At 67.4% G+C, this 57,671-nt stretch carries 46 protein-coding genes, 1 tRNA gene and 1 pseudogene (1 of these 48 running past the window's edge); 24 read left to right on the top strand and 24 right to left on the bottom strand.

Annotation, left to right across the window (positions count from 1 at the left end):
* The 8 genes from FN821_RS12200 to FN821_RS12165 form a co-directional block, all read left to right on the top strand.
* On the top strand, positions 1-681 hold the end of the coding sequence (locus FN821_RS12200) for a DNA polymerase III subunit gamma and tau (protein ID WP_421958055.1). The gene continues 1,752 nt to the left of window position 1, outside the view; the window shows 681 of its 2,433 coding nt (coding positions 1,753-2,433); its start codon lies beyond the left edge, outside the window; its stop codon occupies positions 679-681.
* Between the two features lie 78 nt (positions 682-759).
* Entirely contained in the window at positions 760-1,074 is a 315-nt protein-coding gene (locus tag FN821_RS12195) for a YbaB/EbfC family nucleoid-associated protein (protein ID WP_241660243.1), read from the top strand.
* 24 nt (positions 1,075-1,098) lie between these two features.
* Positions 1,099-1,698 carry a recombination mediator RecR gene (gene recR / locus FN821_RS12190; protein ID WP_131172851.1) on the top strand — a complete coding sequence of 200 codons (600 nt, stop codon included), beginning with the start codon at positions 1,099-1,101 and terminating at the stop codon, positions 1,696-1,698.
* A 137-nt stretch (positions 1,699-1,835) separates the two neighbouring features.
* A complete protein-coding gene (locus FN821_RS12185; RefSeq protein WP_131172852.1) occupies positions 1,836-2,990 on the top strand; it encodes an ABC transporter substrate-binding protein in 1,155 nt (384 codons plus the stop codon).
* Positions 2,987-3,895 carry an ABC transporter permease gene (locus tag FN821_RS12180; protein WP_221929120.1) on the top strand — a complete coding sequence of 303 codons (909 nt, stop codon included), beginning with the start codon at positions 2,987-2,989 and terminating at the stop codon, positions 3,893-3,895. Before FN821_RS12185 ends, FN821_RS12180 begins: the two co-directional genes overlap by 4 nt.
* Entirely contained in the window at positions 3,883-4,728 is an 846-nt protein-coding gene (locus FN821_RS12175; protein ID WP_131172853.1) for an ABC transporter permease, read from the top strand. Before FN821_RS12180 ends, FN821_RS12175 begins: the two co-directional genes overlap by 13 nt.
* Complete coding sequence (locus FN821_RS12170) at positions 4,728-5,789, top strand: ABC transporter ATP-binding protein (RefSeq protein ID WP_131172854.1); 1,062 nt, start codon at positions 4,728-4,730, stop codon at positions 5,787-5,789. The genes FN821_RS12175 and FN821_RS12170 overlap by 1 nt, the downstream gene beginning before the upstream one ends.
* A 109-nt stretch (positions 5,790-5,898) precedes the next feature.
* A complete protein-coding gene (locus tag FN821_RS12165) occupies positions 5,899-6,726 on the top strand; it encodes a Cof-type HAD-IIB family hydrolase (protein ID WP_131172855.1) in 828 nt (275 codons plus the stop codon).
* Here FN821_RS12165 and FN821_RS12160 read toward each other — a convergent pair.
* The gene (locus FN821_RS12160; RefSeq protein ID WP_277751034.1) at positions 6,716-6,985 is read right to left on the bottom strand and encodes a DUF6498-containing protein; all 270 of its coding nucleotides are present in this window, start codon (positions 6,983-6,985) and stop codon (positions 6,716-6,718) included. The genes FN821_RS12165 and FN821_RS12160 overlap by 11 nt on opposite strands.
* Positions 6,986-7,475: 490 nt before the next feature.
* Between FN821_RS12160 and ileS the strand changes: the two genes are divergently transcribed.
* Positions 7,476-10,655, top strand: coding sequence for an isoleucine--tRNA ligase (ileS, locus tag FN821_RS12155; protein ID WP_131172857.1), 3,180 nt, complete (start codon positions 7,476-7,478; stop codon positions 10,653-10,655).
* Between the two features lie 72 nt (positions 10,656-10,727).
* On the top strand, positions 10,728-11,468 hold the full coding sequence (locus FN821_RS12150; RefSeq protein WP_131172858.1) for a PRC-barrel domain-containing protein: 741 nt from the start codon (positions 10,728-10,730) through the stop codon (positions 11,466-11,468).
* 58 nt (positions 11,469-11,526) lie between these two features.
* On the opposite strand, the gene FN821_RS12145 is transcribed toward FN821_RS12150, so the two are convergent.
* Entirely contained in the window at positions 11,527-12,492 is a 966-nt protein-coding gene (locus FN821_RS12145) for a Gfo/Idh/MocA family protein (protein WP_131172859.1), read from the bottom strand.
* A gap of 8 nt (positions 12,493-12,500) precedes the next feature.
* Positions 12,501-13,034: a DUF1707 SHOCT-like domain-containing protein gene (locus FN821_RS12140; protein WP_165489363.1), complete on the bottom strand. Its 534-nt coding sequence runs from the start codon at positions 13,032-13,034 to the stop codon at positions 12,501-12,503.
* 145 nt (positions 13,035-13,179) lie between these two features.
* Between FN821_RS12140 and FN821_RS12135 the strand changes: the two genes are divergently transcribed.
* Positions 13,180-14,451, top strand: a complete 1,272-nt coding sequence (locus tag FN821_RS12135) for an aspartate kinase (protein WP_241660244.1) — start codon at positions 13,180-13,182, stop codon at positions 14,449-14,451.
* A gap of 216 nt (positions 14,452-14,667) precedes the next feature.
* Here FN821_RS12135 and FN821_RS14320 read toward each other — a convergent pair whose 3' ends face one another.
* A complete protein-coding gene (locus tag FN821_RS14320; RefSeq protein ID WP_165489364.1) occupies positions 14,668-14,823 on the bottom strand; it encodes a hypothetical protein in 156 nt (51 codons plus the stop codon).
* Between the two features lie 902 nt (positions 14,824-15,725).
* On the opposite strand from FN821_RS14320, the gene FN821_RS12130 reads away from it, so the two are divergent.
* Positions 15,726-15,798, top strand: a tRNA-Arg gene (locus FN821_RS12130).
* 158 nt (positions 15,799-15,956) lie between these two features.
* A complete protein-coding gene (locus tag FN821_RS12125; protein ID WP_131172862.1) occupies positions 15,957-17,105 on the top strand; it encodes a tyrosine-type recombinase/integrase in 1,149 nt (382 codons plus the stop codon).
* Between the two features lie 103 nt (positions 17,106-17,208).
* Here FN821_RS12125 and FN821_RS15120 read toward each other — a convergent pair whose 3' ends face one another.
* The 7 genes and pseudogenes from FN821_RS15120 to FN821_RS14925 form a co-directional block, all read right to left on the bottom strand.
* Entirely contained in the window at positions 17,209-17,718 is a 510-nt protein-coding gene (locus FN821_RS15120) for a cation transporter dimerization domain-containing protein (protein ID WP_479681059.1), read from the bottom strand.
* A 5-nt stretch (positions 17,719-17,723) separates the two neighbouring features.
* Entirely contained in the window at positions 17,724-17,930 is a 207-nt protein-coding gene (locus FN821_RS14775) for a hypothetical protein (RefSeq protein ID WP_241660245.1), read from the bottom strand.
* A 25-nt stretch (positions 17,931-17,955) separates the two neighbouring features.
* A pseudogene (locus tag FN821_RS15070) lies at positions 17,956-18,246 on the bottom strand (cation efflux transmembrane domain-containing protein); the annotation flags it as partial.
* 177 nt (positions 18,247-18,423) lie between these two features.
* Positions 18,424-20,388, bottom strand: a complete 1,965-nt coding sequence (locus FN821_RS12115) for a heavy metal translocating P-type ATPase (protein ID WP_131172863.1) — start codon at positions 20,386-20,388, stop codon at positions 18,424-18,426.
* Positions 20,389-20,396: 8 nt separating this feature from the next.
* Positions 20,397-20,819: an ArsR/SmtB family transcription factor gene (locus tag FN821_RS12110; protein ID WP_206662115.1), complete on the bottom strand. Its 423-nt coding sequence runs from the start codon at positions 20,817-20,819 to the stop codon at positions 20,397-20,399.
* 112 nt (positions 20,820-20,931) lie between these two features.
* The gene (locus tag FN821_RS12105; protein ID WP_131172865.1) at positions 20,932-22,431 is read right to left on the bottom strand and encodes a multicopper oxidase family protein; all 1,500 of its coding nucleotides are present in this window, start codon (positions 22,429-22,431) and stop codon (positions 20,932-20,934) included.
* Between the two features lie 16 nt (positions 22,432-22,447).
* Positions 22,448-22,576, bottom strand: coding sequence for a hypothetical protein (locus FN821_RS14925; protein ID WP_277751035.1), 129 nt, complete (start codon positions 22,574-22,576; stop codon positions 22,448-22,450).
* Between the two features lie 75 nt (positions 22,577-22,651).
* Between FN821_RS14925 and FN821_RS14920 the strand changes: the two genes are divergently transcribed.
* Complete coding sequence (locus FN821_RS14920) at positions 22,652-22,780, top strand: hypothetical protein (RefSeq protein WP_277751036.1); 129 nt, start codon at positions 22,652-22,654, stop codon at positions 22,778-22,780.
* 80 nt (positions 22,781-22,860) lie between these two features.
* On the opposite strand, the gene FN821_RS12100 is transcribed toward FN821_RS14920, so the two are convergent.
* The 3 genes from FN821_RS12100 to FN821_RS12090 all read right to left on the bottom strand — a co-directional run bounded on the left by FN821_RS12100 (position 22,861) and on the right by FN821_RS12090 (position 27,957).
* The gene (locus FN821_RS12100) at positions 22,861-25,626 is read right to left on the bottom strand and encodes a heavy metal translocating P-type ATPase (RefSeq protein WP_131172866.1); all 2,766 of its coding nucleotides are present in this window, start codon (positions 25,624-25,626) and stop codon (positions 22,861-22,863) included.
* 469 nt (positions 25,627-26,095) lie between these two features.
* Complete coding sequence (locus FN821_RS12095) at positions 26,096-27,214, bottom strand: sensor histidine kinase (protein WP_241660246.1); 1,119 nt, start codon at positions 27,212-27,214, stop codon at positions 26,096-26,098.
* A gap of 23 nt (positions 27,215-27,237) precedes the next feature.
* Positions 27,238-27,957 carry a response regulator transcription factor gene (locus FN821_RS12090; protein WP_277751037.1) on the bottom strand — a complete coding sequence of 240 codons (720 nt, stop codon included), beginning with the start codon at positions 27,955-27,957 and terminating at the stop codon, positions 27,238-27,240.
* 153 nt (positions 27,958-28,110) lie between these two features.
* Here FN821_RS12090 and FN821_RS12085 point away from each other — a divergent pair, with 153 nt between their 5' ends.
* The 8 genes from FN821_RS12085 (at position 28,111) to mobF (ending at position 39,218) form a co-directional block, all read left to right on the top strand.
* A complete protein-coding gene (locus tag FN821_RS12085; protein ID WP_131172867.1) occupies positions 28,111-28,347 on the top strand; it encodes an SHOCT domain-containing protein in 237 nt (78 codons plus the stop codon).
* 145 nt (positions 28,348-28,492) lie between these two features.
* On the top strand, positions 28,493-28,822 hold the full coding sequence (locus FN821_RS12080; protein ID WP_131172868.1) for a hypothetical protein: 330 nt from the start codon (positions 28,493-28,495) through the stop codon (positions 28,820-28,822).
* A 96-nt stretch (positions 28,823-28,918) separates the two neighbouring features.
* Positions 28,919-29,224 carry a glutaredoxin gene (locus tag FN821_RS12075; protein ID WP_131172869.1) on the top strand — a complete coding sequence of 102 codons (306 nt, stop codon included), beginning with the start codon at positions 28,919-28,921 and terminating at the stop codon, positions 29,222-29,224.
* A complete protein-coding gene (locus FN821_RS12070) occupies positions 29,224-30,195 on the top strand; it encodes a cytochrome c biogenesis CcdA family protein (protein WP_131172870.1) in 972 nt (323 codons plus the stop codon). The genes FN821_RS12075 and FN821_RS12070 overlap by 1 nt, the downstream gene beginning before the upstream one ends.
* 6 nt (positions 30,196-30,201) lie before the next feature.
* A complete protein-coding gene (locus tag FN821_RS12065; RefSeq protein ID WP_131172871.1) occupies positions 30,202-30,831 on the top strand; it encodes a peroxiredoxin family protein in 630 nt (209 codons plus the stop codon).
* 618 nt (positions 30,832-31,449) lie between these two features.
* Entirely contained in the window at positions 31,450-32,106 is a 657-nt protein-coding gene (locus tag FN821_RS12060; RefSeq protein ID WP_131172872.1) for an alpha-L-rhamnosidase N-terminal domain-containing protein, read from the top strand.
* Positions 32,107-32,130: 24 nt separating this feature from the next.
* Positions 32,131-33,591, top strand: a complete 1,461-nt coding sequence (locus tag FN821_RS12055) for an alpha-L-rhamnosidase-related protein (protein ID WP_165489366.1) — start codon at positions 32,131-32,133, stop codon at positions 33,589-33,591.
* Between the two features lie 155 nt (positions 33,592-33,746).
* The gene (mobF, locus tag FN821_RS12050) at positions 33,747-39,218 is read left to right on the top strand and encodes a MobF family relaxase (protein ID WP_206662113.1); all 5,472 of its coding nucleotides are present in this window, start codon (positions 33,747-33,749) and stop codon (positions 39,216-39,218) included.
* 7 nt (positions 39,219-39,225) lie between these two features.
* Here the strand turns inward: mobF and FN821_RS12045 are convergent, their stop codons facing one another.
* The 5 genes from FN821_RS12045 to FN821_RS12025 all read right to left on the bottom strand — a co-directional run bounded on the left by FN821_RS12045 (position 39,226) and on the right by FN821_RS12025 (position 45,730).
* Complete coding sequence (locus FN821_RS12045) at positions 39,226-39,423, bottom strand: DUF6933 domain-containing protein (protein WP_131172875.1); 198 nt, start codon at positions 39,421-39,423, stop codon at positions 39,226-39,228.
* Between the two features lie 1,222 nt (positions 39,424-40,645).
* A complete protein-coding gene (locus FN821_RS12040; protein WP_131172876.1) occupies positions 40,646-41,293 on the bottom strand; it encodes a hypothetical protein in 648 nt (215 codons plus the stop codon).
* A 1-nt stretch (position 41,294) separates the two neighbouring features.
* Positions 41,295-42,722: a type IV secretory system conjugative DNA transfer family protein gene (locus tag FN821_RS12035; protein ID WP_131172877.1), complete on the bottom strand. Its 1,428-nt coding sequence runs from the start codon at positions 42,720-42,722 to the stop codon at positions 41,295-41,297.
* Positions 42,719-43,105, bottom strand: a complete 387-nt coding sequence (locus FN821_RS12030) for a hypothetical protein (protein ID WP_131172878.1) — start codon at positions 43,103-43,105, stop codon at positions 42,719-42,721. The genes FN821_RS12035 and FN821_RS12030 overlap by 4 nt, the downstream gene beginning before the upstream one ends.
* Before the next feature lie 558 nt (positions 43,106-43,663).
* Positions 43,664-45,730, bottom strand: coding sequence for a hypothetical protein (locus tag FN821_RS12025; protein ID WP_131172879.1), 2,067 nt, complete (start codon positions 45,728-45,730; stop codon positions 43,664-43,666).
* Positions 45,731-45,919: 189 nt separating this feature from the next.
* Here FN821_RS12025 and FN821_RS12020 point away from each other — a divergent pair, with 189 nt between their 5' ends.
* Positions 45,920-50,803 (top strand): DEAD/DEAH box helicase, encoded by a 4,884-nt coding sequence (locus tag FN821_RS12020; protein ID WP_241660247.1) that lies wholly within the window; start codon positions 45,920-45,922, stop codon positions 50,801-50,803.
* A gap of 8 nt (positions 50,804-50,811) precedes the next feature.
* On the top strand, positions 50,812-51,936 hold the full coding sequence (gene tcmP / locus FN821_RS12015; RefSeq protein WP_131172880.1) for a three-Cys-motif partner protein TcmP: 1,125 nt from the start codon (positions 50,812-50,814) through the stop codon (positions 51,934-51,936).
* Here the strand turns inward: tcmP and FN821_RS12010 are convergent.
* From FN821_RS12010 to FN821_RS11990, 5 genes are all read right to left on the bottom strand, one after another.
* Complete coding sequence (locus FN821_RS12010; protein ID WP_131172890.1) at positions 51,909-52,655, bottom strand: DUF5131 family protein; 747 nt, start codon at positions 52,653-52,655, stop codon at positions 51,909-51,911. The two genes, tcmP and FN821_RS12010, sit on opposite strands and share 28 nt — an antisense overlap.
* Positions 52,656-52,723: 68 nt before the next feature.
* Entirely contained in the window at positions 52,724-54,190 is a 1,467-nt protein-coding gene (locus FN821_RS12005; protein WP_131172881.1) for a hypothetical protein, read from the bottom strand.
* Positions 54,187-54,504 (bottom strand): hypothetical protein, encoded by a 318-nt coding sequence (locus tag FN821_RS12000; RefSeq protein ID WP_131172882.1) that lies wholly within the window; start codon positions 54,502-54,504, stop codon positions 54,187-54,189. The genes FN821_RS12005 and FN821_RS12000 overlap by 4 nt, the downstream gene beginning before the upstream one ends.
* Before the next feature lie 50 nt (positions 54,505-54,554).
* The gene (locus FN821_RS11995) at positions 54,555-55,745 is read right to left on the bottom strand and encodes a C40 family peptidase (protein ID WP_131172883.1); all 1,191 of its coding nucleotides are present in this window, start codon (positions 55,743-55,745) and stop codon (positions 54,555-54,557) included.
* Positions 55,745-57,253: an ATP-binding protein gene (locus tag FN821_RS11990; RefSeq protein WP_131172884.1), complete on the bottom strand. Its 1,509-nt coding sequence runs from the start codon at positions 57,251-57,253 to the stop codon at positions 55,745-55,747. Before FN821_RS11990 ends, FN821_RS11995 begins: the two co-directional genes overlap by 1 nt.
* Positions 57,254-57,671 lie beyond the last annotated feature (418 nt).

The following is a 57,671-nucleotide window of genomic DNA, read 5'->3' as shown; positions in this document are numbered from 1 at the left end:
CCGCAGCCGAGCGGCCCTCGCCCAACCGCCGCTGACACTGCGGTCACCCCCCAGCCACAAGCCGACCAGGCGCCGGCGGCGTCCGGTGATCCCGGCAGCCTGACGACCGCCGATGTCCGGCGGATGTGGCCGCAGGTCCTGGACGCGGTGAAGGGACGCCGCCGCGTCACCTGGATCGTGTTGTCGCAGAACGCTCAGGTGCACTCGTTCGTGAACAACGTGCTCACGATCGCGCTGAACAACGCCGGCGCCCGTGAGACCTTCGGCCGCGGGGGCAGCCCCGACATCCTGCGCGAGTCTCTGATCGAGGTGCTGGGCATCGCCCCGACGATCGAGACAATCGTCGACGGCGGTGGCCCCACGCCGGACGCCGCCCCGTCGCGTCCTCAGCCGGACGCCGCCGCGGCGGCCCCCGCCCCGTACCGCCGCGACGAACGGGACGAGCCGCCGCCCGAAGACGACGAGCCCCACCCGCCCGAGCCCTCTGCCCCACCCGCGCCGAGCCCGGCGGCCCTGGCGAAAGAGAAGATCCGCAAGACGCAGCTGTCGCCACAGCCGCCCGAAGACGAGGTCGAGCAGACCCGCGACGACGTCGACCTCGACTCGAGCGACCTGGACGTCGAGGGCCTGCTCGCCCAAGAGCTGGGCGCCGAGCTGATCTTCGAAGACCCGCAACCCTGACCCGACGGCCCACCAGGGCCCTGACATACTGACGCGGCGGCGTCCGAACGACCCGTCCGGCGAAGAAAGGACGAAGCGATGAGCATGTTCAACCCCGAGGGCGGCTTCGACATGGGCGCGCTGCTGCAGCAGGCCCAGGCACTGCAGGAGCAGCTCAAGAACACCCAGGACGAGCTGGCGAACAAGCGCATCACGGGCTCGGCGGGCGGAGACCTGGTCGAGGTGACGATGTCGGGCACGCAGGAGCTGGTCGACATCACGATCAAGCCCGAGGCGTGCGACCCGGCCGACGTCGAATCGTTGCAGGACCTGATCGTGGCCGCCTTCCGCGACGCCGCGCACAAGGCCCAGGCGCTGGCGTCCGCGTCGTTGCCGCAGATCCCCGGCTTCTGAGCCGACCCCGAGCGAGAGCGTGACGTGTACGAAGGTCCCATCCAGGAGCTGATCGACGAGCTCGGACGGCTCCCCGGGATCGGCCCGAAGAGCGCCCAACGCATCGCCTTTTACCTGCTGCAGACCGACAAGGCCGACGTCGAGAAGCTGGCCCAGGCACTCGTGACGGTGGCCGAGAAGGTGCAGTTCTGCGACGTCTGCTTCAACATCTCCGAAGGGACGACCTGCCGCGTCTGCCGGGATCCGCGCCGCGACCGCACCTGTATCTGCGTGGTCGAGGAGTCCAAGGACGTGGCCGCGATCGAGCGCACCCGCGAGTTCCGGGGGCTCTACCACGTGCTGGGCGGGGCGATCTCGCCGATCGATCACGTGGGTCCGGGCGACCTGCACATCGCCGAGCTGCTGCGCCGCCTCCAGGACTCCACGGTCACCGAGGTCATTCTGGCCACCGACCCGAACCTTGAGGGCGAGGCCACGGCGACCTTCATCGCGCGCATGCTCGCGCCGACCGGCATCACGGTGTCGCGGCTCGCGTCCGGGTTGCCGGTGGGCGGCGATCTCGAATACGCCGACGAGGTCACGCTGGGTCGCGCCTTCTCCGGACGCCGCCGCGTCGGCGCCTGACCTAAGAAAACCCCTCTGAGTAGCCCAACAAGGTCGTTGGCCGTTCCCTCTGCGTTCATCTACCCGTAGCGTGTCTTCACACGGCGCCGTGACAGTGGTCACGGCGTCTGCCAGACCAAAGTCCCGAAGGGAAAGCCGTGAAGAAGTCCCCACTCGCTCTCGTTGCCGCAGCCGCCGTGCTGGGCCTCACCCTGTCCGGTTGTGGTGGTTCCGCCACGCCGGCATCGACCGGAAGCGCCGGGGGCGGCGCAGCTGCCGGGGCGTCCAAGGCGAAGACCGCCACGTCCGCTGCCGATCTCGGCGGCATGGACGCCCTCGTCGCGGCCGCCAAGGCCGAGGGCACGATCAACGTCATCGCCCTTCCCGACGACTGGGCCAACTACGGCCAGATCAAGAAGGACTTCGCCGCCAAGTACGGCATCAAGGTCAACTCGATCCTGCCGGACGCCTCGTCCAAGGAAGAGATCGACGCCGCCGAGAAGAACAAGGGCACCGCGAACGCTCCCGACGTCTTCGACCTCGGCACGGCCGTGACGATGGCGTCCACGAAGTACTTTGCGCCGTACAAGGTTGCTCAGTGGGACAAGATCCCGGCCGGCAACAAGGAGTCGACGGGCCTGTGGGTCAACGACTACACCGGCATCATGAGCGTCGGCTACAACGCCACCAAGTTCGGTGAGATCACCTCCCTCGACCAGCTGACCGATCCCAAGTTCAAGGGCCAGGTCGCGTTCAACGGCAAGCCCGCCGAGGCCGGCGCCGCGTTCAACGGCTTCCTGATGGTGAACAACGCCAACGGCGGCACGCTCGACAACCTGCAGCCCGGCCTCGACTGGGTCAAGAAGATGAAGCAGGCCGGCTCGCTGAACCTGGCCGACGTCACCGCAGGCACGATCGACGCGGGCACCCACGGCGTCGTCTTCGACTGGTCCTACAACCAGGTGTCGACGATCGCCCGCCTCAAGGCGAAGGGCGTCGACTGGAAGACGTTCGTCCCCAAGGGTGGCGAGATCGCGTCCTACTACAACCAGGCCATCAACGTGGACGCCCCGCACCCGGCCGCCGCGCGCCTGTTCCAGGAGTACCTGTACTCCGACGCCGGCCAGAACGCCTGGATCAAGGGCGGCGCCTCGCCGATCCTGTACGAGTCGATGAAGGCCGCTGGCACCATTGACGCCGCTTCCGCTGCGAACCTGCCGAAGGTCGACGGGACGCCCAAGACCCCGACCTCGGATCAGTCGAAGGCCGCGAACGACTTCCTGAAGAAGAACTGGGACGCCGCGGTCGCGTGAGCGTCGCGCCTTCCGTAACACCGACCCACAGCCGGGACGCCGCACCTGCGGCGTCCCGGCGTCGGGGGCCGTGGTTGAGCGTCGCGGGCACTGTTCCGTTCTTCGCCTACACGGCGATCTTCCTGGTGCTGCCGACGCTCCTGGTCGTGGTCGGCGCCTTCCGCAGCCGCGAGGGCGTGTTCACGCTCAACGGCATCACGCAGGCGCTGTCCGAGCGCACGATCGGCATCTTCATCAACTCGCTGGTCGTGTCGGCGGTGACGGCCCTGATCGGCGCCGTCGCGGGGGCCCTCATCGCGTACGCCCTGGCCACGGCTCCCTCGGGCAGCCTGATGCGGCGCACGTTCACGGCGTTCATGTCGGTCGTCGCCCAGTTCGGCGGGGTCATGCTGGCGTTCGCGTTCATCGCGACGATCGGCATCAACGGCATGGTGACCCGGCTGATGACCCAGACCGTCGGGTTCAGCCTCGATCCGGCCATGCTGTCGACGCTGTTCGGCGTCGGCGTGGTCTACATCTACTTCCAGATCCCGCTCATGGTGATCGTGTTCCTGCCCGCCCTGGACGGTCTCAAGCCGCAGTGGCGCGAGGCGACCGCGAACCTGGGCGGCACCGGCGTCACCTACTGGACGCGCGTCGCCGGACCCATCCTGCTGCCGTCCTTCCTGGGCTCCTATCTGCTGCTCTTCGCGAACTCGTTCTCGGCGTTCGCGACGGCGGCCGCGCTGATCAGCCAGCAGACGATCATCGTCCCGATGGAGATCGAGTCGGCCCTGCGCAACGAGAACGATCTCGGGATGGACGCCTACGCCCAGGCTCTCGCTCTGGGCATGATCATCGTCGTCGCCTTGGTGATGTGGGGCTACGCCGTCTTGGGTAGAAGGGCGTCGAGATGGCAGGCGTGAACGCCCGCGCCAAGAGCGGGGCGAAGACCTTCCGCGTGGTCGTCATCGCGCTGGCGTCCGTGTACTTCTTGCTCCCGCTGGTGTCGTTGGCGGACTTCTCGGTTCGCTTCCCCCTGACGGGCAAGGTGGACGCCAACGCCTGGCTCGCGCTGATCGCTCCGGACGACTCGGGGCGCCTGGACCTGCTGCGCGAGGGCCTGTTCAACTCGCTGGTGATGGCGGTGATGACGGTGGTGCTCGCCATCGGCATCCTGCTGCCGACGATGATGCTGGTGCGCCTGCGGTTGCCGAAGCTGTCGCGGATCGTCGAGTTCATCTGCCTGCTGCCGCTCACGATCCCGGCCGTCGTGCTGGTCGTCGGTCTGGCACCGATTTACGCGGTGATCTCGACGAAGATCCTGGACGCCAACACGATCTGGCTGGCGTTCGCGTACGTGATCTTGGTGCTGCCGTTCGTGTACCGCTCGCTGGACGCCGGCCTGCGCTCGATCGATCTGAAGACCCTGTCGGAGACGACGCGGTCGTTCGGCGGCTCGTGGTGGACGGTGCTGTGGCGGGTCATCGTGCCCAACGTGCGCAGCGCGATCGTGTCCGCCTGCTTCATCACGATCGCGGTGGTGCTGGGCGAGTTCACGTTCGCCCGGATGCTCGCCCGGACGAACCTGCAGACCTCGCTGTTCCAGATCAACCTGTCGGACGGTCAGGTGGCGGCGGCTGTGTCGCTGCTCTGCCTCGGCCTGACCACCCTGCTTCTCGTTGCGCTCGACCTCATCGTCGGGTTGGGTGAGCGTCGCCGTGCGCGCACTCTCGCGCCTGTCACTGTGGAGGACTGATGACCCAGACTTCGGCCAGCGCGGGGCGCGGCGTCCAGCTTCGGAACCTGACCCGGGTCTTCGGGTCGGTCCGGGCCCTGGACGACTTCTCGCTCGACATCGCGCCTGGCGAGCTGGTGGCGCTGCTGGGGCCGTCCGGCTGCGGCAAGACGACGGCGTTGCGTGCGCTGTCGGGCCTTGAGGACGTCGACTCCGGGTCGATCGTCGTCGACGGCGAGGACGTCACCGCGAAGCCAGCGAACCGCCGCGACATGGCGATGGTGTTCCAGTCGTACTCGCTGTTCCCGCACATGACGGTCGCGGGCAACATCGACTTCGCGTGCGAGTTGCGCAAGGTGGCGGGTGATCGGCGCAAGATCGTGGCCGAGAACCTCGAACTGGTTGGTCTCGGCACGCAGGCCGACCGGTACCCGCATCAGCTCTCGGGTGGTCAGCAGCAGCGCGTCGCGCTCGCGCGCGCCTTGGCGGTGCGGCCGAAGGTGCTGCTGCTGGACGAACCCCTGTCCGCCCTGGATGCCAAGGTGCGCGTCCAGTTGCGTGACGAGATCCGGCGCATCCAGCAGGAGGTCGGCATCACGACCCTGTTCGTGACCCACGACCAGGAGGAGGCCTTGGTCGTCGCCGACCGGGTTGGCGTGATGAGCAGCGGCAAGCTGATGCAGATCGGCGCCCCCGCGGACATCTACAGCCGTCCCGTGACGGGCTTCGTCGCCGACTTCATCGGCCAGACCAACAAGCTGCCGGGTCGCTCAGCTGGGTCGTCGGCGTCCGTGCTCGGGCAGACGGTTCCGCTGCTGCCGGGGTCGGCGTCCGGGGACGTCACGGTGCTGATTCGTCCGGAGAACATCACGCTGCGGCCCGCTGCGGGTGTCGCCGCCGACCGCGCCGGACGCGTCCAGATCACCGGTTTCCTGGGGTCGCACGCCAAGGTGCGCGTCGAGGTTCCGGGCGGGTTCGTGGTGGCTCAGCTGGGCGTGGGGGAGTCGTCCGGCCTGGCGCCCGGCGATGAGGTCGAGGTCATCCTCAAGGACGTCCCGGCCCTCGCGGTCGCCACGTCCTGACTCGATCGATTGCGTCCGCAGCCTCCCGCTGAGGCGTCGTTGCGCGATGAGGTCGGCGGACCGGTCCGGCGGTTGGCCACGGTGACGGCCCGTCTCTAGGGTCGAGGCCATGATCAGGCTCATCGCGACGGACCTGGACGGCACCCTGCTCACCTGGTCCGCGACCACCCCGCCGCGCTCGATCAGCCCGCGCACTCATGCCGCGCTGGAGGCCGCGCGCGAGGCGGGCGTCCTGGTCGTTCCGGTGTCCGGACGCCAGCCGTTTTCGATCGCGCACGGCGTCCGGGGCACCTACTTGGCCGAGGGGCCAGTGATCGGCGCGAACGGGGCCATCGGCGTCCACCTGGGGTCTGGTCAGGTCTTCTTCGAACGACTCGTGGACGCCGACGCGCAGTTCGCGCTGTTTGCGGGCCTGCGGACGCTCTTCCCGGACGTGCGCTGCGTGTCGGTGCGCGACGGCGGCAACGCGTTCTACCCGCAGCACGGCTACGTCGGACTGATGGATCCGGGCGACCACGGCCGTCACGAGCCCCTGCCCGAATTCGACCTCGACGACGTGCTGGCGGAGCCGTCGGTCAAGTTCGTCGTGCGGCATCCGTCCGTGTCACCGAGAGAACTGTTGGACGCCGCACGGTCGCTGGCGATCCCGGGGGTGCACTGCCTCACGTCGGGAACGCCCTTCTTGGAGGTGTCCGCCGAGGGCGTTCACAAGGGATCGGGACTCGCGGCGCTGTGCGCGCACCTCGGCATCGAGGCGTCCGAGGTCGTGGCGCTCGGCGACGAACTCAACGACGTCGAGATGCTGCGCTGGGCGGGGGTCGGCGTCGCGATGGCCAACGCGACCCCAGAAGCCTTCGCCGCGGCCGACGAGCGGACGGCGTCCAATGACGACGACGGCGTCGCGCTGGTGATCGAAAGGATTCTGGCTAGCCAGTAGGCGGTTCGGTTCGGTCAGCGCGGTGGGGGCTGCTGACCGTCTTCGAAAAGCCAACCACGTCGATCAGCACCTCAGCGATCAGCTTGAGCGCCACGAGCAGCAGCACGACCCTCACGCCCTTCGCCACGTCCGGCGACGTGGTGGCCGGGATGTTGACCAACAGCAGCCCGAGGATGACGGTCACGTGCAGCACCAGGATGCGCGGGTACGGCCACAACATGATGTCCACCGGCCCAAATTGCTTCTGAGCAGGCCCCACCAGGCGACGCCCGCGAGCAGCAGCAAGTTCGTCGCGAGGGTGAATCCGAGCCGCAGCAGGCGCGACGGCGGTACGCGCTGGGACCAAGACGAGACGCTCACGACGAGCAGTGAAGGGACGGCTCTTCTATCGGACGCCGCGACGGCCGGTCCAATCACCCCTCGGTTCGTCAGCGCTCCGGTCGGGATTTCTTCCGTCCGGACGCCGCGCGTAGACTGCGCAACACGTCCACAGGCGTCGATGGGGCCATCACCCCGGAGCTGCCGGAAGAACGGCTGATCAGTTGGCTGAGCCTGTCGAAGCCTGGGTTAGCTCATTAGAACCGGCCGTGGCGTGAACGAAGCGGGGACGTCCCCCGGGGTGTGGCGAGAGCTACGAACCGGACGCGTCCCAAGAAGGGTGGTACCGCGGGGCCGCCGGACGCCAGCGTCCAGACCTCGTCCCTTCGTCAGCACAGACGCCGCCCGGCGATGAACGACGAAGGATCGAGATGACCGCGCACGACGCGACCGAAGCAACGCCGCAGCCGACGGCGTCCGGACTCTACAAAGCCGTACCGCCGCAGGTGGACCTGCCGGCGATGGAGCGCGAGATCCTCGACCTCTGGGATGCCAATGGCACGTTCGCCGCGACCCTGGAGAAGACCGCCGACGGCGAGCCCTGGACGTTCTACGAAGGCCCGCCGACCGCGAACGGCATGCCCGGGACGCACCACATCGAGGCGCGCGTCTTCAAGGACGTCTTCCCCCGGTTCCGGACGATGCAGGGCTACCGCGTCGACCGCAAGGCCGGCTGGGACTGTCACGGCCTCCCCGTCGAGCTCGCCGTCGAGAAGGAGCTGGGCTTCAACGGCAAGCCCGACATCGAGGCCTACGGCATCGCCGCGTTCAACGCGCGTTGCCGCGCGTCGGTCAGCAAGCATGTGGACGCCTTCGTCGAGCTGACCCACCGGATGGGCTACTGGGTGAACCTGGACGACGCCTACTGGACGATGAAGCCGGAGTACGTCGAGTCGGAGTGGTGGGCGCTCAAGCAGATCTACGACAAGGGGCTCCTGAGCGAGGACTACCGCGTCGCCCCCTACTGCCCGCGCTGCGGCACGACCCTGTCGGACCACGAGCTGGCGCAGGGCTACGAGGACGTCATCGACCCGTCGGTGTACGTCCGCTTCCCGCTGACGTCCGGCCCGCTGGCGGGGAAGGCGTCCCTGCTGGTCTGGACGACCACGCCCTGGACGCTCGTCTCGAACACCGCCGCCGCGGCGCACCCGGACGTGACGTACGTCGTGGCGTCCGACGGCAACGAGACGCTGGTGCTCGCCGAGGAACTTGCCGAGAAGGTGCTCGGCGAGGGCTGGAAGCTCGGCCAGACCTTCGCCGGTAAGGAGATGGAGTATTGGCGCTACCAGCGTCCGTTCGAGCTGGTCGAGTTCCCCGACGTCGTCGGCGGGACGCACTACGTCATCATGGCCGACTACGTCACGACCTCGGACGGCACCGGACTCGTCCACGAGGCCCCCGCCTTCGGCGAGGACGACATGATCAGCTGCCGTGCCTACGGGCTGCCGATGGTGAACCCGGTCCGCCCGGACGGCACCTTCGACGCCGACCTCGACCTCGTCGGAGGAGTCTTCTTCAAGACCGCGGACGCCACCCTCGTCGCCGACCTCGACAAGCGCGGGCTGCTGTTCCGCGAGCTGCCCTACGAGCACAGCTACCCGCACTGCTGGCGCTGCGACACGGCGCTGCTCTACTACGCGCAGCCCAGCTGGTACATCCGGACGACCCAGGTCAAGGACGCCCTCCTGCGCGAGAACGACAACACCACCTGGTACCCCGAGCACATCAAGTACGGACGCTACGGCGACTGGCTCAACAACAACATCGACTGGGCGCTGTCGCGCAGCCGCTACTGGGGGACGCCGCTGCCGATCTGGCGCTGCGCCCACAAGCACGACACCTGCGTGGGCTCACGGGCCGAGCTGACCAAGCTCACGGGCAAGGATCAGAGCCAACTCGACCCGCACCGTCCGTTCGTGGACGAGGTGACGTTCCCGTGCCCGAACTGCGGCGAGATCGCGCACCGCGTCCCCGAGGTCATCGACGCCTGGTTCGACAGCGGCGCCATGCCGTTCGCGCAGTGGGGCTACCCGTACGTTTCCGGCTCGGAGGAGCAGTTCAAGAAGGCCTTCCCGGCCGACTTCATCTGCGAGGCCATCGACCAGACCCGCGGCTGGTTCTACTCGTTGATGGCCGTCTCGACGACGGTCTTCGACCAGAGCTCGTACAAGAACGTCCTCTGCCTCGGCCACATCCTCGCCGAGGACGGCCGCAAGATGAGCAAGCACCTCGGCAACATCCTCGAGCCGATCCCGCTGATGGACGCCCACGGTGCGGACGCCGTCCGCTGGTTCATGGCCGCCGGCGGCTCGCCGTGGGCGTCGCGCCGGGTGGGGCACTCGACGATCACCGAGACCGTGCGCAAGGTGCTGCTGACCTACTGGAACGCCGTTTCGTTCCAGAGTCTCTACGCACGCACCAACGGCTGGGCCCCGGTGGGGCAAGCCCCGGCGCTGGCGTCCAGGCCCGTCATGGACCGCTGGCTGGCCAGCGTCCGCAACGAACTGGTGCGCGACGTCACCGCCGCGCTGGAGAACTTCGACACCCAGCGCGCCGGCTCGCTCATCAGCGAGTTCGTCGACCAGCTGAGCAACTGGTACGTCCGGCGGTCGCGCCGCCGCTTCTGGGACGGCGATCCCGCCGCCCTCTGGACGCTCCACGAGACCCTGGACGCCGTCACGCGCCTCATGGCGCCGCTGGCACCCTTCGTCACCGAGCGCGTCTGGCAGGACCTGTTCGTCGCCGCCGTCCCGGACGCCCCCGCCTCCGTGCACCTGGCGTCGTGGCCGCTGGTGGACTCTGCCGCGATCGATCCCGAGTTGGACGCCGCGATGGACCTGACCCGTCGCCTCGTCGAGTTGGGGCGCGGCGCCCGCTCGGAGGCGAAGGTGAAGACCCGGCAGCCGCTCTCGCGGGTGCTGGTGCCGTCGAGCTCGTACGCCCGGTTGACGCCTGAGCTGATCGCCGAGATCGCGTCCGAGCTGAACGTCGGCGCGGTCGAGTCGTTCGCCTCGGCCGGCGACGTCGTCGACTACAGCGCCAAGGGCAACTTCCGCGCCCTGGGCAAGCGCTTCGGCAAGGACACCCCGAAGGTCGCCCAGGCCATCGCGGACGCCGACGCCGCGGCGCTGGCGTCCGCGCTAGCCGCGACGGGATCGGCGACGGTCGACTATGCCGGCGGCACGCCCGTGACGGCCGACGAGGTGATCGTGAGCGAGCGTCCGCGTGAGGGCTGGTCCGTGGTCAACGAGCAGGGTGAAACGGTCGCGCTCGACCTGACGATCACGCCCGAGCTGGCGCGGGCCGGACTGGCGCGCGAGGTCGTCCGGACGCTGCAGGAGACGCGGAAGGCGTCCGGCCTGCAGGTCTCGGACCGCATCTCGGTGCTCTGGCGCGCGACGGACGCCGACCTGGCGGCCGCCGTCCGGACGCACGCCGCGATGATCGCCGACGAGGTCTTGGCCGTTTCGCTCACGGAGGTGGATGCGTCCCGGTCAGACTGGGTGGCAGACGACGATCTGGGCCTAGCGGTGCAGATCGCCAAGGCCTGAGCCAGCTTCACGTGTGACTTTGTCGGCGACTATGCCAACAAAGTCACACGTGGGACGCGACGAAAGGGAGCGATGACCGAGCACGTGAACGTCGAGGTGCTGCGGGGTGCGCCCGTAGTTGATAGCAGAGGCGTCCGAATCGGGTCGGTCGGCGACGTCTACCTCGACGACGCGTCCGGCGAGGCCGCCTGGGCGACGATCAAGTCAGGACTCTTCCGGCGCCGGACCTGGTTCGTCCCGCTGGTCGGGGCGAGCTTCGACGGCAGCCTTCGCCTGCCGTTCACGAAGGACGCCGTCGTCGCGGCCCCCGATGTCCTGGAGGACGAGCACCTCTCCAGCGGGGAGGAGGCCGTGCTGTACGCCCACTTCGGGCTCGATCCGGCGATGCTCGGGCGAGAGGACGACTCCGAGCCGGGCCCCCTCACCGACCTTGACGCGCCCCTGCGCCGCGCAGAGCAGGCCGTGGAGGAGGCCGTCTCGACGGCTCACCGCGCCGATCCGTTGCGTGACGGCTCGTACGCGGGCGATGCGGCCAAGGCGCCGCTCGTCGACACGCCCGACCTGGAAGCGCACGATCACCGGCTCGCCGCGCAGGGCCACGCGCCTCAGGTGCAGTGGGCAGGCGTCCGCTACGAGGCGTCCAAGCCGGCGGCGTCCGGTGGCTGGCAGGCGTCCGAGTCGAAGCCGGTCGAACTGACAGGCGAGGACCTTGCTCAGCAGCGAGCAGCGGAACTCGATGTGATGACCCGCGAAGCGGCCTGGGATATCGCCCACGGGCGGCGTCCGGATCTGGATCTCGAAGACGACCTCTGAGCTGAAGCGGGAAGCTGGCGGAATAGGTATCGCTCTCCGAGACTCATTCCGCCAGCTATCAGAGGTGGGCGTCCCCGAGCTGTCGCAGCACCTCGTCCAGGGTGGCGGCAACGGCGAGAGTGTCGTCGAGGGGCATGACGGGGGTTTCGGTCAGCCCGGCCGCGATACACCTGGACGCCTCAGCGAGTTCGTGCGCGTAGCCGACGCCCAGTCGGGACGGCTCGACGGTGACGTCCTCCACGCCCGGGCGGTGGACCACGAACCGCGGTAGGCGGTGGAAGCGGGGGAGGACGTCGATCCAGCCCTCGGTGCCCATGATCGCCATCCGGCCCGGGCCGTAGGTGGTGAACGCGATGCCGAGCGAGGCGAACCGTCCGCCGTCGTAGCCGAGCAGCATGCCGACCTCGCCCTCGACGCCGTTCGGCAGGCGCCCGCCGACGGCGGAGACGCGCGTCGGCGTCCCCAGGAACCACTGGGCGAACGCGACGACGTAGACGCCGAGGTCGAGCACCGCCCCGCCACCCGCGGCCGGGTCGAACAGCCGATCGGTCGGGTCGAACGCTCGGAAGGCGGTCAGGTCGCCCTGCACCGAGCGCACGTCGCCGATGGCCCCAGCGTCCACCAGCTTCTTCAGTTCGGACGCCGACGGCAGGAACCGCGTCCACATGGCTTCGGCGCAGAACACCTCCGCCGCCCGGGCCGCCTCGATCACGGCCCGGGTGTCAGCCAGCGAAGCTGTGAACGCCTTCTCGACCAGGACGCCCTTGCCAGCCGCGATCGCGGCCAGCGCCACGGACGCGTGCGACGTGTGCGGCGTCGCGATGTATACGGCGTCCACGTCGCCGGACGCCCAGAGCTCGTCGTAGGTGCAGCCGCGCGCGCCGAACGGCATCGCGAACTCGGAGGCTTTCGAGGCGTCCCGCGACGCGACGGCGACCAGCTCGGCGTCGGGGACGTGTGCGAACTCGGCTGCAAAGACTGCGGCCATCTTGCCGGTGCCGGCGATGGCCCAACGGACGGTCATCGCCGGCCTCAGTACGGGGGAGGCTGGCGGCGTCCGCGGCGCTGATATCCGCCCAGCAGGCTGCTCGCCACGATCGCCGCGATGATCACCCAGAAGCCGCCATTCCCCGTCACGAACAGCAGGATCGCCACCGGCCAGATGAGCGCATGAATCGTGGACAGGGTCTTCGGGTTCAAGCTCGACAGCGGGCCCTGCGAGGTGGGAACGACCGTGCCGGAATAGGTCGGAGGCGTCTGCTGATACGGCGTCTGGTAGGTCGGCGCGCCCGGCTCGGGGGCGTAGGTCGGGGCCGACGTCGTGCCGCCCGGGTAGGTGTTCCAGGTCGGTTGCGCCATGTTGAGGTACAGCGGATGCGGCGCCGGAAGGTCGGTGAAGAGCGGCACGACATCGGACGCCGTCAGCGCGGCCCGCGCGGCGTCCGAGCGCTGGGCGAACTCGTCGCCGCTGAGGCGTCCGGCGTCGAGATGGGCGCGCAGGGCGGCGACGGCGGCTTCACGTTCGCCGTCGGACAGCCGCTGCGGGAAAGAGGCCGGGGAGGTCATGGCCTCCATGGTAGGTGAGGCGCTGCCACCGAGCCCCTGGGGACCGGCGCCGAAGGCGTCCGGACGAGGCGCCAGCCTGCGAAATCGGCCAGAGGACGTGATGACTTATGGCACAGTAGAGCCGTTTTTCCACCAAGGAGGATTCGTGCGCGTTGTGCAGAAGTTCGGCGGCTCGTCCGTTGCGGACGCCGAGAGCATCAAGCGGGTCGCGAAGCGCATCGTCGACACCAAGGAGCAGGGCAACGAGGTGACGGTCGTGGTGTCCGCGATGGGGGACACCACCGATGAACTGCTCGACCTCGCGCAGCGGGTGTCGCCCAAGCCGCGCTCGCGCGAGCTCGACATGCTGCTCAGCGCAGGCGAGCGCATGTCGGCGGCGCTGCTGGCCATGGCGATCAACGACCTCGGACACACGGCTCGCTCGTTCACCGGGTCGCAGGCAGGCGTCATCACGACCGCCAAGCACGGCGACGCGCGGATCATCGACATCACGCCCGGGCGCATCGAGACGGCGCTCGGCGACGGCGACATCGTGATCGTGGCCGGGTTCCAGGGCGTTTCTCAGTCCACCAAGGACGTCACCACGCTCGGCCGCGGGGCGTCCGATACGACGGCCGTGGCGCTGGCGTCCGCGCTGAAGGCGGACTACTGCGAGATCTACTCCGACGTCGACGGCGTCTTCACCGCGGACCCGCGCGTGGTGCCGGGGGCGCAGCAGATCCCCGAGATCGCGTTCGAGGAAATGATGGAGCTGGCCGCCAACGGCGCCAAGATCCTGCACCTGCGCTGCGTCGAGTACGCCCGGCGCGAGAACGTTCCGGTGCACGTGCGCTCGTCGTTCAGCGACAAGCCCGGCACCTGGCTCAAGGACGCATCCGACATCAAGAAGAAGGAGTCAGGCATGGAGAACCCGATCATCACCGGTGTCGCCCAGGACAAGGCCCTGGCGAAGGTCACCGTCGTCGACGTGCCGGACCGTCCGGGCGAGGCCGCTCAGGTCCTGGAGACCGTTGCGGGCGCCGGCATCAACATCGACACCATCACCCAGAACCAGTCGGTCTCGGATGACACCACGGCCATCACGTTCACGGTCCCGCAGGGCGACCTGACCAAGGCCCTGGACGCCCTCGCCGCGGCCCGCGAGTCCATCGGGTTCTCGAAGACCCTGTCGGACGACAGCGTCGGCAAGGTGTCCATCGTGGGCGTCGGCATGCGCACCACGCCCGGCGTTGCGGCGACGTTCTTCAAGGCCCTCGCGGACGCCGACGTGAACATCCAGCTCATCTCGACGTCCGAGATCCGGATCTCTGTCGTCATCGCCGAAGGTGATGTCGACAAGGCCGTCCGCGCCGCCCACACCGCCTTCGGGCTGGACGGGTCGGACGCGGCGGTTGTCTATGCAGGAACCGGTCGCTGACGCGTCCGCTTCCTGCATGGGGGCGAATCTGCCGCAAGCGGCAGCTTCTTGCGATGCAGGAACCGGTCGCTGACGCGTCCGCTTCCTGCATGGGGCGGAGCCAGCTACCCGTCCGGCCCCATGCGAGTACTGGCGGAAGCGACGGTCAAGTCAGAGCGTCAGGGTCTCGCACACTAGGCCGTACCTTGCAGAGAGTGGCCCGAGCATGTGAGTGGGTCAGTCCGCCTGGTCGATCGGTGACTGGTGGTCGGGCATGTCGCCCGTGATGTTGGACCCGTCCCGATGTGAGATCTTCCACGCCTGGACGGCGGCCTCGGAACCGAAGTAGAAGACAACGATCCACTGAAACGCCGTGACGAGTTGCGCACGCATGTCGCCGGGGATGCGAGCGGTGATTGCTGTCGGGAATAGCAAGAGGCCGAGAAAGACAGAGCGATGCTCACGGCAAGGCCTCCTCGTAGGGTTCCCGTTGCGCGAGCGAAGACGAAGAGCAGGATCATTGCTACTCCACCGACTCCGACTGTCAGCCACAGGTCAGGCTTGAGCGCGGCTACCAAGAAGTCGGCTGGCTTGATGCTCCCCAACTGGATTGCACCCACATGAGACTGGTGGCCTTCCGGTAGCCGCCGTCCGAAGACGGTGTCAGTGGAGCAGTACTCGTAGTTCGAAGCGTCCCCTCGGGCGACGGCTTCACGGAAGTAGTCCTGGCAGTAGCCGATCCCTTGCCCGTCCCTCGTCGTGTAGATCACCTCTCGGGGCAGCGCCTCTGCGACAGTTCCGGCGTAGGCGGCTAGAAGCCATAGCACCAGGGCCGCAACAAGCCATCCGTTTGTCAGGTTGAGGGGCGGCCGTCGGCGCGGGTCGGTGCGTGAGGCCTTGTCCGGCCCCTTGGGCTTCTCGCTCTCCGCGTTGGTGTCCGTCATGGTGCTCCCTCTCGAGGCTGCACGCGAATGCCTGATGCTGGCAATCCTTCGGCCCGATCGCACGAGGTGCCAACTACTGCTACCCCGGTCGACTGGTAGCCGGTCGAGGGGATCAGCTTCGAACGGGGCGCGTCCAAGCGAGGTCCATGACATGGCTGCGGGACGCGATGGCTCATCCGCCGGTGGGTTTGAGCCAGGACGCGGTCAGCCTGGACCAGCCTCACGACACGACATTGATCTGGCTGCCATCGAAGTCGACCATGATGCAGCCGTCGCTGATGTGGCGCCCCCTGCGCAGCCGGACTCGTTCAGATCGGCGTCCACTAACATGCATGCTGGCGTCCGCGCCGAGGCCCCATAGCTCAGGGGATAGAGCAGAGGTTTCCTAAACCTTGTGTCGCAGGTTCGAATCCTGCTGGGGTCGCCGCTCCTGACTAGGTCATTTAGCCTCACTGACTAGGCCTTTTAGGCTCCACGGGTCGCTCATGCCAGATCCCCCGAGTGCCCGCGAGTGGACACGAAACGCCCTCGCTATCGCACGTTTATCGCACGACGTAGGCTGTCTGACGAGGAGGCAGGCCGATGGTTGAGCGACGACGAGGGTTTGGCTACATCCGGAAGTTGCCGTCGGGGCGGTACCAGGCGTCGTACTTGGGCCCTGACCAAGTGAGGCACAACGCGCCCATCACGTTCGAGGCGAAGATCGATTGCGAGGGCTGGCTCGCGACCGAGCGCCGACTGATCGAGCGGGACGAGTGGATTGCTCCGGCGGAGCGAGCTGGCATCGAAGCTGCCGCGCAAAGGGCGGCTGCCGAGACGGTAAGGACGTACGCCGAACGGTGGCTGGCCGAGGGGGTGTCTCGCGGACGATTGAGGCCGCTCACGGCACTCGACTACCGGCGGAGTCTTGAGCTGCACATCCTGCCGACGCTAGGTGACGTGCGCCTGTCTGAGGTGACCCGCGGAACCGTGCGGGCCTGGCACGACACCACGATGGCGAATACCGCGCCGCGAGCTCGCTCCAAGGCCTACGCACTGTTGCGGACGGTCATGAACAACGCCGTGCAGGATGAGCTGATCGCTGCATCCCCGGTGCAGATCCGCGGCGCCGGAGTCGCACGTCGTAAGCACGAGATCGAGCCGGCGTCGCTCTCTGAACTGGACGCCATCGTGGCCGCAATGCCGGAGCGTCTGGGGCTCACGGTGCTGCTCGCGACGTGGTGCGCGCTGCGCTACGGCGAGGTGGCCGAGCTGCGACGCAAGGACGTCACGCTCTCGTCCGGCCAGCTCCGTGTCGCGCGATCGGTGAGCTTCCTGCCGGGTGGCACCCAGGTGGGCCCGCCCAAGACCAAGGCCGGCGCCCGGCGGGTGGCGGTACCTCCGCACGTCCTCCCCGCGCTCGAGCGCCACCTCAAGGCGTTCGTGAAGTCGGACGCCAACGCACTGCTGTTCCCCGGCGAGGCCGGCGGACACCTGCACGAGTCGGTGCTCTTCAAGCACTGGGACCGTGCGCGCCGATCGGTCGGACGGGCCGACCTCCGCTTCCACGACCTCCGACATACCGGGGCCACCTTGGCAGCCCAGGCCGGCGCGACGACAGCGGAACTCCAAGCCCGCCTCGGTCACGCCACCCCGGACGCGGCGATGATCTACCAGCACGCCGCGCGGGGGCGTGACCAAGAATTGGCTGCGCGATTGAGCCTTCTCGCAATTCGCACCGAAGCCGAGTAGGAGTTCAGAATCTCGTATCCTCCGCCAATGCGATCCGCGCCACAACGAGGCTAAACACTGCTCTTTTCGAACTTGTTCGATTTTTGTCCTACGACTTTCTGCGCTATCTGTGCGCTAAGAACCTGGCTTGGAGACCTTGCGGGGGTAGAGGCCAGGCGCAGGCGCCCATCACCACAGAGCCTCGTCGAGCGGCCCCCCAACCTGGGCTGTGAGGTCTCAAAGGGGCACCATGCGGCAACCTCGGCCTGCGTTTCACCTGACGAATCTCCAACCTCGTTGCCGTCGGGTGGGCCTTTTGCAGCCGCCTCGCGCTGGTGTGAACGCCCTGCCCCCGCGCCCGGCCGCAGACCTGTGTACAACATCGGGGGCCAGGTGGACCAAAACCGTTACAGACGCCCCGGTCAGAATCCGCCGTGCGTTCGACGTGATCTGCGGGTTCGAGCTGGATGGTGGGGTGAGTGACGGCGCAGTTCTCGGTGAGGATCTGGCGTGTCGAGTCCAGCACGCGATGCCACGTGGCGTCGTCGTCGGCAACGATGTGCACGGTCGCGACCTCCATCCCGCTTGTCAGGGTCCAGATGTGGAGGTCGTGGACCTCCCCTACCCCGGGCACAGCGGCTAGCTCTGCCGTTGCCTTGTCGACGTCGATCCCGGGGGTGCGACCTCCATGAGGATCCGCAGGGCCTGGCGCATCAGGTTCCAAGTGCGGGGCAGGATGAGCAGCCCGATCGCGACCGCGACGATCGCGTCGATGAAGCGGAATCCCGTGAGCGTGAGGTTGATCGCGCCGACGATGACCCGATAGAGCCGAGCATGGCGGAGCACCTCGAGGTAGGCGCCCTTTGAGGTTCAAGCTCTCTTTGGACCCGGCTGTTAGAAGCTTGAAAGAGATGATGTTGATGACGAGCCCGATCGAGGCGACCACCAGCATCGGCATTCCGGCGACCTCAGGTGGGTTCCGGGAGCGCTGCACTGCCTCGTAGAGCACGTAGAACCCGACGCCGAACAGCAGTACCCCGTTAATCACGGCGGCCATGACCTCGAGGCGGTAGGTGCCGTATGGCCGTCCTCCGGCTGCCGGACGTTTCGCCAGTTGGATAGCGGCTAGCGCCATCCCGAGGCCCAGGACGTCGGCCCCCATGTGGGCGGGTCGCTGATCAGCGCGAGGGACCCTGTGGCGAGGCCGGCGACGACCTCCACGATGGCATGAGACGCGGTAAGGGCGAAAGCGATGGCCAGCGGGCGCTGGTGCGGGGAGCCTGCGCTTCCGATCCGGGTCCGTGCGCGTGCCCATCGTGGTTGTGGTCGTGAGCAGTGCTCATGCTGCCGCCTCTGCCAGGACGGGTCGGGCTGGGCTGGTGACGACACGTAGATCGGTGGCCCGGCCGGCGCGGACGCCGTTGGCGATGACGAAGACCTCGGCGAGTTCGTGGACGAGAACCACTGCGGCGAGGCCGAGGACGCCGGCGAACGCGAGGGGGATGAGGATCCCGATCAGGACCAGCGACAGCACCACGTTCTGCATCATGATCGCTCGGGTGCGGCGGGCGTGTGCGAACGCTCCCGGCAGGAGTCGCAGGTCGTCGCCCATCAGGGCCACGTCGGCGGTCTCGATGGCTACGTCGGCGCCCATGGCACCCATCGCCACGCCGAGGTCTGCGGTGGCGAGGGCGGGAGCGTCGTTGACGCCGTCGCCGACCATGGCGGTCACGCGCCCGGAATCTCGCAGGCTACGGATCTTCAGCGACTTGTCCTCGGGGCGAAGGTCCGCATGGACCTCGTCGATGCCGACCGCACGGGCGAGCGCCTGTGCCGTGGCCGGGTTGTCGCCGGTCAGCATCACGACCGTGTAGCCCTGGTGCCGAAGGTAGGCCACGACCTCCACGGCCTCGTGGCGTAACTCGTCACGGACGGCGATCGCGCCGATGACGTGTCCGTCCACCTCGACCACGACAGCGGTCGCACCCCCAGCCTGCATCTGGGTGACCGGCTCGGCCACCGGGCCAGGGTCGATCCAGCCAGGTCGGCCCAACCGGATCTGCCGTCCGTGGACCGTGCCCGAAAGACCGGCACCAGTCACCGCTGCTACGTCGTGAGCCACGGGTACCGACGAGGCGGCTGCGAGGATGGCGCGGGCTAGCGGGTGCTCGCTGCGCGCCTCCAGGGCTGCCGCCAGGGCCACCACTTCGTCGCGGGTACGGTCCGGGACGGTGGCGACGTCGATGACAATCGGCTGGTTGCGGGTCAGAGTGCCGGTCTTGTCCAAGGCGATGGTGCGGACCTTGCCCAGCGTCTCCAGTGCGGCGCCGCCCTTGACCAGGACACCGTACTTGCTGGCAGCACCAATGGAGGTCACGACGGTCACCGGTACCGAGATCGCCAGCGCACACGGGGAGGCCGCGACCACCATCACGAGGGCTCGTAACACCCACACCCCGGGGTCCCCGAAGACAGAGCCCAGGACCGCGACCAGGACCGCGGCGATCATGATGGCCGGTACCAGCGGCTTGGCGATCCTGTCCGCCAGCCGCTGCGTGGCACCCTTGCGGGACTGCTCGGTCTCGACGATATGGACGATCCGGGCCAGCGAGTTGTACTCCGCGGTCGTGGTGACCTCGACCTCCAGGGCGCCGGTGCCGTTGATCGCGCCGGCGAAGACCTCACTGCCCGGGCCCACCTCGACCGGCATCGACTCGCCAGTGATCGCCGACAGGTCCAAGGCCGTGCGGCCAGCCCGGATGATCCCGTCGGTCGCCAACCGCTCGCCCGGCTTGACCAGCATCAGGTCCCCGACCACCAGCTCGTCGGATTCGACCACAAGCTCGCTGTCACCGCGTCGCACGATAGTCTCGCGCGGAACCAGATCAAGCAGAGCCCGCAACCCCTTGCGGGTCTTGGCCACCGAGTACTCCTCCAGACCCTCACTCAGCGAGTACAAGAAGGCCAACGTCGCCGCCTCCTCGACATGCCCCAAGACCGTCGCGCCCACAGCGCCGATCGTCATCAACAGGTCGACGCCGATCTTGCCCTTGACGAGCTTCGTGAACGCCTCCGGCACGAACGTCACCCCACCGGCAATCAGCGCAGCGATGCTCAGCCCCAGCTCCCAGCCCGGCTGACCACCCCGGCCCATGACGAACCCCGCGAGGAGCAACACCGCTGCTAGAACACCCAGCTGGAATTCTTTGACCTGCCACAGATGATCATCATCATCATCGTCATCCTCGCCGGGGGCATCGACGTCCAAAGGGACCTCCGGATCCAACTCATCCCCACGCGTCATCGGCGTCCTCACAGTTCGCTCTTCTCGCTCCGATGGGATCTCAAGTCCTCAGGTTCGGAATTCCCCACGGTGCCGACGCCGTAATTGGGACACAGCGCAACCCTGTTCCCGGTCGTCGCAAGGAGCCGCTCCGCCGCGGCCAGAACGTCCAGCAGCTCCGGGCTGGCGACTAGCGAGAACAGCGACGCCCGCCCGTCCGGACGCGACGACACCAAACCGCACTCCCGTAGACACCCCAGGTGCGCGCTCACCGTCGACTGCGCCAACCCCAGGTGTTCTGTCAGGTCCCGCACACGACGCTCACCCACCGTCAAGTGCTGCAAGATCGCCAACCGAGTCGGTTCCGACAACCCATGGAACAACGCAGCAGCGACCGTGAGGCCGCCCTCAACACTCACAGACCCAGACGCAGCGCGATCATCCGATATCATCGTCATATAACGATGCTATCGACGTAGAGCTGCTCTTCCAAACCTCATCCCGGACAAGGGGTCTGCTGATGGCGATGGTCGGTCTTTGACCGAGCGGCGCGCACGTGCCCGATTAGTTGTAGCGCAGGGTCGTCATCATGCCGAGTTCAGCGTGGTAGATGTTGTGGCAGTGGTACATCCACACGCCCGGATTGTCGGCTTGGAGGTCGGCGGTCACGGTCTGCATCGGCATCACTAGGACGGTGTCTTTCCGTAGGCCTCCGTTGCTGGGCAGTCCCCAGGTGTGGCCGTGCAGGTGCATGGGGTGCGACATCATCGTCATGTTCGACATCCGGAGACGCACTCGTTGGCCAGCTTTGACCGTGATCGGGGTGTCTTGGCCGAAGACTTTGCCATTGATACCCCAGGCGTAGGGCTGCATCTGGCCGTTGAGTTGCACGTCGACGACGGCGTCCGGTTCGCGGTTGGGCAGCAAGGCTGAGGTGTCAGCCGACAGTTGACGGGAATCGAGCGGATTGTCGAGTTCTGGCACCAGGACGCCGGGTGTCGGAGTGGTGCCGGAGCCGGTCTTCACGATCGCCCATGCGGTGCCGTTCTTGCCTTCGGGGCGGGCGACCAGGGGGAACACGCCGTCGGCGAGGGTGACCGTGACGTCGTAGCGTTCACCCATCGCGATGTAGAACGAGCGGGCCTGCGTGGGCTTCGTCGGGTATCCGTCGGTGTGGGTGATGGTGAACAGGTGGCCCCCGAGCGCCACCCGGAAGATCGTGTCGGCGGCTGCGTTGACGAACCTCATCCGGACGCGCTGGCCAGGCTTGCCTGAGAAGGTCGCCGGGGCCGTGGAGGCGCGTCCGTTGATGAGGTAGTGCGGGTAGTCGATGTCGCCTGCGTCGCCCAACGGTGAGCCCATCGAGCCGTGTCCCATGCCCCCCATGCCGCCGCTGCCCATCATGCCGCCGGGGTTCATGCCGGAACTGACAGTGCCGTGTTGGGCCTTGAACGCGGCGAGGATGTCGTCGGGGCTCTTTCCGACGCCGTCGGTCCAGTCGTCGAGCACGACGATCCACTCGGCGTCGTAGGCGCCCGGTTCGCGGGGGTCGTCGATGATCAGGGGCGCGTAGAGGCCGCGGTCGATCTGGACGCCCGAGTGCGGGTGGAAGAAGTAGGTGCCGGGGTCGGGCGCGGTGAACTCGTAGCGGTACTGCTGTCCCGGTTCGATCGGCTGCTGCGTGATGCCGGGGACGCCGTCGGCGGCGTTGGCAAGCCGGACGCCGTGCCAGTGGACGCTGGTTGATTCGGGCAATCGGTTGTCCACCGTGACCCGGACTAGGTCGCCTGCGGTGGCCCGGAATAGGGGCTGGCCCAGCTGATCGCTGTAGCCCCAACTGGACGCGGTGACGCCCCCGAGGTCGTAGGTGCGGGCGGCGGGGGTCAGGGTGGCCGTCGTCACACGTTGCCCTGCCGTGGGGGTGGCCGCTGTCGGGGTGGGCAGCACCACCGGCGACGGCGTGCCGGGCGTAGGGGGCGTAGTGACGGAACAGCCGGCTAGGGCTCCCGTGGTGGCGAGGCCTAGACCTCCGACGAGCAGGGTACGGCGCGACAAGTGGTTCACCGCTCTATCGTGAAGGTCACTCGTGTGGTTTTTGCCCCATGATCGATGAAGATTCGCTGAAGGCGGCGGGCAGGCTGAGCTTGAACGTCTGAGCCTTGACCGTGGCGAATGTCGCAGCGTCGACCGGAACCACGCCGTCCTGCATCCCGCCGGAGTCGCACGCCGCAAGCACGAGATCGAACCGGCGTCCCTAGCAGAACTGGACGCCATCGTGGAGGCGATGCCCACACGCTTCGGACTCTCGGTGCTGCTCGCGACGTGGTGCGCGCTGCGCTACGGCGAGGTGGCCGAGCTGCGACGCAAGGTCGTCACGCTCTCGTCCGGCAGCTGCGTGTCGCGCGATCGGTGAGATTCCTGCCCGGCGGACCGCAGGGTCGGCCCGCCCAAGACCAAGGCCGGCGCCCGACGGGTGGCAGTGCCTAGTCGCGCTTAGTGGCGGTGATCTAAGCGAGATTCGCCATGGCCGTAACGGTGTGGGTCGACGTCGAAGGTCGCGGCGCAGCCCTTGGAGCAGAAGTGGAAGGTGGCGCCGTCGTGCTCACGGGTGGCAGCCGCCGTGGCGGGGTCGATCTTCATGCCGCAGATGGGGTCCACGACCCTCGTAGGGGCGGGCTTCTTGCCGAACAGGCTGATCATGGGGGTTTCCTTCCCTTGGCTGTGGTGATCGGACTGCGTGCTCCCGCCGATCTCGACCACCGGTGGGGCGGTCGCGGCCCGGTCGGCGTCCGGGAGGGGGTGCGGGGCGAATCGACGCAGACGGTTGGCGTTGATGACGACCGACAGTGACGACAGGGCCATAGCGCCAGCGGCGATGATCGGGCTGAGGGTGATCCCGAACGCCGGGTACAGGACACCGGCGGCGATCGGAATTCCGAGGGTGTTGTAAAGGAACGCGAAGGCCAGGTTCTGCTTGATGTTGCGCATGGTGGCCCGGGAGAGGTCGACCGCGGTGACGATCCCCGACAGGGCTCCGGAGATCAGGGTGATGTCGGAGGACTCGATGGCGACGTCGGTTCCGGTGCCGATCGCGGAGCCCACGTCAGCCTGGGCCAGTGCGGGGGCGTCGTTGATGCCGTCGCCGACCATGCCGACGATCTTGCCCTCGGCCTGCAGGCGGCGGACCTCGGCGGCCTTGTGTTCGGGGAGGACCTCGGCGACGACGCGGCGGATCCCGACTTGGGCGGCGATCGCGGCCGCAGTGGCGCGGTTGTCGCCGGTCATCATGATGACCTCGATGCCGCGGTCGGTCAGGGCGGCCACGGCGGCGGCGGAACCGTCCTTGAGGGTGTCGGCCACGCCGAGGACGCCCGCTGGCCGGTCGCCGATGGCGACGAGCATCGGGGTCTTGCCCTGGCCGGCAAGCCAGTCATGGGCGGCGAGCAGCGGCGCGACGTCCACGCCGTTGGCCTCCAGGAGTCGGCGGTTGCCGACCAGGACGACGTGGCCGTCGACCGTGGCGCGGACGCCCTGCCCGGTGACCGAGTCGAAGGCGGCCACGGAGGGGAGGGTGAGGCCGCGCTGGGACGCACCGGTCACGATGGCGGTCGCGAGGGGGTGCTCGGAGGCTCGCTCGACGGCGGCGACGGTCGCCAGGAAAGGGCCTTCGTCGATACCGCCGGTCGGCATGACGTCGGTGAGGGCCGGGACGCCGCGGGTGATCGTCCCGGTCTTGTCCAGGATGATGGCGTCCAGTTTGTGCGCGGTCTCGAGGGCCTCGGCCGAGCGGATCAGGATGCCGTACGCGGCCCCTTTACCGGTGCCCACGGTGATCGACATCGGGGTCGCCAGCCCCAGCGCGCAGGGGCAGGCGATGATCAGCACCGAGACGGCCGCCACGAGCGCGAAGATGAACACCGGCGGCGGACCGAACAGGGTCCACGCCGCGAAGGTCCACACCGCGATCACGATCACGGCGGGCACGAAGTAGCCGGACACCCGGTCGGCGAGCCGCTGGATCGGCGCCTTCGAGCCCTGGGCCTCGCGCACTAGCTTGATGATTTGGGCCAACATCGTGTCGGCGCCGACCTTCTTGGCCCGGTAGCGCAGGGCGCCCGTGCCGTTGATCGTCGCGCCGATCACGGCGTCGCCGACCTTCTTGGTCACCGGCATCGATTCGCCTGTCACCATCGACTCGTCCACCGACGAGGACCCGCCGACGATCTCCCCGTCGACCGGCAGCTTCTCGCCGGGCCGGATCACGACAATGTCGCCCACGCGGACGTCGTCGACGCCGATCTCGAGCTCGTTGCCGTCCCGCTCGATGCGGGCCGTCCGGGGCTGTAGCCCGATCAAGGCTCGGATCGCCTCGCCCGTGCCGGCCTTCGCCTTCGTTTCGAGGAGCCGCCCGAGCAGGATGAGGGTGAGGATGACCCCGACGGCCTCGTAGTAGACGTGACGGAGGGCGTCCGGCAGGAGCCAGGGCAAGGCGGTGACCACCAGGCTGTAGGCGAACGCGGCCGAGGTGCCGAGCGTGATCAGGGAGTTCATGTCGGCAGTCCGGTGAGTCAACGCCTTCCAGCCCGTTCGGTGGATCGGCCAACCTGTGTAGAACATCACGGGCGCGACCAGAGCCAGTTGCAGCCACGGGTTCATCCAGAACTCGGGCACCCAAGTCGCCCGGAACAGCTCGGCGGCCATCACCGTCACCAGCACCGGCGCAGACAACACCGCTCCCACCACGAGACGACGGGTCAGGTCGCGGATCTCGGCCGCCCGCTCGACCTCCTCGCCGTCAGCGGCGGCCGGCGGCGTCCCCCCGACCCCCGCTTGGGCCGCACCGCTGGCGTCCGCGAGCGCGGGAAGCGGTGGGCCGGCCTCGGCCGAAGCACTCCCGTTGACACGGATCACCCCGGAGACCATGTTCATCCCGCACGCGAACCGGTACTCGCCGGCGACGGCAGGCACGAACTCGACCGCGGTCGTCTTGAAGGCGGGCAGGGCCGCGTTGACCTTGAAGTCCGGCATGACGACCCGCGAGGTGCACTCACCGCTCTCCCGGCGGTCGAACAGGATCCTCAGCGGCACGCCGGCGCGCACGCCGTCGATCACGTCGGGGTTGTAGCCCCCGTCAACCGTCACCTGCACGACCTGGACGCCGTCCACCAGTTCGACCCGTCCCGTGCGCCGGGGCCCGAAGAAGAACCAGCCCAGGCCCACCGTCAGCGCGATCGCACCCACGACCACCAACCACTGCATCGTTCACCCACTCGTTCGGAGATACCCCTGGGGGGTATCGGTGAGGCCCAGCGTAGGCCGCTCGCGCGGTAACGCAAGCGCGGAATTGGCGGTACGCCGCGGGCGCGGTCAAGAGGCCCTCAAGGTTCCGCGAAGGTTGCGGTTCACCGGAGCCGACCGAGCGTTCTAGTGGTGATGACTAAGTCAGTCGGCACCGAGTCGTAGGAGATTCATGTCGAAGTCCCGAACTGAGGGAGGTGCGCTCGTCGCGATCGTGATCGCCTTGGGCGGCGCTCACGCCGCGTCCGCCGACGCCACCGCCCACCAGCGGTGCGCCGGTGGCGTCCGCAGTCGGAACCGTCAGCTCGACGGGTCTATCGACCGCCTGTCACCTCCACTTCAGCCCGTTCAAGGATGGACAGGCGTCGGACCCGCTGAAGTCCATCTCGAAGTAGACCGAGGAAGCTGGACCTGCTGTGTCGGCGCTGCGTCACGCAGCCCGAGGCAGGACGATGTTGAAGACGGCGCCCCGGCCGGAACCGTCGCTGACGACGCCGATCGTTCCCCCATGGGCATCGACGATGGCTTTGCTGATCGTGAGCCCGATCCCGGATCCGGAACTCTCCCGGCTACGCGCCGTGTCGCCGCGGTAGAAGCGTTCGAAAACATGGGTCAGTTGATCGGCCGGAATGCCGTCGCCATCATCGGCCACGGTGATCACGGCCCCCTGCGGCTGCGGGCGCCCCGAGATGGTGACGTGCCCGCCGGGGGGCGTGTGGCGAAGCGAGTTGGCCAGAAGGTTGCCCAGCACTTGTCCGATCCGGTTGGGGTCGACGTTGACGCTCAAGCCGTCGGTCTCGCCGAGGTCCAGGGTGAGGTCGACGCCCTTGTCCTGATAGCGGCCGCGCGCGGCTTCCGCGCTTCGGAGCAGGAGATCGCCGACGAGACACGACGCCCGCTCGAGGCTGAGCCGGCCTTCCTCGGCCCGCGAGACGTCGTCGATGTCGTCGGCGAGCCGGGTCAGCCGGGCTGTTTGGGAGGTGAGAACCGTTTGCGTGTCGACGCCGAGGTCGGTGATCCCGTCGAACAGCCCCTCGTGGTAAAGGGCGAGGGTGGCGATCGGAGTTCGCAGTTCGTGCGCGAGATCCGACAACAGCCGTCGACGGGTGTTCTCGATGTCCTCGAGTCGGCTGGCCATCGTGTTGAACGCGGCGCCGAGGGTTTCCAACTCGGTCCCGCCGCCCATCGTCGGTACGCGGCGGGCGTAGTGGCCGCGGGACAGTTCGCGGGCGGCGTCCGTCAACTCGTCCAGGGGCTGACGCAGTCGGCGGCTGACGAACCACGTAACGACGATCGCGCAGGCCAGCGAGGTGAACAGGGCCACGCCCAGCGCCACCGCGCTCGCCTGCTGGTAGGCCAACTCGATGTGGGCCAACTCGGGCGAGTTTTCGGCGTGACCGCTTTCGGTGAGGTGTCCGTGGAAGATCGGCGGCCCGACGATCGATGCGACAAGCCCGGCCGTGAGGACGCTCGCGAGCAGGACGATGGTCTGACCGAGCATCAGGCGTCCCGCGAGGGTCTCTTGGACCCACAGTGTCCGGGTTCCCACCCACGATTCGCGCCGGGCCACGGTCATCCGTGCCCCATCCGGTAGCCGACGCCGCGCACCGTCCGAACGTAGCGGGGGGCGGCGGGGTCGTCGCCCAGTTTCTGCCGCAGATGGGCGATGTGGACGTCCACCACGTGGTCATCCCCCGTCCAGTTGGGACCCCAGACAGTGTCGAGGATCTGGCGGCGGGAGAACGCGAGCTTGGGCCGGGCCGCCAAGGTGGCCAGGATGTCGAACTCGGTCGGGGTCAGCTCGATCTGGACTCCGGCGACGTGAACCTCGCGCCCCGCCGGGTCGACCCGCAGATCGCCGAACACCCGCGGGGGCTCTTCGGCTTGGGTGGCGGCTCCCAGGCCGCCTCGTGGACGCCGTTGGAGGGTCTTGATCCTCGCGAGTAGTTCGCGGACGCCGAAGGGTTTCGTCACGTAGTCGTCGGCCCCGACCGACAGGCCGATGAGGGTGTCGACCTCGTCGTTGCGGGCGGTCACCATGATGATGTAGCAGTCGCTGAAGGTGCGGATCTGACGGCACACCTCGATGCCGTCCATCCCAGGGAGGCCCAGGTCGAGAACGACCACGTCAGGGCGGTTCTCCCGGGCCGAGGCCACGGCGTCCGGACCCGTGTGAGCCAGCAGCGTGTCGAAACCGTCGCGGGACAGGTAGGCGGCCACCATCCCCGCCAAGGCCAACTCGTCGTCGACCACCAGCACCCGCACAACCGCACCCGTTGTTGAATCGCTCACCTACACAGTGTCCAACCCACGCACCGCCCGGGGGCCACGTGTGCCTGCGCACCCTCGCTTCTTGACCAAACCTAAACGTCTTCGCCACGGGACGCACGGGAATAGTGGCTCACAGTCTTGGTCACGAGGTCGTACCAGGGAGGGAGTGGCTCGATGACGTCGGCTTCCATCAATGTCGTGACGTGGGTGCTGGTGTTCGCCAGCACAGGAGCGTTCTGGGCGATCGTGTTCTGGACCCTGCGGGCGTTGGTGATCCGACAGGAGGCCAGCAGCGCACGAGCCGCCGACCCGATGTGGGGACTGAAAGAACGGCTCGCACAAGGGGAGATCACCGTCGACGAGTACTGGCGCATCCGCGACCTGGTGGACAACCTGCCCACCCAGGTCTAGGGCCCCACGTGACCATGATGGCTAGCCACACGGACTCGATGGTCGCCTCGCAGGCTTGACGCCATCTTGACCGCTCCGATGCTGAGGGATCATCAACACCCGGCACGCTGAGAGCAACAGAGCAGGACAACGGGAAGGAATCCCCATGGACACCAATGCAAGGCTTCAACGCACCCCCGGGACCGAGTTCGGCGCACCGCAGGAGTTCAAGCCGTACGACTCGACACCCCCGCTCCGGGCCGGCTCCGCCGAGCCCACCCCAGGACAGGCGCACACCGGCACGACCCCGACGAAGGCCCACGGCTGGATGCACTGGCTGATGTGCCTGCCCATGGTCGCCATCATCGCCTACCTCGTTCTGACCGGCGCCGTCGGGGGCGGGGCCATCCTCTACGCCCTCGGCTGCATGGCCATGATGGGCGTGATGATGCTGTTCATGAACCACGGGTCGGGGACATCCGGGCACCGTCACTGACCCGCGATCGGGATGCCCACCGCTGAGCCAACGAGGACACCGAATCTTGATCGGGCCTTGAGGGCCACCACATGGCGACGTTGCACCGTTGACGGTGTGAACTTCTCCCCTCAAACCGCACCCGTCGTGACCTCCGACCTGGCAGCACCAGAGGTGACCGTCGTCGTGACGACCGCGTGCCACCTCTGCGAGGACGCCGTCACGGAGCTAATCCGCCGCTCCACGCTCGGCCAGGTCGACGTCGAGGTCGTGCAGGCCGAATCCGAGCGGGGCCGGACGCTGCTGTCGGCGCACCGCCCCACCATGTTCCCCCTCGTCCTCGTCGACGGCCGGTACTTCAGCGTCGGACGGCTGTCCCGCCGCAAGCTGGACAAGGCACTGAGCGTGGAGAGGGTCGGCTGATGGGCACCGAGCTTCTCGGCACCGGCAGCGTCCTGGCGGCCTTCTTCGCCGGAATGGTCGCGTTGTTCGCTCCTTGCTGCATCGTCTTCCTCGCGCCGTCCTATCTCGCCGCCGCCGTCAAGAACAACCGATGGCGGCTCCTGCCGCTGACCTTCGTGTTCGCCTCCGGTCTCGCGCTCGTCCTCGTGCCCATCACGCTGGGGGTCAGCCTGATCGCTGGCGCGATCGCCAAGTACCACGCCCCCCTGTACTGGGCCGGCGGACTGCTGATGATCGCCCTCGGTCTCCTCGCGCTCACGGGCCGCATGTGGGCGATGCCCTCGGTCCTTCGCGCCCCGGACGCCACCCGCGCCGACTCCGGCACGTTCTTCAGCCTGGGCGTCTTCTCGGGCATCGCGTCCAGTTGCTGCGCCCCCGTCCTCGTCGGCGTCATGACCCTGTCCGCCCTGGCAGGGAACCCCTTCGGAGGACTCCTCCTCGGCCTAGCCTTCGTGTTCGGCATGGTGCTGCCGCTGCTGGCGATGGCCCTCCTCTGGGACGCAGCGAAACTCAACCAACGCCGCTGGCTCCGAGCGAGACCCGTCACACTCCGGGCCGGGCGGCTCGTCCTGCACACCAACACGGTGAACCTCCTGGTCGCGGTCGCGTTCACCGCGATGGGGATCGGCGTCATCTCGCTGGCCGGCGCCACGACCATGACCGGCCCCGGCAACTGGTTCCAGCAGGCAGCCGGGCAGGGCCTCACCGAGTTCGCCCGAGCCACCCTCGCCTGGCTCGCCCCCGTCCCCGAACCCGTCCTCGGCGTCGGCCTGCTCGCCCTTGCCGGCGCGTTCGTCTGGTACACGCTCCGCGACCGGCCACGGCCCCAACTCGAAGCCCCCGCCCCCGACCCGGAGGAGCTACCGGCCCTCCCGGACCGGGAGCACGCATGCCACACCCAAACGCCCGACCATGACCACGCTAGGAACTGAGCACCCATGTCCACGAAGCAGCATCACGCTGAGCAGCAGCACAACGCTCGCCGGGAACTCCAACAGACGATCGCTGGTGACTCCGCCCGTCAGGCACAGCGTCGCTCGGTGACCCGCGTCGCCTCGGTGGCCGCCGCGATCGTGGCCGTCGGACTGGTGGTATTCGGCCTATGGAGCGCGCAACCAACGAACGTCAGCGGGTCCAGCCAGGCCCCAGCCTTCACCCTGAAGACCACCGCAGGCACCTCAGTGTCCCTGGCCGACTACCGGGGCAAACCCGTCATCCTCTACTTCAACGAGGGAGCCGGCTGCGGCGCCTGCACCCAACAGATGGCCGGAATCGAGAAGAACCCCGGCTTCGCCCAGGCAGGCATCGTGGTGCTGCCGATCGTGATGAACACGGCCGCCCAGATCAAGCCCGACCTAGACCGGTTCGGGGTCAAGACCCCCTACCTCCTCGACGACGGCACCGTCTCCAAGGCCTACGGCACCCTGGGCAAGGGCATGCACGCGGATCTCCCCGGCCACGGCTTCGTCCTGATCGACGCCAACGGCGTCCAACGCTGGCAGGGCAACTACCCCTCCATGTGGCTCGATCCGGCGACGCTACTGAACGAGGTCAAGAGCCGCCTCTGAGCCGACGTGGACGCCGCCTCAACTAGCGGCGTCCACGATCAGCACTGCGGCGGGCCGCACGTCGTTGTCATCCTGACAACGCCTGGTACTCGGCGACGGTCAGGGTGGACGTGCCACCACGAGAGCCAGATCGGCGTCGAAGACGGCTCTTCATTGAGAGCTTGGAGTTCGGCGTCGTAGAGATCGATGGCAGCCTTCACGGTCTCCAGCGGACTGAGCGTCTCGAATTTACGCCACCTGTCACGTCACCCGACGCGCCGGTCAGAACCCGGCCGCCGATACACCCCCGACTGTGATGAGCCACCTTGTGGGCGGAATTCGAATCTCGCATTCGCCCCGTGCGGCTCACGTCGCGACAACGTCTTATACGCAGATGTTCGGGGCCGCTTCGTCGGCGAGAGTGTTCCTCCAGACCTACACCAGACCCAAAGGGTTGCCGGCGAGGCCGGACAGTCTGCGCAGAACTAGGGCCTCCGGAACGGCTGCATTCCAGGCGGTCGGCAGCTGGGTTGGCGCGATGCCTGACGCTCACTACGTGTGAAGCGTTTCAACACGTGGGCGTTCGGCGTGACGTCCGTCGCCCGACGGGCGAAACAGCGCCGCTGTTGACGCGAGTGAATAGGGTTCTGCGCACCTAGCAGGAACCCTGCGCACCGAGCAGGAACCCTGCGGACAGTAGCCCATCTACTGTGCATTGGATCCAACTCGATCGTGATCGAAGCCGGACGAGATCGCTTCGCCGCCCGTGGGGGTGATACCTGGGGCTGGAGCGTCGCCACATGGCACCGGGAGCCGATGGCGTTGTTGCGGCTCGAGATGACTCTGGCTGACGACTCCCACACGCACATCCAGACGGACAACAGCTGGCACGCCGCCGCCGGACCGGTCGTAGAGAAGTTCTTCCAGGGTGAACGGTGGATCGTCGATGGCGGGGCACCCGAATGGCGGCCCGCGACCGTCGTCGCCGCTCCCGCGGGCGAGCTCCGCCGCGCGACTCACCCGGCGCCGGAACGGATGGCATCGATAGCGCCCGTCACGGCCTCCCCACAGGGCGCGGGGCGCACTGTCTACGACTTCGGCGACGTCATCACGGGTCGACTCACGTGTCAGGCGGTCGGCGGGCCAGGCGCAGCCGTGGAGGTGGTCAGCGGCGAGCAACGGGCCGCCGATGGGAGCGTGATCTGTGACAACGTCCTGGTCGCGGGCCCGGGCCAGAGAGACTCACTCCACTTCGCTGCAGCCCACGAGCAGTTCAACTGGGAGGCGCGCTTCTGATACCGCGGCTTCCGATGGATCCAAGTGACTGTCACCGGTGAAGCGTCCGTGAGCAAGGTCAGGGCGGTCCCGATCTACACCCCACTCGAAGAAGTCGGCGCATTTCAGTGCAGCAACCCAGTCGTCGAGTGGGTCGACGCGGCGTTGCCCGCCACGTTCCGGAACAACCTCCATGGCGTCCCCACCGACACTCCCATCTACGAGAAGAACGGGTGGACAGCCGACGCCCACCTCGCCACCGCAGCCCTGCTACACCGCTTCGATCTGCGAGCGTCGTTCGGCAAGTGGATGGACGACCATGTGGGCGCCCAGACTGCCACGGGCGCCATCCCACAGATCATCCCGACGCCCGGATGGTCAACGGAATCCGGCCCGGCTTGGTCCTCGTCGGCCGTGCTTATCCCGTGGTACCTGTACCGCGAATACGGCGAGATCGCGACCCTTGAGCGTTACGCGCCCATGGCTCGCCGGTACGCCGATGACTTGCTCAGCCACCTACGCGACGACCTCTGGACTGGACGCACCTGGGGAGACTGGCTCGCCCCGGGGTACATGGTCCCGCCGGAGGGCATGACGCCGATCGGCACCCTCATGACCATCACCGCGCTTCAACACACCGCACAGATCCTCGAGGAGTTGGAGGAGGACGCTAGCTCTTATCGCGACGCCGCCGCACGGATCGGCAGGCGCTACCACAGCCAGTACTTCGACCCCCATTCGGAGCACTACGCCGTCGAGGGCGTCGGCTACCGACAGAGCCTGAACATCTTGCCGTTGGCGTTTGGTGCCGTCCCGCCCGAGTGGATCGCGTCGGTTCGCAAGATCGTCACCGACGACATCGAGCTCAGGACCGCTGGCCACCTGGTCTGTGGTGCCCTCGGCGCCCGGCATCTTGTCGACGTTCTCACCGACGCCGGAAGAGATGACCTAGCGCTGACGATTCTCACCAACCCGACCCGACCGGGCTGGGGGCAATGGTTCAGCGACGGAGAGCGAACCCTGCTGGAGACTTGGGACGCCGATGCCCGCTCTCGCAACCACTACTTCCTTGGGTCGGTAGATTCCTGGATTCAGCAGCGCGTTGGTGGCCTGCGCCTGACCCAGCCCGGCTGGCGGTCCTTCGTTGTAGCGCCACTCAAGGATGACCGTGTCACGAGTGCCCGAATCAGCCACCAAACGCCGCTTGGCCGAGCGGCAGTCATCTGGGAAAGGGGTCCTGGTGGCTGGCAACTCGACGTTACGGTCCCGGACGGCGCGTCGGCTCTGGTCAACCTGGAAGGCGACTCGCTCGCGCTCAAGCCAGGCCAACATGCGTCCGGGTCAAATGCCAGGCGCAATGACGAGCCTCACCACCCGAGAGGCGGTTGGATCTTGACCTCGACGAGTACCTGGACCACGGTCCGCTTCGTGCCAATCAGCGCCGACCTTGACGCTCCCCGGACTCAGGTTCGCCTGTCCAGTCCAGCTGGATGCCAAAGGGCTTAGTTGGATGCATTCGTCGTTCATCCTCGTTTGCCCGGCCGCATAGACGTCTGCCCCTGACCAACGGCTGAGAAGTCACGCACACCTTCTGCATCAGCGGAACGTTCCCCCTGGTTGGGCGCCCGGGAGGAGGGCTGTTGCGCCGGTAGGCAGTCGTGATGAGTCTGCACAAGATCACGGCTGGGGTGGGGTATGACTACCTGACCCGGCAGGTCGCTGCCATGGACTCCTCGGAGAAGGGCCACACCGGTCTCGCCTCGTATTACGAGCAGAAGGGCGAGTCTCCCGGCGTCTGGGTGGGCTCCGGCCTGGCTGGCATCGACGGGTTGGCCGTCGGCGATCCGGTGTCGGCTGAGCAGATGCGGCGCTTGTTCGGCGCTGGTGAGCACCCGTTGGCCGACGATCGCCTGGCAGCCCTGCCTCGTGACGCGTCGGAGGCTGATCGGCGGTTCGCGGTGCGGTTGGGAGCGCCGTTCAAGGTGTTCGAGCATGATGTGCCCGAGTTCCAGGTGGCGGTGGCGAAGGCGTTCGCCGCCTACAACTCCGATCGCGGGCTGCCGTGGGATCGGCCGGTCCCGGCCGAGGTGCGGGCTCGGATTCGCAGCGAGCTCGCGGCGGCCTCCTTCACCGCTTTGAACGGGCGCCCACCGCGGGACGCCCGCGAACTGCACGGCCATCTGGCGACGCTGTCGCGTCCGCAGACGACTGCGGTGGCCGGATTCGATCTGACGTTCTCGCCGGTCAAGTCCGTCTCGACGGTGTGGGCGTTGGCAGACCTGCCGACGGCGGCCAGGGTGGAGCGAGCCCACAACGCGGCGGTCGCGGACGCCCTGCGGTTCATCGAGGCCCGGGTGTTGTTCACCCGGACGGGACGCAACGGCGTCCGTCAGGTGGATGTGACCGGCCTGGTCGGGACCGCGTTCACCCACCGCGACTCGCGGGCTGGTGACCCCGACCTGCACACGCATGTGGCGGTGGCGAACAAGGTGCAGACCCTGGATGGGCGTTGGTTGGCAATCGACGGGCGCATGTTGTTCAAGGCGATGGTCGCCGCCTCTGAGGTGTACAACACCGCCTTGGAAGGGCACCTCGCCGAGGGGCTGGGGGTACGTTTCGAGGAACGTTCCCAACCCGATGCCCGGAAGCGACCCGTTCGGGAGATCGTGGGCGTGGAGCCGGCGCTGACGGCCCGCTGGTCCGCGCGGCGAGCCGTCATCGAGGACCGCCAGGGTGAGTTGGCCGAACGGTTTCAGTCCCAGTTCGGACGCCCTCCGACCGCGGTCGAGGCGTCGGTGTTGGCGCAGCAGGCCACCCTCGAGACTCGCCCGAGCAAGCATTCGCCTCGGTCGCTGGCCGAGCAGCGTCGGGCGTGGCGGTTCGAGGCGGACGCCGTCCTCGGCGCCGGCGGGGTGGAGCGGATGCTCGCCACCGTGTTGGCGCAGGGACGCCAGCGTCCGGTGCGGACCTCCAGGCGTTGGGTGCGCCGGGAAGCGGCTCGGATCATCGCCACCGTGGAGGGGTCGCGGTCGACGTGGCAGGACTGGCACGTCCGCGCCGAAGCCCTCCGGGTCGTCCGCCAGGCCGCGATCCCACCGGCCCGGGTCGAGCAGGTCGTGGGACGCCTCGTCCACGTCGTCCTCACCCGCGCCTCGACCCCCCTGGCGGCACCCGCCGACGGAATCGTCGAACCACCTCAGCTGCGCCGCCTGGACGGGCAGTCGGTCTACACGGTGGCCGGGGCGACCTGGCACACCTCGACCCGGATCCTTGCCGCGGAGCAACGGCTCGTCGACGCCGCCGGTCGAGTCGGTGGGCACGTGGTTTCGGACGCCGTCGTTGACGTTGCCTTGTTGGAGGCTGAGGCGAATCGGACGCCGTTGAACGCCGGGCAGGCCGCCCTGGTACGGGCGATGGGAACGTCCGGACGCCTCGTGCAGTTGGCGATCGCCCCCGCCGGAGCCGGCAAGACCACTGCCATGGCCACGCTCGCGCAGGCGTGGCAGTCCGGCGGCGGCACCGTGATTGGGCTCGCACCGTCGGCGTCCGCAGCCGCCCAACTCGGCGAGCAGATCGGCCACCAGGCCGACACCCTCGCCCTGCTCACCCACGCGCTGGCCACCGGACGCCCCCTGCCGGACTGGGCCCAGAGCATCGACCCGAGAACCTTGGTGATCATCGACGAGGCCGGGATGGCCGACACTCTCACGCTGGATCGGGTGGTCGAGTTCGTCCTCGACCGCGGCGGCTCTGTGAGGCTGATCGGCGATACCCAGCAGTTGGCGGCGATCGGCGCCGGTGGCGTCCTACGCGACATCGACACCACTCACGGGGCCCTGCGCCTCGACGAGCTGGTCCGGTTCGTCGACCCCGCCGAAGCCGCCGCCAGCCTCGCACTGCGGGATGGTGACCCGTCCGCGCTCGGGTTCTACCTCGACCAGCAACGCATCCACGTCGGCGACGAAACCACCTGTATCAGCAACGTCTTCCACGCCTGGGCCACCGACCGGGAAGCCGGACTCGACGCCCTCATGCTCGCCCCCACCCGCGACCTCGTCGCAGACCTCAACCAACGCGCCCAAGCTCACCTGCACCGCAACCACCCCGCCGGCCCGACCGTGTCGCTCGCCGACGGCAACACCGCGGGTGTCGGGGACGTGATCATCACCCGCACCAACAACCGCCGCCTCGCCACCACCGCACGCGACTGGGTCAAGAACGGCGACCGCTGGCACATCACCCACATCACCCCCACCGGCGCAGTGCGGGCTGTCCACCAGCGCACCGGACACCCGATCATGCTGCCCACCGACTACGTCGCCCAGTCGGTCGACCTGGGGTATGCGTGCACGATCCACACCGCCCAAGGCGTCACCGCCGACACCATGCACGGCGTCCTCACCGGCACCGAAACCCGGCAGCAGCTGTACACGATGCTCACCCGCGGCCGCCTCGCCAACCACGCCCACCTGCAAGTCGTCGGCGACGGCGACCCCCACACCCTGATCAAGCCCGAAGCGGTCCTGCCGCCGACCGCGACCGACCTCCTCGAAGCCATCCTGGCCCGCGACGAACAGCCCACCTCCGCCACCAGCACCAGCCGCACCCTCGCCGACCCGGCCGTCCGGCTCGCCGACGCCACCGCGAGATACACCGACGCCGTCCACCACGCCGCCGAAACAACCCTGCCTCCTCAGCAGCTGCACGCCCTCGAGACCCTCGCCGACCAGCTCGTGCCGAACCTCACCGACGCCCCCGCCTGGCCCACCCTGCGCGCCCACCTCATCCTCGACGCCACCCACGGCATCAACCCCGTCACCGCACTCCAAGCGGCCGTGGCCGAGGGATCCCTCGCGGACGCCGCCGACCCCGCCGCGGTCCTCGTGTGGCGGCTCAACCCGATCGGACGCCTCGCTAGTACCGCTGGACCGTTGCCGTGGCTGCCCGGCATCCCGACCAGCCTCACCCGGCATCCCGATTGGGCCGGCTACCTGCAACGCCGCCATGACCTCGTCACCACCCTCGCCGACCAAGTCCGCGTCGCCGCGATCACCAGCCTTGAGCGTCCGGGATGGCTACCGAACAGCATCACCCCACCCGACCAGGGCACCATCGGCGACGTCGCCGTCTGGCGGGCCGCCCACGCCATCCCCGACCACGACACCCGCCCCACCGGAGACCGGCAACACACCCCTGCTGAGCGCCGTCATCAGGTCCAGCTCGACCAACGTGTCGTCGACCACCTCGCCCCGGCCGCTGCCGAATGGACACCGACCATCACCGCCCTGGCGCCCGCTACCGGCGGGGATCCGTTCGTGCCGGTCCTCGCGCACCGGCTCGCCCAAGTCTCCTCCGCCCGCCTGGACGCCGCCGGACTGCTCCGCTCCGCGATCAACGAAGGTGAGCTACCCGATCATCACCCGGCCGCTGCGTTGTGGTGGCGGATCAGCCGCCACATCAACCCCGCCGTCGCCACCCGCCTCCAGCCGGCCCACCAAGAACTCCTCACGAACTGGCTGCCCGACCTCGAACGGCTCACCGGGCCCACCCGCGCAGCCGCCCTTCAACAGTCCGAATGGTGGCCGCCGCTCGTCACCACCATCGAGAACGCCCTCGCCCGCGGCTGGCGCCTCGACCAACTCATCACCCCCATCGACAACCCCGACTTCGATGACGCTCAAGCCCTCGTCTGGCGCACCAACCTGCTGCTCGCCCCCATCCCCGACGACGAACCCGAACCCGCCCCCACCTGGGAAACCATCCCGACACCCGAGCGTTACCCGGTCGACCTCGCGGAACCCGACGACCCCTACGACCCGCTGCCAGACACCGAAGAGCCATGGACGCCGGCGACCGTCACCGGCGGCGCCGACGGCGTCCAAACCGGGAGCCCAACTGACGCCCACGGCGTCCAAGCTGATGAGCCGACCGACCTGGCGTTCACCCTCGAAGCGCAGCTACGTCGGGTGATGCAGCCGCCGGAGCCGTCCGAGGCGGACGTCCTGGCCCAACTCGACCGGGCCTACGCCTGGCTCGACAGCCCCCACACCCCCGAGCGGCTCGCGCACGTCAACGAGCTGGCGGCCCAGTTCTACGAGCACTGCTACCGCGGATCCTGGGCCCAGCCCTACCTGACCGGACGCGCCCACACCGACCTCACCGGCCACCCCGACATCCGACCCGGCTACGCCCCCAACACCTGGACCGCCCTCATCAACCACCTCCACCACCACGGCGTCACTGACGCCGAGCTGGTCGCCGCCGGGCTCGCCAAAGAGGCGTCGACCGGACGCCTCATCGACCGATTCCGCGACCGGGTCGTCTTCCCGATCACCCATGAGGGACAAGTCCTTGGGTTCGTCGGACGCCGCAACCCGAACCGCTCCGACGACGAGAAGGCCGGACCGAAGTACCTCAACACCCCCGACACCCTGCTGTTCCACAAGCGAGCCCAGCTGTACGTCGTCGGCCACGACCATCTGGACGCCGGCGCCGTCCCGGTGATGGTGGAAGGACCCATGGACGCCATCGCCATCACCACGGCAACCGGCGGCCGCTACATCGGTGTCGCGCCGCTCGGAACCTCATTGAGCACCGAGCAAGCCGCCCAACTACGCGGGTTCAACGAGGCTCCGATCGTCGCGACCGACAACGACCCCGCCGGACGTGCCGCCGCCAAACGCGACTTCTGGACCCTCACCCACGAACTCATCCAACCCCGAGCAGCCCGACTCCCCGACGGCACCGACCCAGCCGACCTAGTCGCAGCTGGCCACGCAAGCGAGTTGACGGCGACACTCGATGAGGCGCCCAGCCAAGCCCAGACCCTGATCGATGACTACTTCGACCGTCGGCCCGCACCGGACGCGGCCGCCCAGTCCCTCGCCGTCATCGCCACCCGTCCACCCGAACACTGGGAAGCAGACCTGGACGCCCTCGCCAAGCGCATCGGGCTGCCAACGGACGTCCTTCGGCCCGCCCTGCTGCACCACCTCAGCGCGCTCACCGGGGACGGCGAACGCCCACGTGGTACGCCGATCGAGCGCACGTCAACGGACAACGGGCGAGGCGAACAGGCCTCTGATCCGGGAAGTCGCCGGCGCTCGCCCTTGCGACGGCCTCAGCGCATCTGACGCGAGGTCAGATCGTGTCCGCCGGCGCAAGCGGCAGGACCACCGGGAGCAGGGTGCGCTCGCTGACGAACAGCGCCACCTGCTGCGGACGCCACGGCAGCACCGTCGCGTACCAAGCACCCAGCCGATTCGTGGACGCCTCAGGCGTCGCAACCGGTGGGCCCAGCCGCTGCAAGAGCTTGCGGATTGCTCGCACGGTGATCACGGGCACCATCCTTGCCTGGACGACGACATCCTTGCAGGAGCGGCAGGGTGGGCGGATGCGTATCGGGACCTGGAACCTTGCGGGCCGCTGGAACCAAGCTCAGCGGCCCTCATGGAGGACCAGGACTGTGACGTCTGGCTCCTCACCGAAGTCCCCGACGTCACGCATCTGGACGGCTACTCCATTCATTTGACGGGCGAGCTGATGGCGCCGGGGAGGCGGTGGGCCGCCATTCTCAGCCGCGGGGAACTCATCGGCCGTCCTGATCCGCACCCAGCCAGCGCCGCCGCAGACGCGTTCGGACTCACGTGGTGCAGCAGCATCCTGCCGTGGCGGGCTTGCGGTACGACCCCGTGGGGCGAGGGGAACACCGCTCAGAAGACGATCCGCGCCATCGACCAGATCATCAACGGGCTTCCGAGCACTGGTCTCGTGTGGGGTGGTGACTGGAACCATGCGCTGACCGGCCCCGAATACGTCGGCAGTCTCGCTGGACGTGCAGCGATCGAGGACGCCGCCAGGCGCCTCAACCTGACGGTCGCGACGCGGGAGTCACCGCACCGCGAACCCGGCCTGTCCGCGATCGACCACATCGCCGTCCCTGCCCACATCGCCGTGTCAGGGGCGTGCCGGATCGTGGCGGTGGACACGCGTGGGCGTCGGCTGTCCGACCACGACGCCTACACCACCAACATCCGAATCCCCCGATCGGGACGTTTGTTCAGGATCGTCCGGGCCGGGCCATCACGCGCACGTCAACGCCGGGCGGGAAGTATGAGCGACGTCGGTGCTCCAAGGTCAGCAGGTACCACCACGGTGGCCTCATCACGCCTTTGTGCTTGTTATGCCCTCGGCACAACGCTTGGCCGTTGCTCGGGACGGTGGGTCCGCCACGGAGCCAAGGGAACACGTGATCGGCGTCAGTGGCGGGCTCAGGGCAGCGTCCCCAGACCAGGAAGGCCGCGCCTTCGCAGCGATGACCGGCCCGGGACATGACCACGTCCCGAGCCCCGTACTTGAAGCCACGCCATCGATCCCGGCGCTGACGCCAGCCCGGTCCACGCCCCGGGATCGTGCCACTCACCACGATGATGAACAGCGCCAGAAGCACAAACAGGGGCACCACCGGGGCCAGACCATTCAGCACCGTGGCGATGACCCGCTCCCAGTTCACCCGCTGCCCCCGCCCCATCGATAGACGCAGGGTAGCCCCGACCAGCGCTCAGGCCAGCAACTCGCCAGTCTGAACAGCCACCGGCCCCACTCCGTCGACGTCGATGGTCAGCAAGGACTCCTGGGCTCCGTCGTCGTAGCTCAGCGCCAGCAGGTCGTCCTCGTACGCCATCGTCCTAGCGATCCCAGCTTCCCGGGCGACGAAGAGTGCTTGGCGTCCTCGGGCGGGCCAGGGTTGGTGTTGGTCATCGCAGTGGTTGTTGAGGCGTTCGCGCATCCGGTCGAGGAACCCGGGCAGGACGTAGCGGTGCCAGTTCTCGAGCAGGTCAGAGTTGGCAGCCAGGTTGCACCGCCGGCGCTGGTCGGCCAGCACGGCGAGTTCATGGACGATGTGCGGATGCTGCGGCCAACACACCGGGATGAACGGCGTCCCGGACGGTTCCCAGCAGTACTCGCTGTTCACCCAGGCGGCGACGGCGTCCAACCACAGCCACAGCTCCCACCGCAGCCGCCGATCGGTACAGGTGGGCGGGTCCCACGGGTGCGGCAGATTCGCCGGCGACCCGAGCCGCTTCTTCTCCTCCTCCGACCCCGCCTGCGTCAACCACAGATCCGAGTACGCCCGGGACACCAACGGCCCCGGACCCGGGAACGGCTCCACCAACACCCTGCGGACTCGCGCGTCGGCGTCCGACATCTCACTCTCCACCCATCAGGTCGGACGCCGTCCGGCCAGTCCGCAGTTGGTCACGTAGGCCGCGTTGCGCGGCAAGCAGGCGGCGCCCTTGGCGTCCGTCGATGCAGCGGTTGAGTTTGGCGATGATCGGGCGGGCGTTCTCGGCGATGATCAAGGCTTGCCGTTCGGGCAGTTGTCGGATCTCCTGGGGTCGCAGGATCGGCGCCTCCTCCGAATGCACCGACCGGCCGCGGTGCCCGCCCAGCTGCCAGGTCGAACGCAGAATGCGGGTCTTGCCGACCAGGTCAGAGATTTCCTGGTTGAACGCGACGTCCTTGGAGCCACCGAACCAGATCAACACGTTCGTCAGCGCGAGCAGGGCGCGGGCGTCCTGCTCACCGAAGATCGCCGCCAACTGCCGAAAGGTTTGCGCTGCCCAGATGAACGACAGCCCGAGGGCGCGTTCGTTCGCCATCCGGGTCCGTAACGTCGGCAACGGTGCGGTCGAGGGGAGCTCGTCGAGGCAGGCCAGCATCGGCGGACACAACCGCCCCCACGGGGAGGCGTTGCCGAGGGCGAGGGCGGTGTCGAGGATGTGTTCGGCGACCGCGGTCATCAGCGGGGAGGCCGACGCGTACGGGTCCTCGCGGCCGAGCAGGTAGAACGTGCCCCCGGCGCTGATGACGTCGGCGACGTTCGTGGCCGGACGCCCCACACTCGGGACGCAGCGGCGCCGGATCGAGTCCTGGAAGAACAGACTCATCGCCTGCTGGACCGTCGTGACGGTGTTCGCCGCCGTCCGCTCATCACCCCGCAGGGCGCCAGCCAGCAGACCGGCCCAGAGCCGGTCGGACGCCGGGTGGGTCCGCAGGATCTCTTCCGGTTCCGACGTCGAGAGTGGTTTCGCAACCCAGTCGAGGACGTGGTCGAGGGTCTTCCCGGCGAGGGCGGCGGCGTGGAAGTAGCCCATCAACACCTTGGACGCCTCCGCGGCGTAGAAGCGGGCCGCCGAGTCGCTGCCGGTGTGGGAGGCGGTGTGGATCGTGCCCGCCGTGAACGCCTTCGCACGCCGCTCCGCGGTCATCCGGTCGGCGCAGCCAGAGACCGGGTCCCACACCAACTCCGGCAGCCCGTCGACCAAACCGAACGGGTCCAGCACCACACATGGACGCCCACCCGCCGAGCGTTGCGGGAACGACAACAACAGATCGTCGGCCTTGGTGAGCGTCACCAGGGCGGCGCCGGGCGCCTGCAACAAGGCGGGGGTCAGCAGGTCGAGGGTCTTGCCCGAGCCTTGAGGACCCACCACGCCAGCCGTCCGGTCCCATGGCGCCCACAAAGCGCCCGCGGCTGGGTGAAGCCCGGTGCCGATGCGCCAACCAAGCTGGACGGGGTCGAAGCGTCGCCGGCCCGCAAGAGGCTTGGACGCCGACGGTGCGGTGGCGCTCATCGCAGTCTCCCGAGCCGACGCGGATTCAGATCCGGCCGGATCACTCGACGATGGCGTCGCAGCCGTTGCACGCCCAGCACCTCCCGCGCCTCGCTCGTGGACGCCGTCCCGCGGACCGCACCCGAGCTCCAACGCCGGTTCGCCGCCACGAGGGCCAAGACGCCCAGCACCAAGGCCACCGACACGGATGCTGTCACCCACACCATCAACTGCCAGCCCGAGGCGGCGTTCCGGACGCCCACCAGACCCGCGGCGCCGTCACCACCAAGGATGCCGAACAGGCTTGAGAAGAACCGCTCACCGGTTGGCCACAGCCAGCCGGCGCCAAGCGTCAGGTTGGCCACGCCCCTGCCGAGCTGAACTGCGACGGCGAGCATCGCCACACCCGCAACACCTAAGAGGAGTGGACCCTCCCAGGTGAATGGATACTGCTCTGCTTCGCGTTCGATCATCCGCTTGACGCCTCCTCCTGCTCTTACCGCCGAACGAACGCCTTCCCGGACACCTGGGCCTGGGCGTTCCCCGCGGCCCGTGCGTGCAAGGGGTTTTGTCAGTGCGGGTGCGTAGCGTCTCGCGCGTGCAGCGTGACCCATGCGGGTGGATGCCACCCGCCGATGTCGGTCGGGACGGATTGGCCCTGCCCGTCGTCGCAGTTGGCACCGCGGACGGGGAACTCGCTCCCGCTCCCAGTCGACACCACGCAATGGTCGCCCTGCGAGGTCGGCTCCGCGGAGCCGGCTTGTACTGCCCGACCAACCTAGGGACGATTCGGGGTCGGCACTTGCAGCGGAACGACCTGCGTTACGCGATCACAGCGATTCCCTCACTCACCCCCGGCGTGGCCAGAAAGGTATGCGCGAATGCCCCAATGCTTCGTCGGGGCCGACGCCCCTGTAATGAATGGGTAAATCACTCCGCGAAGCCGGGCGCCACGTGAGTCCTCATTGATCAACATGCGGCGTTGGAGCGGAACCTTTCGCTTTGCCCCTTGCCACTGAGGGCAGGCCCAGCCTCCGGCGATGGCTTCTCTCGATCTGATTGGCTAGCGGGTCTCTGACCATGTGAAGCCAAGCCACAAGATTGCCTCCCATCACTGCGGTGACCAGCCCAAGGATGCCGCCGGCAAAGGTGAGTACTTTCAACGTCGTACCGAGCAGTCCATCGGGAACCCACCCAGCGAAGGATGCGACCCCTGCACCCAACAACGCGACACTGACGAGGCTCGCGACTGCCTTGGCCCTCCTGTTCGCCCTGGCGACTGCCTCCTTCCGGATGTTCAACGCGACCTCTTGGATGTTCTCCTCAAGGCGTTTTGCGCGCAGGTTGGCATCGAGGACGCCGCTCTTGAGGCCTTCGACTTCCTGCTCGGTGCGAGATAGCCTCTCGTTCGTCGCGTCACGTTGCTCCTCAGCGACCTTGCGCTTCACTGCATCCAGAGCTGCGTCAGCGCGGGCGGGGGCCGAAGCATATTGCTTGGCACGTTCGAGGATTTCGCTCACGGACTCGTCCGACACCTTGTCCGCTCTGCCTAGTGTCGCCTCCATGAGGAAGCGCCGGCTCTCTTCGGAATGGCAGAGGAGCGCGATGTCTTCGGCTGTGACATCACCCTTTTCAGCTTGCCCCTCGACGATTTTCAGGAATCGCGTCCACAGCGCTGACCCAGGCTCAAGGCCAGCGAAGGCCTCGGCGACAAGAAGGAGAGAAGGCAGGGTGGACGCCTCTTGGGGCGTCTTGAGGTAGAGAATCGTCGCAAGGTCGCTCATGGAGGTGGCTACCGGCCATTGGTGACCTTCACGCGAGAAGAAGGATCGAGCCACCCGTGCGACGGCATCATTATCAGTGATAAGCACGGCCCGACACGACTCGATCGCCGCGGAGCTGGACCCGCGGCGGAGGTTATGGATCGCTACCAAGCTATCTAGGTCACGCAGAAGCGGTTCATCGGTGCGGTAGGCAATCGCGCTCTCGAGAGCCTCGCGGAGTCCATCTTCACTGACCTCGATGCGAGGGATGTGATCAGGGCGTTCTTCGACAGTTATGGCCTGGTGACTCACTTTGGATCGGAACTTCTCAGACTCGATCAGGAGGTCGTGATGGTCCAAGTTCGACTTGATCGCCCACGCTTGAATGCCGGTAATACGGGTCGGAACCTTGCCAGGCCTGCGGCGCGCTTCTGCGTTTGCGCGAATCACGCCCTCAGCCTCGTCAACACTGTGCTCAAAGCAAGCGACCTTCGCCCCTGCGGTGCGCGCGACGCGTAGCACTTCAGAAACTGCGGACTGGGCTTCGGGCCCTTCCAACCCGACCAGCTGAAGCAGAAGTGGTGAATCAAGGTAGAGAGTCGTGTTGACGAACTTGCTTTCAATCCGTTCCAAGTTGGGGATCTGGATGGCTGCGGCGAGCATCGTTCCCTTTGCTGCCGCAACGATCGCGTCATAGCCCTGAGGGTCCGCGCGCGCCACATTTGCTATGAAGTCCGAGACAACGTACGACGTGTCATCGGACAGAGCCCTTCGTCGGTATGGGTCGGCACGCACTGCGACGCGTAGCAGGTCCACAGTGTCGTCCTCGATCTGCGCATATAGTGCGGCCGCCGCCGCTTCGCGGTCGAGAACTGTCTGATGCTCTCCCGCCGCAAACGCAATGAGCTTGTCGATCAGCGCCTCTTGGTCGCGGACGAACGCGGCCTGCTTGGCCAACAAGTTGGGGAGCCGCTGGGCCACGCCCTCCTCTAATCGATACTCTCGATTGTCTCGGACGACATCCCGCTGACGCGCTAGGCGTTTCAGCAGTGCCTCAGCCACCCTCGTGGGCAGTTCGATACCCATCATCTCGGAGACAGCGGCACCTATTTCGTGGGGCTGGAAGGACCGGGAAGGCTCTGGCCGCATGGCCTCCAAAACGAAGGGGGTGAAGTTGTCGAGATGGGTCTTGCCGGCGTCGGCGTTTGCCTTGATGAGCGCCATCGTCGCCAGCAGGACTTGGCTTGATGGCGTTGCACTGCTCACAGACGGACTCCCTTGTCGTGTTTAGCTCCCGAGAGCGCACGACGAACCCGTGAGAGCTGATGGCGCACTCGCGGAGTCTAGGCTGCCGGACCGACACTCTCCGATGACCCGCGCCGCGCCGCCCGCTAGGTTGAATGCACTGGCTTCTAGGGGGTTTGCGCTGTGGCGACGAAGACGACGGTCCATGACGTGATTGAGGACTTCCGGGCGGCTCCGTCGAACGCGGAGCGTGGTGAGAAGTTCGAGCGGTTGATGGTCGACTACTTCTTCCTGGATCCGACGTTGGCTGTCGAGTACGACGAGGTGAAGCGTTGGCCTGACTGGGACCACGCCGAGAACACCCACGATTCGGGCATCGATCTGGTGGCACGGAACAAGGACACCGGGGAGTGGACGGCGATCCAGTGCAAGTTCTACGACCCGAAGCACACCCTGGCGAAGGCCGATATTGATTCGTTCTTCACCGCGTCGGGCAAGGCGTGGGACGGGGTGACGTTCACCAACCGGATCATCATCTCGACGACGGACCGTTGGTCGTCGCAGGCCGAGACGGCCCTGGAGAACCAGCAGATCCCGGTGCAGCGCATCGGCCTGGCCGATATCGCTGAGTCGCCGATCGATTGGATGTTGGAGTCGAAGCAGGGCTTGGAGTTCAAGCTGAAGAAGGCGGTGCGGTACTCGTTGCGTCCGCACCAAAAGGACGCCATTGCCGCGATCCGCGAAGGCTTCGTGACCCACGACCGCGGCAAGTGGATCAGCGCCTGCGGCACCGGGAAGACGTTCACCAGCTTGAAGCTGGCCGAGCAACTGGCCGCCGAGAACGGTGGCCAGTTGAAGGTGTTGTTCCTGGCCCCGTCCATTTCGTTGGTGTCGCAGACGTTGCGGGAGTGGATGGCCCAGACGCAGACCGACATTCGTCCGTTCGTGGTGTGTTCTGACACCAAGGCCGGACGGCAGGCCGAGGACATCACCACCCACGACATCCCCTTACCGACGACGGACGCCGCCCGGTTGGCGTCCGAGATGGCGAAGATCGGACGCCGCGGGCGCCAGATGACCGTCGTGTTCTCGACGTATCAGTCGATCGATGTGGTCGCCCAAGCCCAGCGGCAGTCGAACCAGGCTTTCGACCTGATCTTGTGTGATGAGGCGCACCGCACCACCGGCGTCACCTTGACCGGCGACACGGCCGAGTCGGCGTTCGTGAAGGTGCACGACAACACCTACCTGCCCGCCGCCAAGCGGCTGTACATGACGGCGACCCCGCGGATCTACGGCGAGGACGTGAAGCGGAAAGCCGACGAGGCGTCGGCGGTGTTGACGTCGATGGACGACGAGACCGCCTACGGCCCGGAGTTCCACCGGCTCGGGTTCGGGGAGGCCGTCGAGCGGAACCTGCTAAGTGACTACAAGGTGATGATCCTGGTCGTCGAAGGCGACGCGATCGCCACCCATCTGCAGGCCGCGATGGCGAACGACGACCGGGAGCTGTCGCTCGATGATGCGGCGAAGATCGTCGGCTGTTGGAACGGGCTGGCGAAACGCACTACCGATCACGACTTTGGCCTCAACCCGACCCCGATGAAACGTGCGGTCGCGTTCTGCCGCGACATCAAAGCGTCGAAGGGGTTCGCCGGGGCGTTCCCCGAGGTCGTCGAAACCCTGGTCCAGGACGCCGACGGCCCCACCTGCGACGTTGAGCACGTCGACGGCACCATGAACGCCCTCGAACGCGCGGACCGGCTGGCCTGGCTGAAAGCGCCGATCCCGGAGGGGGAGTGTCGGGTGCTGTCGAACGCCCGCTGCCTGTCCGAGGGTGTCGACGTGCCCGCGTTGGACGCCGTGCTGTTCTTGCACCCGCGCAACAGCCTGGTAGACGTCGTCCAGTCCGTCGGACGGGTGATGCGAAGGTCGGACGGCAAGGATTACGGCTACGTCATTTTGCCCGTCGCGATCCCCGCCGGGCTCGCCCCCGAAGAGGCGTTGAAGGACAACAAGCGGTTCAAGGTCGTCTGGGACGTCCTCAACGCCCTGCGCTCCCACGACGACCGCTTCAACGCGATGATCAACTCGATCGACCTCGACAAGAACACCAAGGGCAAGATCATCCTCGACGTCATCGGCACAGGCGGGCCCACCGACGACGCCGAAGGCAAACCCCTCAAGACGTCGGACGGCGGCGTCCAGCTGCCGCTGTTCGACCTCGGGCATTGGCGCGACTCGATCCTGGCCCGCATCGTGAAGAAGGTCGGCGACCGGGAGTACTGGGACCAATGGGCCGACTCCGTCGTCGACATCGCCGCCAACCAGCGCGCCCGCATCAAAGCCATCCTGGACGCCGGCGACCCGGCCGTGACCGCCGAGTTCGACACCTTCCTTGACGGGCTCAAAGCCAACCTGAACGACTCGATCAACGCCGACGACGCCGCGAACATGCTCAGCCAACACCTGATCACCAAGCCCGTGTTCGACGCCCTGTTCGAGCACGATTCGTTCGCCGCTCACAACCCGGTGTCGATCACCATGCAGAAGATGGTGGACGCCCTCGCCGGGCACGGCCTGGACGCCGAAACCGCCAGCCTGGAGAAGTTCTACGACTCGGTGCGCAAACGCGCCTCACAGATCGAAACCGCCGCCGGACGCCAAACCGTCATCCACGAGCTGTACGAGAACTTCTTCAAGAAGGCGTTCCCCAAGCAAGCGGCCAGCTTCGGGGTCGTCTACACGCCCGTCGAGATCGTCGACTTCATCCTGCGCGCCGCCGACGACGTCTGCCGGCAGGAGTTCGGCTACGGACTCACCGACGAAGGCGTCCACATCCTCGACCCCTTCACAGGCACCGGCACCTTCATCGTGCGCCTGCTGGAGTCCGGCATCATCCGCCCCGAAGACCTCGCCCGCAAATACACCTCGGAGTTGTGGGCCAACGAGATCATGCTGCTCGCCTACTACATCGCGTGCGTCAACATCGAAACCACCTACCAAGCCATCATCCGCCAACACCTCAAAGACATCACGGACGCCGCCGACACCTTGGGCTCGGATCTTGTCGAAGTGGGTGGTCATGCGGACGTGCCGTTCCCTGAGCCTGTCGAAGGGTCGACCGCACCGATCGACGTGCCGTACGTCCCGTTCCCCGGCGCCACCCTCACCGACACCTTCCAGATCACCGAAGAAGGCGACCGCGCCGACACCTCGCTTATCCCTGTCAACAACGACCGCATCGAAGCCCAGCTCGCCGCCCCGATCAAGGTCATCGTCGGCAACCCGCCGTACTCGGCCGGACAAGGCTCCGCTAACGACAACAACGCGAACCTGAAGTACGCCACTCTTGACGCGCGCATCGCCGAGACGTACGCGGCCCGCTCCACCGCGACCCTCAAGAACAGCCTCTACGACTCCTACGTCCGGGCGTTCCGCTGGGCTACCGACCGAATCGGCGGTCACGGCGTCATCGCCTTCGTCAGCAACAACGGCTGGGTCGACGGCAACACCGCCGACGGCATCCGCAAGACCTTTCAAACAGAGTTCAGCGAAATCTACGTCTACAACCTGCGCGGAAACCAACGCACTGCGGGCGAAACCTCGCGCCAGGAAGGCGGCAAAGTCTTCGGCTCCGGCGCCCGGACCGGTGTGGCCATTCTCATCGCCGTCAAACGATTGACCACCTCACACACCCCAGCGCGGGTGCACTACTTGGGCGTTCCCGACTACCAGACCGCCGACGAAAAGCTGGCCCGCATCAACGCGACCACGCTCGATTCCACTGCTTGGACGACACTCAACCCGAACCGGGCCGGCGACTGGCTCCACCAACGAAGCACCTCCTTCATCGGCTTCCCGGCGATCACATTGAGAGGCGATGAGTCAGAGGAAGCACATTTCGGCTGGAGTTCATCGGGCATCCAGACCAACCGAGACTCCTGGTGCTACAGCTACTCTCGGGATGCGGTCGACACCAACATGCGCCGGATGATCGAGTTCTACGCGACGCAAGCCAGCACTTCACGTGGGGCCGGCGGCAGCCTCGACCTAGACCCCACCAGGATCAGCTGGACCGACCGACTGATCGCCGATGCACTCAAGGGCAAGCAACACAGTTTCGATGCCGAGGCGATCCGGAACGGCCTCTATCGGCCGTTCACGAAGCAGGCCGTCTACTTCGACCCGAGCATGGTCCATCGCGTGTATCAGCAGGGCCGGTTCTTCCCAACGCCCAATCACGCGAACGTCGGAATCACGGTGATCGACTCCGGCGCGCGCGCTCCCTTCTCCGTTCTCATGGCTGGCCTGCTTCCCGACTCCAAGATGTACGTGGACGCGGCCCAGTTCTTCCCACGCTGGACCTACGAGAAGGCGTCCGACCCTTCAACAGGCTCAGGGCACGAGCAAGGGTCGCTTCTGGAGACGACTTCGACAGGTTCAGCCGGCGGCGACGTCGATGAGTGGGGATACCGGCGCGTCGACAACATCACCGACGGCATCCAGGCGCTCTACCGGGAGAGGTTCGGGGCGTCAGTAACGAAGGACGACGTCTTCTACTACGTGTACGGCGTCCTGCACTCGGAGCAATACCGCATCACGTTCGCGGCCGACCTGAAGCGGATGCTGCCGCGCATTCCGCTGGCGGCGACGGCGTCCGACTTCTTCGCCTTCGGTAACGCGGGTCGCAAGCTCGCGGACCTGCACGTCAACTACGAGACGGTCGAGCCGTACCCGCTGCACGAGCAGGCGCCGGCGTTCGGGGACCCGTTCGAGACGTTCCGGGTGACGAAGATGCGCTGGGCCGACAAGACGACGAAGAAGGCGATCGTCTACAACGCGCTGGTGACACTGGGCGACATCCCAGCGGAGGCGCACCGCTACATGCTGGGCTCGCGGTCCGCGCTGGAGTGGCTGATCGACCGCTACCAGGTGAAGACCGACAAGGCGTCCGGCATCGTCAACGACCCGAACGACTGGTGCCGCGAACACAACGACCCGCGATACATCGTCGACCTGATCAAGCGCGTCACCAGGGTGTCGATCGACACGATGAAGATCGTCGACTCCCTACCTCACCTACCCCTATAGGAACCGAAATGGCGACTGGAACTAGTGCGGGCTTGCTGGAAGAGGAGGCTATCCAGTCCTTCCTAAAGCATCGAGTCTTGGGCCGATACACAATCGCTTTCACGCAGAAGCTCGCGCGTTCGGCTCCGGTCACCTTGGTGGATGGCTACGCAGGCAACGGGCGAGACAAGTCAGGAAAGCCTGGCTCTGCAGAGCTGCTCCTCATGGCCGCGGCCGCAGCACCGTCGGGGAGCACGCAAGTTGAGCTCGTAGAGAAGGATGACAAGACGCGGTCGGAGCTTCTCCAGGTAGTCGGCCACTACCCATCGAGCCTGGCGCGCGTTTCCGGCGGCACAGTCGAATCAAATCTGCCAGAGATTCTCAGTCGGGCGCAGCGGCGGGCTCTCTTCCTTTTCCTCGATCCGTGTGGAGCTGGCCTAACCTTTCAGCAGGTTTGCCTGCTCGCGCAGCGGGCGCCTTCGTGGCCACCCACAGAGATACTGCTCAACTTCAACGGGGATCTGGGCCGTCGCGTCGCAGCGAATGCCATTACCCGGGAGACATCCAGTGTCTTGGACATGGTGTGTGGTTCTTGGTGGAGGGAGTCCATTCAGCGGGGTCGATCGAAGTCGACTGCTAGCTGGGAGACCGCGTTGCACGAGTTGGTCTACGACTACGTCGAACAGTTGGCGGCAGCCATCCCCGACTCATCAGTCATGGCGATTCCAGTCCGGAAGCGCCCGACTGGTCAGCCGGTGTTCTACCTGGTCCACATCACGAGGTCGCCGCATGGGACTTGGGTGATGAGCGACGCAGTTGCTCGCTCGATGCGGGAGTGGCGCAGCGAGTCGGAAGTGTTGGACCTCAAGGGCCAAGCGTCGCTCTTCGAGCCTGTCGATGTCTTAGCCGACTACCAGGATGCACGCGAACGCATCGCCCGCAACCTCACGACCATCTCACAGGGCCCGTCCGCGGGACTCGAGCTGCGACTCGTTGCGAGCCAGGTCCTCGACGGGGCCATCGGGGTCTTGAGCGACACTGAGATCAATCAGATCGCCCGCGATCTGAACGATGCGCAGGTACTGCGCCTCGCGAAGAAGGGCAAAGGCACGCGGACGTACGCGGTCTATCCCGTGGCGGCTACGGGCATTTGATCCCAAAGGCGACCGTCGAGTTCACGACCGGCGATCTTCGGGGTCCGCCCACCCCACTGCTTGAAGAAGAAGGGTACGTCAGAGAGCGAGCAGGCGTCCCGGACTCTGCGCACCCATTCGAGGTCCACCGGCCGATACCGCGGACCCGACTCGCCACCAACAATTACCCAGGAAATCCCAGTGAGATCGAGACTATCGAGTGGGCCGAGCAGTGGCTCGCAGGACAGGAACCGCACGGCCGCCGGGACTTTGCGCAGTTCGTTGACCCGGTCGAGTTGCTGAGCGTTCTCGACGGAGACGCCCATCCAGACATTGTCTGGCCATGACAGCTGCGGTGCTAGCCGTGCCAACCTTGTGGCACGTTTGGTCAGCACCTGATAGGTGTGCTGAGGAGTGGCCTCCATCGTTTCAAAAACCCTCTGGATGAACGCGAGGGGTACCCGCGCATGGAAGAGATCTGACATTGAGTTGACGAAGACAATTCGCGGCCGACGCCAAGCCCTCGGCGCGTCGACGAGGTCGTGATGGAGGGTGACTCCGAACCCCGGCCCGGAGGTTCGCGGGTCGCCGTCGACTCGATAGCGCGGGCTGCCCATAGCTTGGAGACGCTTGGCCAGCGCCAACGCGTAGCAGTTGTCGCACCCAGCCGAGACTCGATCACAGCCCGTGACGGGGTTCCATGTCGATTCCGTCCACTCGATCGCTGAGTCAGCACGCATGGTGCCACCGTAGGCCACCACGTCCACTTCCTCGGTAGCCACTCCGGGTCTTGAATCGATCATTTGTTCTATACATGAAATGAGTTTGGGGAGCTCCGAGCTGGGGCGCTCTGAGGGCTCACCCGGCTCTCTCGCTGAATGAGTGCCGGCGTCCGGACGTCGGGGAGGCTCTCGGGTGGGGTGTTGCCGTTGGCCCAGGCTGGGCGGGTGCCGGGGTTGATGTGGCCGTGTTTGTGGTGGGTGGTGGGGATCATGGCGTCGAGCGTGGCGATCACCTTCGTGAGGGCTTCCTTGGTGACGGTCGGGGTCGGGCGTCCGACGGTTCCTGCCCGACCTTGGCCCGGGGTTCCGGTGAGGGCTGTGTCTCTGATGGTGTCGAGGGCTCGTCCGGTTTCAGAGACGGCGAGGGTGGCTCGGGTGGCGAGTTGTCGGAGTTCGTGGTCGTTGGCGGCGATGGGGAGCCATCGTTCGCGGCGGGCTTTGGTGAGGTCGGTTCCGGCGGCGAACACGGGCCGATACGTCGGGTCGACCCGTTTCGCAGACAGCTCGGGGAGGTGTCGGAGGGCGTTGAGGTAGTGGACGCCGACGCCGTCGGTGATTTCGGCGAGTGCCCGCGCGTACAGAAGCACCTGCTGGGGGGTGTAGCGGGTGGTGAGTTCTCCGGCGGGGAGCCAGTCGCCGCGTGCGTCGTGGAAGTGGTGGCTGAGGGTGTCGCGGAGGGTCGCTGCGGTGTGATTGCGTTCGGCAGAGATGAGGTCGCCGAGTCTCAGGTCGCGGGGGAACTGGCGGGCCTGGATGCGCCATTCGTTGCGGGCGTCCCAGAGTGCGGCGACGGCGTCGGTGCCGATGGTCGGGTCAACGTGGCGGGTGAGCAGGACGGCTTTGGTGAGGTAGTAGGCGGTGGCGGTGGTGATGTTGAGGTCACCAAGAGTGGCCCGGAGTCCGGAGGTGCTGACCCGCTCGGGTTGCAGGGTCGCGGTGACATGCGTCGCCCACCGGGCCGCCGCGCGCAGGATCGGGTCATCCGCGTGCAGGTCAACCGCGCCGAGGTCGGCGTACCGGGTGCCAGTGTCGAGATGCCGGCTGCGGGTGCTGCGCGCCAAGTCGTCGAAGGCCGCCTGCAAGCTCGGTTGGTGGGGGGCGGCGTAGAAGCTGGTCCATTCGGCGAGGGTGTTCAGGGGTCGGGTGAGGCGGCTGTGCAGGATTTGGGCGTGGTGGACGTCGGCGCCGCGGGCGACGGGTTGGTCGTCGAGCCGGTCCCGGACGCCGGCGTAGGCGTCCGCGATGGACGCCATCGGCGCGAGCCCGCCGCCGGCAGGGGTGGGTTGGTGAGCGAGGTCGATCAGGGAGCGGAACAGTCCGGCGGTGTCGTCGCTGTTCAACGTCGGGATGCGCAGCAGAGCCCGCGCCGCGGCGTCCGCGACTCCCGGCCATCCGGCGAGGATCTGGCCGGCCTGCTCAGGTGGGGGTTGTTCACGGACGAGCTCCGCAGTGAGCGTGTCGAGCTGGTCGAGGTGGTCGCCGAGGCTGGTCATGGGGTGACCTGGTCGGCGAGGCGTCGGAGTCTCAGTTCGTAGCCGATGATCGTGAGTTCTTGTCCGGGAGCCAGGTCCAAGACGGCCTGGTGGAGGAGGTCGGCGGCTTGGGTGAGGGCGGGGGCGGGTTCGTGCAGGTCACCGAGGGGGAGCCAGCTGAGGCCGGCGAGCCGCATCAGGTCGTGTTGGATTTCGGTGGTCTCGTGGAGGGCGAACAGGGCCCGGTCGGGCAGGTCGTCTTGGTCGAGTCCGTGGCGGGTGGCTCCGTCGAGCAGGGTGGCGGCCTGTTCGAGGGCGGTGGTGATGTTCAGCATGTGCGGGTTCCTTTCGTGTGGACGCCGAACGGTCGCCGTGGGCGTCCGATCTAGGTGGTGAAGCGGACGATGTGCCAGGCGAGGTGGCTGTAGTAGCCGCTGGTGAGGGTGGCGATCGAGACGCCGTGGCCGTCGCTGTTGATCATGGTTCCGTCGCCGCGGTAGATGCCGACGTGGAAGGCGCGGCCACCGGGGGTGTAGGAGAAGCCGATGACGTCACCGGGGCGCATCTGGGTGAAGTCGCGCGGGATGGTCTGGCCGCCGGAGCGGTAGGTGATGTCGTCGGCCAAATGGGGTAGCCGGATGCCGATGTGGGCGTAGGCGTACAAGACGAGCCCGGAGCAGTCGAAGCCGACGATGCTGCGGGCGTCCTGCCCGCCGGGTGAGCAGCAGATCCCGAGGGTGGGACCGTCCGGGTTGCCGCCGCCCCAGCTGTACCGGGTGCCGAGCCAGCGTTCCGCGTAGGCGATGGTGGACGCCGCCGGCCCGGTCGCGGAGCTGGTGCTGGGGTTGCCGGGTTGGGTGTCGCCGATGAGGCAGGGGTTGGCGGCTTGGTCGTCGCCGGAGTAGGCGGCGGCGTAATAGAGGACGTCGTTGGTGTACCAAGCGTTCGGGTTGTAGACGCCGAGCGCGGCCCGGACCCCGTCCGGGCCCTCGGTGGCGCCGAGGGCGGCCAGGTAGCGGGCGGCGCTGAAGATGCTGTCGGCGTTGTTGGTGATGGTGGCGTGGCCGTCGCCGTCCCCGTCGGTGCCGTACTCGGCCCACGTGGAAGGTAGGAACTGCATCAGCCCGACCCCGTGGCCATCGTTCTTGGGGTTGGTGCCGTGGTTGGTCTCGTCCATGCCGACGCCGGCCAGCAGCAACCACGACACCCGGTACTTGGTGGCGGCCTGCCGGTAGAGGGCTTCGATGTCGGCGGGGATCGGGATCGGCGGGTTCGTCAGCGACACCCGCCGGGGCGTCCCCGGAGCAGGCAACACGAACCCCACCGCACCCGCGGGCGACGGGGAGGGCGGCATCGTCACTGCCAAGACGGACGCCTCCGCCGCAGGTCGGCCCGGTGGGGATGTGGTGAGAGCAGACGCCGTCGAAGCGGATGGGGTCGATGGGGCCGGCGGTGGTGGGGTGCAGAGGACGTCCGTCACGGGCGGTGTAGTGCCTGCGATGAGCAGGATCAGGGCAAGTGGGACGGCGACGATCGTCAAGAGGGCGCTGGCCAGAAGGAGGGCGAGGGTTTTCATCAGGCTGCTCCTTCGAGGGCCTGGTTGGTGAACGCGAGGGCTTTCACGATGGGGTGGAGGACGGTTTGGACCTTGTAGAGGCGGGGCCCGACGCACCAGACGGCGCGTCCGGGACGCTGGGTCGCCCAGCCGGTGATCAGGTCGTGGACCAGCGGTGAGAAACCGATCAGCGCCTGCAACTCGTCAGCCACCCGGGCCTCTTGGCCGTGGAGGATCTTGATGTCCGCCAGCGCCAGCAGCTCGGACGCGATCGCCCGGGCGGCGGTGCCAGTGTTCCCGGCACCGGCCGAGTCGCCGGGCTTGTGGCCGATCATCCAGTTGACCTCGCCGTCGCGGCGGGACAGCCGCAGGTCGGCGTCCAAGTTCTGCACGGCGGCCAGGCCGAGGCGCATCTGTTTCCACACCTCGTCGCGGATATTGATCCGCAGGTCGCCGGACTCCTTGACCTCGCGCATGCCCCGTCCCCACGACGACACACACGCCAACGCGATCCCGGTGGCCTCATCCCCGAGCGCTTCGAGGCGCGACAGGGACAGGGACTGGATGGGGGCGGTCCAGTCGACGCTGATGGTGGTGTAGTCGTCGAACATGCCCGCCAACGCGCCCGTGCACAGCTGGGCCAGAGCGTCGCGGACCAGCCGGGTCTCGTCGAGGAACTGCCGCACCGACTCGTAACGGCACTCGACGATCAGGTCGTTGGTGGGGTTGTTGAGGGCGTCCCAGACAGCAGGGATGGTGGTGACCTGCAGGGTGTGCTGGCCGTTGCTGTACCCGGTCAGCTGCTTCAGCACCGTTTCGAGGACGCGAGCGTCGGTCGGGCTGAACGGCACCCGCTGATCCCCGACGTGTTGGGAGGCGACCAGGGAGCGGAGCAGCCCGAGCCAGCGCGGGAACAACAGGGCGGCGCGGCGTCCGATCTCTTCGCGGGACAGCGACGCCCAACCATCACCGAGGGGGCCCAGGTCGAGGGGGTTGAGCCGGGCCGGGAGGCCGGGACCGACTCGGAACGGTTCGACGCCTTGGGAGCGGCACAACGGCTCATACTCGTCTTTGACGTCGCCCAGGATCAGCGCCTTGTAGCCGAAGTCGAACATGGCGGTGATGAACGCCTTCGGATCGGCCGACTTGCCGCCGCCCGGTTTGCCGTAACTCATCACGTTCGGGTTCGTGACCGGCACCGCCTCGTCCAGCACCCAGCCGAGCGGGTCGGCGTAGAAGCAGCCCCCCGACAGTTCGTCGATGCCCAACTGGGCACCGGTCGGCGGCAGCGCGGGGGTGGCGATCATCGGCCACAGACAAGCGGCCTGGTCCGACGTCATCCGCCACTGCGACACAGGCACCGACGCCGCCGACCAACCACGACCCGGACGCCGCGGCCCGCCCGCCGGAACAGTCGCGAACAACCGCGGGTCACGGGTGGAGATGGACGCCGCCGGTGCGGCCGGCAGCTCGTGTCCGAAGTCGGCCAATAGCTCGGCCGTCGATCGACCCGAGCGTGGGCGGCTCACTCGGACCGCCGCCGGTGGTCACGCACGCCATAGCGCCGTACCTCCACAGTCATGTGGGCTCGGGAAGAAGTCACAGTCATCACCTCGCCCACATATCGCCGGGGAAGCGGGTTCCCGGACGACGGACTGGGCTCGAACCGGGGCTGCGTGCGGGCCGGTTGTGAAGAGTGTCTCGATCAGGTGTGGATGAGGTCGGCTGCCAGGGTTCGCGAAGACGGGGAGGGTCGGCATGAGCGAGCTGAGAATCTGTCTAGCGGCTTGGGTGGAGTTCTGCGGGTGGAGGACGTCGATGCCCAGCTCTGTGGTCGACGCGGGCGGGAAGACCTAGGGAAACGCTGATCAATGCGCGACCCGGGGTTACGCCGGCTGGGTGGCGGGATGGTCGTGTCGGGTTCGTCGATTGTGGCTCTGGCTAGGT

This window comes from Propioniciclava tarda (assembly GCF_900182665.1).
Taxonomy (GTDB): domain Bacteria; phylum Actinomycetota; class Actinomycetes; order Propionibacteriales; family Propionibacteriaceae; genus Propioniciclava; species Propioniciclava tarda.
Note: the sequence above shows the minus strand (reverse complement) of the source record. Positions and strands in the feature narration are given on the sequence as shown.

Excerpts from the sequence above, each read along its gene's own strand:
- FN821_RS12195 (WP_241660243.1), top strand. The coding sequence starts at position 760 with ATGAGCATGTTCAACCCCGAGGGCGGCTTCGACATGGGCGCGCTGCTG.
- FN821_RS12175 (WP_131172853.1), top strand. The coding sequence starts at position 3,883 with ATGGCAGGCGTGAACGCCCGCGCCAAGAGCGGGGCGAAGACCTTCCGC.
- FN821_RS12170 (WP_131172854.1), top strand. The coding sequence starts at position 4,728 with ATGACCCAGACTTCGGCCAGCGCGGGGCGCGGCGTCCAGCTTCGGAAC.
- FN821_RS12165 (WP_131172855.1), top strand. The coding sequence starts at position 5,899 with ATGATCAGGCTCATCGCGACGGACCTGGACGGCACCCTGCTCACCTGG.
- ileS (WP_131172857.1), top strand. The coding sequence starts at position 7,476 with ATGACCGCGCACGACGCGACCGAAGCAACGCCGCAGCCGACGGCGTCC.
- FN821_RS12150 (WP_131172858.1), top strand. The coding sequence starts at position 10,728 with ATGACCGAGCACGTGAACGTCGAGGTGCTGCGGGGTGCGCCCGTAGTT.
- FN821_RS12145 (WP_131172859.1), bottom strand. The coding sequence starts at position 12,492 with ATGACCGTCCGTTGGGCCATCGCCGGCACCGGCAAGATGGCCGCAGTC.
- FN821_RS12140 (WP_165489363.1), bottom strand. The coding sequence starts at position 13,034 with ATGACCTCCCCGGCCTCTTTCCCGCAGCGGCTGTCCGACGGCGAACGT.
- FN821_RS14320 (WP_165489364.1), bottom strand. The coding sequence starts at position 14,823 with ATGCGTGCGCAACTCGTCACGGCGTTTCAGTGGATCGTTGTCTTCTAC.
- FN821_RS12125 (WP_131172862.1), top strand. The coding sequence starts at position 15,957 with ATGGTTGAGCGACGACGAGGGTTTGGCTACATCCGGAAGTTGCCGTCG.
- FN821_RS12115 (WP_131172863.1), bottom strand. The coding sequence starts at position 20,388 with ATGACGCGTGGGGATGAGTTGGATCCGGAGGTCCCTTTGGACGTCGAT.
- FN821_RS12110 (WP_206662115.1), bottom strand. The coding sequence starts at position 20,819 with ATGATATCGGATGATCGCGCTGCGTCTGGGTCTGTGAGTGTTGAGGGC.
- FN821_RS14925 (WP_277751035.1), bottom strand. The coding sequence starts at position 22,576 with ATGCAGGACGGCGTGGTTCCGGTCGACGCTGCGACATTCGCCACGGTC.
- FN821_RS14920 (WP_277751036.1), top strand. The coding sequence starts at position 22,652 with ATGCCCACACGCTTCGGACTCTCGGTGCTGCTCGCGACGTGGTGCGCG.
- FN821_RS12100 (WP_131172866.1), bottom strand. The coding sequence starts at position 25,626 with ATGCAGTGGTTGGTGGTCGTGGGTGCGATCGCGCTGACGGTGGGCCTG.
- FN821_RS12085 (WP_131172867.1), top strand. The coding sequence starts at position 28,111 with ATGACGTCGGCTTCCATCAATGTCGTGACGTGGGTGCTGGTGTTCGCC.
- FN821_RS12080 (WP_131172868.1), top strand. The coding sequence starts at position 28,493 with ATGGACACCAATGCAAGGCTTCAACGCACCCCCGGGACCGAGTTCGGC.
- FN821_RS12070 (WP_131172870.1), top strand. The coding sequence starts at position 29,224 with ATGGGCACCGAGCTTCTCGGCACCGGCAGCGTCCTGGCGGCCTTCTTC.
- FN821_RS12065 (WP_131172871.1), top strand. The coding sequence starts at position 30,202 with ATGTCCACGAAGCAGCATCACGCTGAGCAGCAGCACAACGCTCGCCGG.
- mobF (WP_206662113.1), top strand. The coding sequence starts at position 33,747 with ATGAGTCTGCACAAGATCACGGCTGGGGTGGGGTATGACTACCTGACC.
- FN821_RS12040 (WP_131172876.1), bottom strand. The coding sequence starts at position 41,293 with ATGTCGGACGCCGACGCGCGAGTCCGCAGGGTGTTGGTGGAGCCGTTC.
- FN821_RS12035 (WP_131172877.1), bottom strand. The coding sequence starts at position 42,722 with ATGAGCGCCACCGCACCGTCGGCGTCCAAGCCTCTTGCGGGCCGGCGA.
- tcmP (WP_131172880.1), top strand. The coding sequence starts at position 50,812 with ATGGCGACTGGAACTAGTGCGGGCTTGCTGGAAGAGGAGGCTATCCAG.
- FN821_RS12010 (WP_131172890.1), bottom strand. The coding sequence starts at position 52,655 with ATGCGTGCTGACTCAGCGATCGAGTGGACGGAATCGACATGGAACCCC.
- FN821_RS12005 (WP_131172881.1), bottom strand. The coding sequence starts at position 54,190 with ATGACCAGCCTCGGCGACCACCTCGACCAGCTCGACACGCTCACTGCG.
- FN821_RS12000 (WP_131172882.1), bottom strand. The coding sequence starts at position 54,504 with ATGCTGAACATCACCACCGCCCTCGAACAGGCCGCCACCCTGCTCGAC.
- FN821_RS11995 (WP_131172883.1), bottom strand. The coding sequence starts at position 55,745 with ATGAAAACCCTCGCCCTCCTTCTGGCCAGCGCCCTCTTGACGATCGTC.